Genomic DNA, 53,716 nt, shown 5'->3' on the forward strand with positions numbered 1-53,716 from the left:
TTGGCTGAATTTTTCTCGCCACTAATCGCGATTTTTGCGCTATTTGTCCTTTTAAAAAGCAAAAAGCAAATTTGGTTTTGGTTTGGGTTTTTTATCGGCGCGATTTGGTTTTATTGGATTAGTTTTAGCCTGATTTATTTTGGACTTTCGTTTTTAATCCCGGTCGAAATTTTAGGAATTTGCCTGATTGCGGGGGCGATTTTTCGTATTTTTGCCATTTTTGATGAGCCGATAGCGCGCGCGCTCTGTTTGGTGGGGCTGAAATTTATCCACCCATTTGGCTTTGATTGGCTAAATTTCGAGCTTTTGTTTTCACACGGCATTTTTAGAGCCGAAATTTTCGCATTTTGCGCGATTTTGGCTGGAATTTGCATTTTGATAAAATTTAGGCACAAAGCCAAAATTTTACTTTTTTGCGCTTGTTTGATTTGCGCGCTAGAATTTGAAGAAAAACAAGCCGAATTTTTACCACTTAAAATCAAGCTTGAAAACTCGCAAATTTCGCAATTTGACATCTGGGACAATGACAAAATTTTAGACGCAATTAGAGAAAATTTAGCCAAAATCGACGAGGCGATAGAAAATGGCTACGAAGCGATAGTATTGCCAGAGAGCGCATTTGCTCTGTATCTAAACCGCGAGGAAGCCTTAAAGGAAATTTTGCTAGAAAAATCGCATAAAATTTCGATTGTAGCCGGTGCTGAGGCGTATGAAGAGTCTAAATTTTACAACAGCGCCTATGTTTTTGAAAACGAAAATTTGCGCAGATTTGACAAACACATTTTGGTGCCTTTTGGCGAGCAGGTGCCACTGCCTGCGCCGATTAGAGATTTTATAAATAACACATTTTTAGGCGGGGCTAGCGATTTTTCGATTGCGCCAAATTTTAGTTTTTATACAATCAAAGAAATCCCCGTAAAAAGCGCGATTTGCTACGAGGCGACGAGGGGCGAGTTTTACAGCGATGACCCAAAATTTGTCGTGGCGATTTCAAACAACGGCTGGTTTATCCCCAGCTACGAACCGCACCTGCAACGCCTGATAATCCGCTATTACGCCACGCTAAGCGGGGCAAGTGTGTATCACGCCATAAACGCAAGCCCTAGCGAGATAATCACGCCCAAAAAACTATGGGTGAATAAATTTTTAGCATTATTTAAAACGGCGTAAAAAGCTATTTTTAAACGAGTTTTAGATAACATAATCAAATTTTTTCAAGGAGCATTAAAATGGCAAAATTTAATCGTGTGCTCGTTAAATTTTCAGGCGAGGCACTGGCTGGAAAAGATGGTTTTGGAATAGATAGCGAAATTTTAAAATTTATAGCCAGAGAGATTAAACAGCTCGTCGATAACGGTGTCGAGGTAGGTATCGTAATCGGTGGCGGAAACATAATCCGTGGCGTAAGTGCGGCAGCTGGCGGTATCATCAAACGCACAAGTGGCGATCACATGGGCATGCTAGCAACCGTAATCAACGCAATCGCTATGCGCGAGGCACTCGAATACAACGGCATAGATGTGCGCGTGCAAAGCGCGATAAAAATGGAAGCGATCTGCGAAACCTTCATCATCGGCAGAGCTAAAAGACATTTGGAGAAAAAACGGGTCGTAATCTTTGCAGCAGGCACTGGAAATCCATTTTTTACCACTGATACTGCTGGCACTTTGCGCGCGGTCGAAATCAGCGCAGACGCGATTATCAAAGCGACAAAGGTAAATGGAATTTATGACAAAGATCCGCATAAATTCAATGACGCAGTGCTTTTAAATACCATTACATACGATCAAGCCTTGCACGATAATATCAAGGTCATGGACGATACTGCAATCGCCCTAGCTAAGGACAACAAGCTTCCAATCATCGTGTGCAATATGTTTGAGCGTGGAAATTTACACAAAATCATAAATGATGGCGATTTAAGCCAATGTTCAATCGTAAAAAACTAAAAAAGGAGAATTAATGAGAACAGAACAAATCATAGCAAAAGCGTTAAAGGTAACAGGAGGCGATCGCTACAAGCTATCACTAATGACTACTAAACGCACAGAAGAGCTTGCCGCTGGGGCAACTCCGCTTGTCGAAAACATCGACACACGCAATATGAAATTTGCAGATATTGCGATTTTAGAATTAGCAGAAGGTAAGATTACCCTAGATGGAATCATTGACAAGGATTAGTGACGGCTATTTAGAAAGCCTTATCGAAGATATTGTCGAAACAAAAGAGATCGAGGACGCCAAACGGCTACTTTATAGCCTAAAAGAGCCGACCCCGCTACTTGTAGATGCGATAAATTTGTGCGTTACGCAGCATGAGGGTCAGTTTCGCAAAAGTGGCGAACCATACGCAATCCACCCGATTTTAGTAGCGTGTTTCGTCGCATTTATGGGCGGTGATGACGCTATGGTCATTTCTGCACTTTTGCACGATGTGGTCGAGGATACAGATTTTAGCACCGAGCAAGTCGGGGATAGATTTGGCGAAGATGTCGCAAAAATCGTAGAAGGTATGACAAAAATCGTAAATATCCGCGAGGATAAACTAGCCCCTTCTGGCGATAAAAACGCCAAGCTTCGCACCACAGCTCTGACATTTCGCAAAATGCTGATGATCTCTATCGAAGATCAGCGCGTTTTAGTGGTCAAACTCTGCGATAGGCTCCATAATATGCTAACCCTAGAAGCACTCCGCCCAGATAAGCAAAAGCGCATAGGCGAAGAGACGCTTCTAGTTTATGCGCCAATCGCGCACAGGCTTGGAATTTCATCGATTAAAAATATCTTAGAAGATCTAAGCTTCAAATATGTAATGCCAAAAGAATACGCCACAATCGCAAACTATGTCGAAGAGCACAAACAACAGCTCCAAATAAATTTAAGCAAATTTAGCGAAACGATTAGCGAGTATCTGCTTACAAACGGATTTAGCGAAAACAGCTTTGAAATTCAAAAGCGTATGAAGCATTACTATTCAATTTACCTAAAAATGCAAAGAAAGGGCATTTCGATTGAAGAGGTTTTGGATTTGCTAGCTATCCGCATAATCGTGCAAAAGCCGATGGATTGCTACCTAGCACTTGGCGTAATCCATACCAAATTTAACCCCTTAATTTCGCGCTTTAAAGACTATATCGCCCTACCTAAACAAAACGGCTACCAGACGATTCACACTACCGTTTTTAACGACAGCATGATAGTCGAGGTTCAAATTCGAACTACCGAAATGCACAACACAGCCGAGCTTGGCGTGGCTGCGCACTGGAAATACAAATACTCAGGCTCGCTAAATCCTAAGCTTGATTGGATTAGCGATATTGGCTTGCAAGAAGCCGATGATTCAAATGCTGATGATTTATACGAATATGCCAAAGATAGCCTTTATATCGAGGATATCGCAGTGTATTCGCCAAAGGGTGGAATTTTCACGCTCCCACGAGGCGCGACTGCGCTTGATTACGCTTATGAAATCCACTCACAAGTAGGACTTAAAGCCGTCGAAGCCTTTGTCAATCGCATAAAAGTCCCGCTTCTAACCGAGCTTCAAAACGGCGATATCGTCCATATCATCACAGGAAACAACCCGCACTATCGTTGTAGCTGGCTAAATTCTGTCAAAACAGGCAAGGCAAGAGCCACAATCAAGGCATTTTGCAAACAAAAAATTCGCGATGTAAATCAAGAAGTAGCGATTAAAATTTTAAGTGCGATTTTCGCCACAACCGAAGAGAGCGTGATAAACTGGGTAGAAAAAGAAAATTTAATCAAAAAAGTCGGCAAAGCAAGCTATGATTCGGTATTTTTGAAAGATGTCGTAAATGCGCTGAAAAAATACCCGCTCAAAGAGAAGCTTTTCAATATGAAATTCCGCGATAAATACAGCGTCGAAAAGCAAAAATTCGACAATATCGTAGTGTATTCAAACTACAAAATCAACGAAGTAGAGTTTGATTACTGCTGTAATCCTAAGCGTGGGGACGATATCATAGGATTTCGCAACGGACACAATGTCACGGTTCATCACAAGCTTTGCGAAAGAGCGGCAAATTTGATGAAAAGCGATGAGATGATTTTCGTCAAATGGACGCGAAACGCGCCACACAGGTATAAAATCATACTAAATATCGAAAACAAACGGGGCTCACTGGCTGAGTTTTTAACATATTTGGCTAAACTAAGCGTCGATTTAGTTTCGATAAATTTAAACGAAAACAACGAAGCTGTGTCTGATTTTTTCGAAATCATTATAGAATTAAACGAAAATTTAGACCACACTTATATCAAAGACAGATTAAAAAATAGATATAAAATCGCTGATTTTATATCATTAGATGATGTGTATAAAAACTAATAAAAGGGAGAATAAATGGCTGACATTAAAGATATAATGGCAAATTTCAAACGTGGAGTAAGCGAGATAATAGGCGAAGAGCAAATCGAGGCTTTGATTACTAAATTTTACGAGAGTGGTGAAACATTTTTGGTAAAAATCGGCATGGATCCGACTGCGCCAGATCTACACCTAGGACACACTGTCGTGCTAAACAAACTCGCATTTTTGCAACAACACGGCGCAATCGTGCAGTTTTTGATCGGTGATTTCACAGCTCAAATCGGCGATCCAACAGGCAAAAGCGAAACTAGAAAAAAACTTCCTCACCATGTCGTAATGCAAAATGCCAAAACCTACGAAGAGCAAGTTTTTAAAATTTTAGACCCAGAAAAAACAAAGGTAATGTTTAACTCAGAATGGACAAATCGCTTAGGCGCTAGCGGTGTAATCGAGCTATCAAGCACATTTAATGTAGCCAGAATGCTAGAAAGAGATGATTTCGAGAAACGCTACAAGGCCGAAATGCCAATTAGCATTAGCGAATTTTTATACCCGCTTTTGCAGGGCTATGATAGCGTATGTATGAAATGCGATATCGAATTTGGCGGCACTGATCAAAAATTTAACCTTCTTATGGGACGCCAACTCCAAAGAGTTTATAATGTAGGCAAAGAACAAGCCGCCGTTATGATGCCACTTCTTGTAGGCACTGACGGGGTAAATAAAATGAGCAAGAGCCTAGGAAACTATATCGGCGTAACAGACGCTCCAAACGATATGTATGGCAAGGTAATGAGTATCAGCGATGATTTAATGTGGGATTGGTATAATCTACTATCACAAAAAAGCAACGAAGATATCGCACTAATCAAACAATTCGTAGCAGACGAAGCTGTGCATCCAAAAGCCGTAAAAGAGGAACTTGCCACAGAAATCGTTACGAGATTTTATGATGAAGATGTCGCATTAGAGGCAAAAGAGGAATTCGATAGAGTTCATGGCGGAAACGAGCTTCCAGCAGAAATCCCTGAATTTAGCGTTTCAGCGCCAGCATGGATTGTCAAAGCTCTGCTTATTTGCAAGCTAGCCACTTCTAGCTCAGATGCAAGACGCCTAATCAAATCAAACGCCGTCAGCGTCGATCAGACCAAAATTTCAGATGAGCAACTCCAACTAAGTGCTGGCGAATACACCTTACAAGTAGGAAAGAAAAAATTTGCTAAATTAAAGGTAAGATAATGAGCGTTAAAATCGGCAAATACGAGATCAAACACCCTATTATCCAAGGCGGAATGGGGCTAGGGATTAGCTGGGACAAGCTAGCTGGAAATGTCAGCTTAAATGGCGGTTTGGGCGTGATTAGCTCGGTAGGGACTGGATATTATGACAACCTTAAATTTTCGGAAAAGTGTATCCACGATAGACCATTTTCTTCGCTAAATTTTTATAACAAAAAAGCCCTTACTCAAATCGTAAAAAACGCTCGCGAAATCTGTGGCGACGCACCACTAGCGATGAATATCATGTGCGCGGCTAATGATTATGAGCGCATTGTAAAGGATTCTTGCGAAGCTGGGATAAATATCATCATCAGCGGGGCTGGACTTCCTACGAATTTGCCTGAATTTACCGCTGATTTCCCAGATGTCGCGCTTATGCCTATCGTTTCATCTGCTAAGGCTCTAAAAATCATAGCCAAGCGTTGGAGCGGTAGATACAACCGCTTGCCTGATGGCGTCGTGCTAGAAGGCCCACTAAGTGGCGGTCATCAGGGCTTTACCTACGAGCAATGCACTGACCCAGAGTATCAGCTAGAAAAATTAATCCCGCAAGTAAGAGCCGAAATTGATAGCTGGGGTGAATTCCCGCTATTTGCAGCAGGTGGAATTTGGGACAAAAACGATATAGATAAAGCCAAAAGTCTAGGTGCAAACGGCGTTCAAATGGGCACTAGATTTATCGGCACATTTGAGTGCGACGCCCACGAGAAATTTAAAGAGGTCTTACTAAAAGCCACAAAAGAAGATATCAAACTTCTAAAATCCCCAGTAGGCTACCCTGCGCGTGGAATTCATACGAATTTGCAAGATATGATTGCCTCTGGCACAGCACCGAAAATTTCATGCGTTAGCAACTGCGTGGCACCTTGTGAGCGTGGCAAAGGCGCCAAACTCGTCGGATACTGCATAGCAGATCGCCTAAGCGATGCTTATCTTGGCAGACAAGAGAGCGGGCTGTTTTTCACAGGCGCGAACGGCTGGAAGCTAAATGAAATCATTTCTGTAAAAGAATTAATGGAAAAACTCGTAAATGGCGAAGATAGTTAAAATTTTATGCGCTATTGTTTTTAGCATAAGTTTCGCATTTGGCGCGAACGCCAGTAGCGTTTTTGCGAATTTTGACAAAAACTATGTCAGCGCCAGCAAAACCGCGAAAAAGGAGCTTCACAGCGAGCTTAAAAAAATTTATTCCGCCACTTCAAATAAAGATAAAAAAACTAAAATTAGCGTCCTAAAACGGCTAACTTATAGTAGCGAGGTGCTTGGGTATTCAAACTACTCTGTGTATAAATCCGAGCTAGAAAAACTAGGCGCCAAGGCCGATTACAAGCCATCTATCACGGACGCTAAAAAAACTTTAAGCAAGGCTGATTTGGAGTTTTTAAACTCAGGTAAAATCACGCCAAATAGCACGAAAATCGACAAATCAAAACCTTTGATTTTGCAATCAATCAGTAGCGATGAAAACAGCGTTAGGGTTAAATTTAACAGAAATTTAGACCATAGCGAGTATAAAAATTTCGTAATTAACAAAGATAAAGTTTATCGCTATGTTTTGGACTTTAATGCCAAAAACAGCTCGCACACCACGAGATTAACGGGCAGTTTCGTAGATGAAGTTCGCACTTCGCAGTATAACGACAAAATCGCCCGCGTCGTGCTAAATCACAACCAAAAATTTAACCCAAAGATTGAAATTTTTAGCAATGAGCTAATCATCGCCAAAGCAGGGGCTAAAATCGCTATGCCAGCGCAAACTAGCACAAAAGCTACTCAGGTAAATTCAGCTAAAAGCGAAGCGAGCGGGACAAATAAAATTTACAAATCTACAAAAGGCAAACTAATCGTCATAGACCCAGGCCATGGCGGCAAAGATAGTGGCGCTATCGGAAATGGTTTGAAGGAAAAAACTATCGTTCTTGCAACCTCCAAAAAGCTTGGCGCACTGCTTCAAAAACGCGGTTACAAGGTGCTTTATACCAGAAGCAACGATGTATTTATAAACCTCAAATCCCGCACAGCTTTCGCCAACAAAAAAAATGCCGATATGTTTATCTCAGTGCATGCAAACGCCGCGCCAAACGCCAAACAAGCGCCAAATTTCAGTGGCGTGGAGACATTTTTTTTAAGCCCAGCCAAATCAGAGCGTAGCAAAAATGTCGCAGCATTTGAAAACCAAGGCGACATGGAGGATATGAACGCCTTTTCGCAAGAGACATTTTTAAATTTCTTAAATAGAGAAAAGATAATCGCCTCAAACAAGCTTGCAATCGATATCCAAAGCTATATGTTAAATTCCGTCCAAAAAAGCTACAAAAGCAAAGACGGCGGTGTCAGAGAGGGGCCGTTTTGGGTGCTAGTGGGGGCTACAATGCCAGCTGTGCTCGTAGAAATGGGCTATATCTCACACCCAAGTGAGGGCAAAAACCTAGGCACCTCTGCATACCAAGACCGCATAGCCCAAGGTATCGCAAACGGCGTAGATGCGTATTTTCAAAAGAATAAGTGATGAAATTTATCAACGATGCACCATTTAGTGAAATTTACGAGGATTTTTATTTTAATTTCAAAAATCCTCTTGGCGAGAGCGAATATGTCTTTATAAGCGCGCTAGATACGGCGTTTGCGAGCAATGCGCCTATCATCGTGGGCGAACTAGGATTTGGCGTAGGGCGCAACTTTTTGCTCTGCGCAAAAAAGGCGCTTAAATTTAACAAACGCCTACACTTTGTCTCAATCGAAAAAAATCCGCTTAGCAAGGACGAATTAGCCCAAATTTGGGCGAAATTTGGCGAACTTCAAAATTTAGCCAAAATTTTAATCAAAAAACTCCCACCCCTTACCAAGGGAATCCACCGCATAAATTTTTCCAAAAAAATCACGCTTGATCTTTGTATTGGCGAGGCTAGTGAGCTAATCAACGAGCTTGATTTCAAAGCCGATGCGTGGTTTTTAGACGGATTTTCACCTGCGAAAAACGAAACCATTTGGAGCAAAGAGATTTTTGCCGCCCTTACGCCACTTTGTAAAAAGGGCGCGATTTTAGCGACATACACGAGTGCTGGCTGGGTGGCAAAATCACTGCGCGAGGCAGGGTTTTTCGTCGAGAAAACAGACGGATTCGACACCAAACGCCACATGATTAGGGCGAAATTTTTGCGCGAAGATGATGAAGTAGAGAATTTTTATTTTGCCAGAAAGCACCCGCAAATTTTGCCAATCCAGTTTTCAAATTTCGCCGATTTATCCGCCACGCACTGCCTATACGACCCTAATTCATACGACGAAAACACCGCGCCACAGGCGCAAACCCCCACAGCAATCGTAGTGGGAGCTGGAATTGCCGGGCTTTGCACGGCTTTTAAGCTTAAAAAGGCAGGTTTTAGCGTCAGCGTGATAGATAAAAGAAGCGAAGCTGGGCTAAATGGTAGCGGGAATTTCACAGGTGTGTGCGCCCCGCTGATTACCAAAGAGGGCGTGAAGCTCGGAGAAATGCACATACACGCATTTGATTTGGCTCTTAGCTTTTATGCCAAACACGCTCCCAAAAAGCTAGCTAGCCTGCTTGGGGCGCAGGATTTTGCCTATGATAGCGAGCTTTTAGCAAGGTATCAAAGCGCAGGAAACCCTGAAATTTACGAATTTAAAGCGCACTCAAAACCATATCCAAGCATAATGATAAAAAACGCCGTCCTAGCCCACCCGCACAAGCTCTGCAAACATTTCGCCAAAAAACTCGGCGTCAAATTTAACCACGAAATGCTAAATTTCAAAAAGCAAAATGAAAAATTCGAAGTGATTTTAAAAGACCGCGCAAGCCTATTTTGCGATATTTTAGTCCTTTGCACAGGAAGCGAGAGCGAGGAGTTTTTCGGTCGCGGCGCAGTATCACAAAACGCCAAATTTAACCTAGATCCTAGCGTGCAAATCAGCTCCGTGCGCGGACAAACCACGCTAATTCGCCCGCTAATCAAAACCAAATTTCCACTCAGTGCCTCTGGCTACATCTGCCCAGCCGTGGGCAAAAAGCAGCTCATCGGCGCGACTTACGATAGGAAGTGCTACCACGACGAAGCAAGGGCAATCGACGATGTCAAAAATCTAGAAAGCGTGGGCGAGTTTTTGAGCAAAAAGGCCAAAATCATCGGCTCTAAGGTCGGATATAGGGGATATAGTGGCGATAGATTTCCGCTGATTGGCCCAGTGTGCGAGCCAGAAACTCTGGCGCGAGATTTCAAAGACCTGCCATGGAGCAAAAACAAAAAATCCGCCAGACGCGCCAAATTTATCCCAAATTTATACCTTAACACAGCGCACGGCGCGCACGGGCTAAGCACCGCAGTTTTGGGCGCGGAGCTCATCTGCGATTATGCGCTTTCGCGCCCGCTTTGCGTGCCACGCTCAATCGCAAACGAGCTAATGCCATCGCGCTTTTTGATTCGCAAACTCAAAAAAGGACTAATCAAATGAAAAAACTAATCCTAATAATTCTAATCCTTTTTGCCCTCGGCGCACTCGCACTTTACGGCATTTCGAGGACAAATCCAAATTTATTTGCCGAGATTAAAATTTTAGCTATTTTGCTAAATACCGCGCTTTTCGCCCTTGCGCTTGTGATAATCGCAATCAAAGAAAAGGACGCCGTGCGCTTTCCGTTTCTCACGGCTGTGGTTTTGGCGCTGTTTTCTGGGCTCATAAACGGCGCGATAATCTTTAAAAACCGCTACTATATCATCGCAACGGCGGTTTTGTTTATCGTTTTTGTGGTCTATTTGCAGATCAAACACCGCAGATTTTCGAACAAAATTTACAAAACCGAAGAATAGTTAAATTTTAATTCAAAAATAAATTTTGATAAATTTTAAATTTGGCGAATTTGAAATTTTAAAATTTCCCAATTTCGCTGGCGCAACCCCCAAACCCTGCCCCGAAATTTCGCCAAATTCTTATAATGCTTTTGCCTCTCTACTACCTGTTGAACTCATAGTTCTCTCCTTTAAAAAAAATTGGTTTTATTAAATTTTGTTATCAAAAAATTGAATATCTTTTTGGTAAATTATCAATATTTATGCCTTGCTGTAAAAAATATTTCTTTACTTCCCTATATATTTCATCACTATATAGATAAATCATAAAATATCTAATTGATAACGGCGAACCAATTGCAGTTTTAGCCGGATTATCAATTTGAATAGATGAAAAAATTTCAAATCCTTTTAAACTCTTATTCAAAAATATATAAAAGAAAAATCTTATAAAAATATATGAAAAACAAAAAGATACAGCTAAACTAATAATTAATATAGGTTTGTAGAATAAAAATACAACCAACATAATCATAAAATACATAGTGACAATCTTTTGTTTGCGATTGCTTACATCACAACAAGTAAAAAATGGTTTTGCCATTTTATTTTCTACAATTTCACATCGCCTTTTTAATTTCCCATAATCATAAAATTCAATATATCTATTTGTAAATTTAATTTTATGGTGTGAAAAATGCGTTTTTTGAAACATAAAAATAATACTTATCCAGCAAATCGGAAAAAGAATAAGCCAAATATCTAAATTACCGCTATTTGCTAGATATAATTTTTCAAATAAATTATAAAAAATCCCACTAATCATTAAAGACGGCACAAATAACGAAAATACAAAAAATTCTTCATAGTTTTGTATTATCAATGGATTTTCATCATAATCCCTAAAATTTGGGTCATTTTGTTTTTTATTTTCTAGCCATTGTTGATATTTAGCTTCTTTTTCTTTTGCGTGTTGAATTTTCATTTCGGCTTTTTTAGTCATTTGCTCTGCTTTTTCTCGCATTATTTTTTCATTATCCAAATTTAATCCTTTTATAAAATCTCGGTCAGTATCTGTGATACTAAAATTTTTAAATTCACAAATTTAAACTTACTTCTGAATTTTGAAATTCAAGCAACTAGTAAATTTAAATTTGTATTTTTCATCATCTCCCCCTCACTCACACTTCTTACTCTGCTCTGCGATTAGGCTGAGTTTTTTAAGCGCGAAATTTGATTTTAGTATGTGAGCTTGTAGCTCTGATTTTGCTTTTCTGCCCTGCGCCTCGTCACGACCCGCCATGCTTCGCACACCACCGCTCGCTCGAAATGACAGCAAATTTAGCACAAGGAATTTTAAAGTCGTAAATTGGCGCGCGCGGTATGCACTCGCAATGAAACTAAATTCGCGCTTTGGTAATTTTCACTCGTAGATTGCTTCGATGACTTCGTCATCTCGCAATGACAATAGCGAACAAATTTGCATAATTTGCAAATTTCGGGTCAGTGTTTTAAAAGCCCTCGCTAGCGGGTTATGATAACCCGCTAATTACGCCATCATCGCTGATTTTCATATCCAGCGCGCTAGGGTGTTTGGAAAGTCCCGGCATTAGCATGATTTTGCCAGCCACTGCCACGATAAACTTAGCCCCCGTGCGAATCTGCAAGTCTTTCACCCTTAGGCTAAACCCGCACGCGCGACCCAGCGCCTTTTCATCGTCGCTGAAACTATACTGCGTCTTGGCGATACACACATCATAATTTTCAAGCCCAAGCGCGCGAATTTGCTCCAATGCCCCAAGTGCTAGATCTTCGAAAACAACCTCTTTTGCGCCATAAATTTTCGTGGCGATTTTTTCGATTTTGGTCTTAATATCGTCAGTTTTATCGTAAGTGTGGTTGATATTTTTTAGAATTTTGCACTCAGCAAGGACGAGTTTTGCCAAATCTATTGCCCCAACTGAGCCTTTGGCGAAATTCTCGCAAACCGCCATTTTGACACTGCGCGCGGTGCAGTAGTTGCGCACAAACTCGATCTCTTCGTCGCTATCGAAGCTAAATTTATTCAGTGCAACAATCGGATTTAGACCGAAATTTTGCAAAATTTCAATATGTCCGCCTAAATTTTCGATTCCCACCATAAGCGCTTCTAAATTTGGCTTAGTGATTTCGTCTTTGGCTGCGCCGCCATTGTATTTGAGCGAACGAATCGTAGCCACCAAAACCACCGCGTCAGGGGCGATACCTGCGCGCGGACATTTGATATCAAGGAATTTTTGCGCACCAAGCTCAGAGCCAAATCCAGCCTCGGTTACGACAAAATCGGCTAGGCTCATCGCCGTTTTTGTAGCGATTATCGAATTGCACCCATGAGCGATATTGGCAAAAGGCCCGCCATGCACGAAAGTAGGCGTATGCTCGATACTTTGGAATAAATTTGGCTTAATCGCCTCTTTTAAAAGCACGCTCACAGCCTGCTCGCAACCCAAATCCCGCACGAAAATCGGCTTGTCATCTTCATCGTAAGCCACCATGATATTTGCGATATTCTCTTTCAAATCTGCCAAATTTTTCGACAAGCACAAAATCGCCATAATCTCACTAGCTGCGGTGATATTAAAGCCGTCTTTGCGCTCTACGCCATCAAATTTACCACCCTGCCCCACGGTGATTTGGCGCAGTGCGCGATCGTTCATATCCATGCAACGCTTCCAAAGCACGCTTTTGATTTTAAGCGGATTTCCTTGATAAATGGAGTTGTCGATAATCGCGCTGATTAGGTTGTTTGCGCTAGTAATGGCGTGAAAATCGCCGGTAAAATGCAAATTTAACTCTTCCATAGGTGCGAGTTGCGAGTATCCTCCACCTGCTGCACCACCTTTTATGCCAAATACTGGTCCAAGGGAGGGCTCACGAAGTGCCAAAGCCACGCTTTTACCCAGTGATTTTATCGCGTCAGCTAAGCCAATCGAGGTCGTGGTTTTGCCCTCGCCATAAGGCGTAGGACTAATGGCAGTGACTAAAATCAGCTTTGCGCCCTGCGCGCCTTTTTCGCCGTGCGTGCTATACTCGCGCCCCGTAATTTTCGCCTTATAAAACCCATAAGGCTCGATTTCATCTTTTTTCAGACCTAGTTTTTTGCCGATTTTTGTGATTTTTTTAAGCTTTGCATTGTGCGTAATTTCGATATCGCTTAACATTTTTTCCCCTTAAATTTAAATTTTATAAATCAATCTCAATGCCGATTGGGCAGTGGTCGCTACCTGTGATATCAGCGCGGATAAAGGCGTCTTTGAGGCGCGAGCGCAAATTTTGCGAGATGAAAAAATAATCAATCCGCCAGCCGACATTTTTAGCGCGCGCATTAAATCTATAACTCCACCACGAATACGCGCTAGCCTCATCGCCATGAATTTCGCGGAAAGTATCGATAAATCCGTGATTTATCACCTCATCGATCCACGCCCGCTCGATAGGCAAAAAGCCAGAAATTTTAGAATTTGACTTTGGATTTGCCAAATCAATTTCTCTGTGAGCGGTATTGACATCGCCACAAAATATCACGCCAAGCCCCTGCGCGACCAGCTCGTCGATATAGCGCAAAAAATCGGCGTAAAATTTCATCTTATAAGCTAGACGCTCATCGTCCTTTTGGCCGTTTGGGAAGTAGATATTTAGCAGCACCACATCGCCAAATCTATGCTCCAAAACTCGCCCCTCATCGTCGCTAGCGAAGTTGCATTTGCTAACCTTGCTAGCAAATTTAGCTAGGCTCGCCACGCCAGAATACCCAGCGCGCGTGGCTGAGTTCGTATCAATCTGCGAAAATCCCAGCTCGTAAAGCTCTTTTGGGATATTTTCTGCGCTCGCTTTTATCTCTTGCAAGCCCAAAAAATCGGGCTTTTCATCGTCCAGCCATGCAAATGCGCCCTTGCCAAGCACGGCTCTAAGCCCATTTACATTCCAGCTCATTAGCTTCATTTTTACCCTTTAATTATCAAAATTTGGCTATGATTATGCCTAAATTTAACTAAAATTTAAAAGGAAAAAAATGAGAAATCAGCCAAAATACAAATTTTTCGCAAACTGGGGTTATGCTTTGGCAGGGCTAGTTGAAATTTGGCGTAGTGAGCGGAGTTTTCGGCTAGAAATTTTTGTTTTTGCGCCACTTTTGGTTTCGCTATTTTTTTGGAATTTTGGCTTAGTTTGGAATTTGGCTTTGGTTTTTGGCGCGGTTTTTACGCTGGTTGTCGAGTGCATAAACTCATCAATCGAGCGCGTGGTTGATTTAGCAAGCCCTGATTTTCACCCGCTTGCAGGGGCTGCCAAAGATACCGCCAGCACCGCTGTAATGCTTACTTTAAGCCTAAATTTCGCCCTGTGGGTATGTGCGATTTGCGGTAAAATTTTTGGCTAAACACTGCACCGAAATTTTAAAATTCACTAACATATCAAATGCAAAGAAATGCGAAGCATTTCGGTAAAATAAAACCAGCTAAATTTAGAAAAACGAAGTTTTTCTAAATTTAGCCACTTCTAAGGTTTTACAGGGGTGGGGGTTGGTAAGGGGGAGGGTAGCGTCTCCTAAAAAGCGCGCCCTCCCCCTTACAGAGAATTTCACGGCACAGGTTAAATTTAAAAAATAATTCAATGCAAAATTTAGGTTGAATTTTGAATTTAAATTTCCCTAGATTGCTTCGCTCATAATTTTCTCCTTAAAAAATTATATTTTATGATTTTGATTGTCGCTTAAACAAGTAATTAAAAAAAACCTTGCACCTATTTTACGCTTTACAAGCACTGTATATTGGGCACCAATAATAAATCTAGAAGACATGTGAATTTCTCTTACAATATCTTTTCTTAAAATAATAATTTCTCTAAAAAAATATCTTTTTATAACAATTTTATCGCTATAAGATTTTAAATATTCAAAAGATATTGTTGCGTATGTGAAATACAAAAAAACAATAAATACAAAACAACCTAAAATAGACGAATTGCTAATACAAACATTAAAACCAGCTAAACAAACCACACCATAGCAAGTCGTTTCAAATAAAACAGCTAATGGATTTCTGCGACCTATGATAAATGGTTCTTTATCATTTTCCGAATTTATGGTTTCATCTAAATTTTGATTATTTTCCGAATTTTCTTTTAACTTTTCCAATTTTAATCCTTTAAATAAAATTTCTTTACAAATTCAAATTCGGCTCGTATCGTTTATCCACGATACGAAATTCTGTTTTTAAATTTGCGATTTTGCAAATTTGTTATTTTGCTTTTGGCGATTGCCACGAAATGCTTCGCATTTCTTTACATGTAAAATCAACGCAAATTTCACTAAAACCTCGCCCTTTCTGCCCCGACACTCGTTGGCTCTCCATGCCCCGAGTATAAAACCACCTCATCTGGCAGGGTAAAAATCTTGCCCTCTATGCTAGCTTTTAGCTCGCCGTAATCCCCGCCCGGCAAATCCGTGCGCCCAAATCCCGCGCGAAATATCAAATCCCCACAAAACGCCAAATTTTGCCCCTTACTATAAAACACCACGCTATCGCTCGTATGCCCTGGCGCATAAATCACAGCTAGCTCGCACGCCCCGTTAGCTAGCGCGATCCTTTCGCCATCTTTTAGGGGCGTGAAATCCTCTATGATTATCTCTTCGCCCGTGAAATTCGATAGATTATAGTCTGGCTCGCCCAGATACACGCCCGCGTTTTCGTGCGCAAGTATCGACGCGCCCAAAGCCCGCGAGAGCTCGCTAGCTGCGCCAATGTGATCGAAATGTCCGTGAGTGAGCAGGATTTTTTCGATTTTGAAATTTCTCTCTTTTATAATCCCCAAAAGCTTGTCCGCTTGCGCCCCAGGGTCGATTACAAACCCTGCTCCACTCGCCTCGTCGATAAAAAAATAGCAATTCTCGCTGATATAACCTGCCACTTCCACGCATAAAACCATGTTTGCTCCTTGAATTTCTCCAAATTTTACGCTCTTAAATTTAACCGGCCATTAAATTTAGCCAAAAATTATCCTTGATTTACCAAAATGCAGTAAAATACGCGCTTTTGCAAATTTTTTCAAAGGAGAGCTTATGAAAAAGCTTTTGGCTGAGTTTCTTGGCACATTTTGGCTAGTATTTGGCGGTTGCGGAAGCGCGATTTTCGCTGCATACAATATCGGATTTGTCGGCGTTTCAATCGCCTTTGGTTTGACCGTGCTAAGCGGTGCTTACGCATTTGGACACATTAGTGGCGGACATTTTAACCCAGCAGTTTCAGTGGGCTTGCTATGTGGCGGCAGATTTAAAGCTAGCGAGTTAGCAGGCTATGTCATAGCGCAAGTCCTAGGCGCGATAGCAGCAGGAGCCGCACTATATCTAATCGCAAGCGGAAAGGCTGGATTTGACATCAGCGCAGGATTTGCGACCAACGGATACGGCGAGCACTCACCAAACGGATATTCAATGCTAAGCGCGCTAATCGCAGAAATAGTTCTAACTGCGTTTTTCCTAATCGTCATCATGGGCGCGACAGATAGGCGTGCGCCAAGTGGCTTCGCACCGATTGCGATCGGACTAGCCCTCACACTAATCCACCTAATCTCAATCCCAGTTACAAACACCTCAGTAAATCCAGCCCGTTCAACTGGCGTGGCACTTTTCCAAGGTGGCTGGGCGCTTAGCGAGTTATGGCTGTTTTGGGTAGCGCCAATCATCGGTGGCGCAATCGGCGGAATTATCTACAAAACTTTTTTAGAAAAAGAGTAAAATTTCGCTAAATTTGGCGTAAATTTATGCAAAATTCCATTTGCCCCTTGTGAATTTTTCGCAAGGGGCTTTTTAAATTCTTTAAATTCTTAAATTTCCGCTTCGCAACCCCAAACACTGCCCCCGAAATTTTGTAAATTCTAAATTTTATAAATTTTGCAAATTTAGCAGTAAAAATTTTTACTCGTAGATTGCTCTCCGTCTTTCGGCTCTTGCAATGACAATGGCAAAAAAATTTGCTAAATCTGTCATTGCGAGCTTTCGCAGAAAGCGAAGCAATCTACGAGCGAAAATTACCAAAATGCAAATTCCGTGTCATTGCGAGCGAGTGTAACGAGCGAAGCAATCCAGTAAAATTTAAAGCAAAATTCAACCTAAATTTTGCATTGAACGAACACTGAAATTTTAGGCGAAATTTTGCTTTTTTTGTAAGGGGGAAGGGGGCTTGAATTGCGAGGTCGCTCCCCTTTCCCCTTACAATCCCCCAACCCCCGACGACGCTTTACAAGGTGGCTAAATTTAGAAAAACTTCGTTTTTCTAAATTTAGCTGGTTTTATTTAACTGAAATGCTTCGCATTTCTTTGCGATTTCGGGGCAGTGTTTGGGAGTTGCGAAGCGGAAATTTAAAAATCAAATTTTAAAAATCAATACAATCTTGGATAAAAAGTCGCTTGGAGGGAAATTCCATAGCGCAAAGGCGGGCTTTTTTGTAACCACGCTTTTTAAAAACACAGCCCAAATCGATATTTGCGCTGTAATCATTGATAAATGGCTCATCTTGTGGCGTGTGTCCATAGACATTGAAAATGCCCGCATTATCGGTGTAATCGTCGCGCCCGCTTAACACATGCGCCTCGAAATCGTCCTTCACTGCCACGAAATCGCGAAACTTCCACATATTTCCCACAGCCGAGTGCGACACCACGAGAGAGCGAGAATTTTCGTCGAAAATATCGTATTGCAAAAACACGGGCAAGCTTTGCAAATACTCTAAATGCTCGCCCAAAAGCGCGCTAAATTCGGGCGCAAAATACGATTTCATCGTATCGCTTCCGCCACTTTTGGCAATCCAGTTGATATCATCACTTGCGCCGATTACGATTTCACGATCTCTCACGCACCTTTGCGCGCTGGATTTTGCTAGCAAAAATCTGCGCTCGTGGTTTCCGCGCACGCAGTCATAGCCGTGCGAGCGCACAAACTCGATGACTTTGGCGCTCTGAGGACCACGATCGCACAAATCGCCCACGAAGCAAATTTTGCTATCAAATTTCGCTGGCAAGCGCGCAATCAGCGCCATTAAGCTCTCATAGCAACCATGCACATCGCCGATAATGTAGATATTTTGCATAAATTTACCTTTGAATTTTTAGAAGAATTATATTCGAATTTTTAAAATTTAAAATTTAAAAAAGGTCAAATTTAACCCAAATTTGGGTTAAATTTGAAATTTACGCTACCACATTTGGGAAGTCAAAGACTACTTTTCCGCTTTTTATCGTTAGCACGCACGCGCCTTTTAGCTCTTTGCCAAAAAGTGGCGAATTGCATGATTTTGACTTGTTGAGTTTCGCGTCGTAAGTGTATCTTAGCTCAGGGTCGATTATAGCGATATCGGCTAGCTTTCCGACAGCGATTTCGCCTTTGCCAGAGAGTTTTAAAATTTGGGCTGGATTATACGAGGTGAGAGCTACCATTTTTTCATAATCAATCACGCCCTCATCAACTAATTTTAGCGTCAAAGGCACGAGCGTTTGAAGCCCTAAAATCCCAAACGGAGCCTTGTCAAACTCGACAAATTTATCGTCCCAGCTATGCGGTGCGTGATCTGTGGCGATGACATCGATTAGTCCGCTTTTTAACCCCGCTCGCATAGCCTCTACATCGGCATTTGTGCGAAGTGGCGGAGACATTTTGAAATTCGTATCATAGCCCATAAGTTCGCTCTCATCATAAGTGAAGTGGTGTGGCGTAACCTCGCAGGTTACATTAATGCCCTCTTTTTTGGCTTGATCGATGAGTTTTAGCGACCATGCCGAGCTTACATGAGCCACATGCAGGTGTCCGCCCGTTTTTTTAGCAAGCAAAATATCGCGCGAAACCATAATCTCTTCTTTTTCGCTCGCCATACCTTTAAGCCCTAGTAGCGCACTTACCCTGCCCTCGTTCATCACTCCACCATGACAAAGCGAGCAATCCTCGCTGTGATTTATGACAAAAGAGCCAAAATGTGCCGAGTATTCGAGGGCTTGTCGCATGACAGAGCTATCTGTAACAGGAAGTCCATCATCGCTAAATGCCACGCACCCAGCCTCGATCATATCGCCCATTTCGACGATTTTCGCGCCCTTGCAATCCTGCGAAATCGCTCCGATTGGAAGCAGGTCGATTAGCCCCCTATCGCGCGCTTTTTTAATCATCGCTTTTGTGATTGCAGAATTATCATTTACTGGGTTTGTATTTGCCATAGGCATAGCGGTCGTTACGCCCCCTGCTACGGCTGTTTCACTACCAGTGATGACATCATCTTTATACTCAAATCCCGGATCTCTAAAATGCACATGCATATCGATTAGCCCTGGCATGACAAGCTTGCCAGCGGCGTCGATGACTTTATCTGCGCTAGGCTCGTCCTCGCATAGGGCGCAAATTTTATCATCTTCGATTAAGACATTGATTTTCTCTGTTTTATTGTGGTTAATAACGGTGCCATTTTTGATTAAAATTTTCATTACAAGCTCCTATTTAAATTTATTGTGTGAAGCACCGCCATACGCATGGCTGCACCGTTTTCGACCTGATCGAGAATGCAAGTAAAGCGCGGATCGTCCGCGACATCTGAGTTAATCTCCACGCCACGATTTATCGGGCCTGGGTGCATGATAATCACACCCTCTTTGGCTACTTGCATACGCTTAGCAGTTAGGCCAAAAAATTTGCTATATTCTCTCACGCTCGGAAAGCTTGGCTCGCCGTCTTGGCGCTCTAATTGAATTCTTAGCATTATTATCACATCTGCGCCCTCGATCGCTTCCTCGACGCTTTTGCAAATCCTGCACCCAAACGCCTCGCAGTCTCTTAGCATCATCGGAGGACCAAAGAGTCTGACATTTATGCCTAGTTTTTTCATCGCCCACGCATCAGATCTAGCCACACGAGAGCGGAAAATATCGCCGATGATAGCGACTTCAAGCCCATCAAATTTGCCCTTGGCTTCGTGGATTGTGAGCAAATCCAAAAGCGCTTGTGTCGGGTGCTCGTTTAGTCCGTCTCCTGCATTTACGATTGAGGCGTCGCAGTTAGAGGCGATAAATTTCGCAGCACCGCTACTTGCGTGGCGCACGACAAAAATATCACTGCGCATGGCTTGCATATTTTTTATCGTATCGATTAGAGTTTCGCCCTTTTTGGTGCTACTTGAACCTGCGCTGAAATTTATGGCGTCCGCACCAAGGCGTTTGGCGGCGATTTCAAAGGAAATGCGCGTTCTAGTGGAGTTTTCAAAAAAAGCATTAATCACGGTTTTTCCACGCAAAGAGTCTGATTTTTTGATATCTGAGCGGTTTAGGGCCTTAAAATCCTTCGCCAAAGCGATGAAATCATAAATATCGTCTGCGCTTAAATCTTGCGTGCTAAGCAGGTGCTTTAATTTATACATTTTGCCTCCTAAAATGATTAAAATTTTCGCTGTATTTTACGCAAATTTGACTTAAATTTTTAAATCCTCGCTCTGCGAATTTTCATAATGTTTTTCAATTTTTTTGCCATTATTAATCATATCGCCAAAGATATTTAAAATCTGTCCGAAACTTGAATTTGCATCCTTTGCTAAATCCATTAAATCCTTTTCGATCCCGCCTAATGAGCCGTTTAAATCGCGCACGATCTTCTCGCCTTTTTTGGCTAAATCCTCAAATTTATCTGCATTTTTTTTCGCAAATTCATCAATGATTTTCGGCGCTTCCTTGCTTAATCTTTCCAAATTTTCGCCCAAAATTTTAGCCGTTGCGGCAAATTCATCAATCGTTTCGTTGATATCTTTTGAAATTTTGCCCTCAGGCTTTGGCACTAGCTCGATTTCAACCTTTGGTTTAGCGTTTTGGCTCAAATTTGCCTCTGGCACAGGCTCGCTTGAAGCGACGCTTCCTGGCGCAGGTTTAGGCGTACTTTCGCTCGCATTTGCTGATAAATTTTTATCCAAATTTATCTGTATTTTTGGCTCATTTTTCTCAACCATTTTTTGAGATTTTTTTTCGATCTCTTTCTCGATATCTAGGCCGTTTTGGCTAGATTTGTCACTGTCGCTACACGCACTAAAAATAAGCGCGCAAGCAAGCAAAATTCCACATTTTTTCATACTCTCTCCTTAGTTTAAAAATAAATCACTTCTTAATTTCAAAAGCAAGCAAACTGCGATATTTGCGGCCTCTTCGCGGATATAGTTGCGATCTCCGTTTAGGTGAAATTTGCCGATTATCTGTCGCCCACCAAGCTCTTTTGCCCCGATAAATACCGTTCCTACGGGCTTTTCATCGCTTCCACCACCAGGTCCAGCTATCCCGCTAATGGCTAGGGCAAAATTCGCCCCCGAACTCTCCAATGCCCCGCTAAGCATACCTGCGACGCATTGCTCGCTCACTGCGCCGTAATCTTGCAAAACCTCATCGCTCACATCTAGCCACGCGCGCTTTATCTCGTTTGCATAGCTTACCACCGAGCCATCAAAAATATCGCTCACACCAGCTATTTCGCCAAATTTAGCCGCTAAAAGTCCAGCCGTGCAACTCTCTGCAAATGTGATTTTTGCGCCGATTTCTCGCAATTTCTCCACGGCGTGAGAGATGAAATTTTTAGGTGCGATAAATGAGTTTGCGTAATATTTGCTCACACTGTCTAAAAATTTATCCAGCGCGCCAAATTTTTGCTCGCTAGCGCGCACAAAGAGCAAAAACGAGCTGTATTCGCTGATGATAAATGAAATTTTATAGCTTAACGCTAGGCTTTCAAGTCTAGCTTTTGCGCTGGCATAGTCTGTGTCAAATAGATAAAACCCCTCGCCCTCGTTTAGGGGATCTTGCAAAATTTGGGGCAGTTTTTGCAAGGGGTCTGCTTTTAGCACATTTACAAGGCAACCCTTAATATCTAGCAAAAAACTATCCTTTACCACAAATTTAGCTGCTGAGGGAGCTAGCGTGCCACAATCTTTAAGCTCCAAAGTATCAAGCGTGAGCGTGGAGAGGATTTTCCCTGCGATTGCATAAGCCACTTTTGTCGCAAAAATCGTGATATAATCGTATTTGCCGAGCATTTTTTCTATCAAAAATGGCAAATTTTTATCGTTTTCATTTATAAATTTAATATCATCAATCACGCCGAAAACCTGCTCGTATTCGCGCAAAATATAGCTAAAAAATGGCGGGTTGTAGCGGATAGCTTCGCCGATGATTAAAATCACATTTTTCATAAATTTCGACCTTTAAATTTTTGCCATTATAGCATAAAAAATTCTTGCATTTTCAGTCCTTTTTAAAAGCCTTTTTGCTACACTTACCAAATTTTTTAAAACACAATTAAAGGTTTTTTATGGATTACAAAGAAACACTTTTTCTCCCTACTACGGACTTCCCTATGCGAGGCTCACTCCCAGCGAACGAACCAGCGCGATTTTCTAGCTGGTATAACGAGCGAGCAATTTATGAAAAAATGAAAGCCAAACGCAAAAATGCGGGCGTCAGCTTTAATATCCATGACGGCCCACCTTATGCCAACGGACACCTACATATCGGCCATGCGCTGAATAAATTTTTAAAAGACATTATCACTAAAACCCACTATTTTTTCGGTGAAAATATCCGCTATGTCCCGGGCTGGGACTGCCACGGCTTGCCGATTGAGCAACAAGTAGAAATCAAAATGGGCGACGCGAAAAAATCAGCTACCAAGCACGAAATCCGCGAGCTTTGTCGCGCACATGCGAAAGAATTTATTGATATCCAAAGAGATGAATTTAAAAGCCTTGGCGTAATTGGGGATTGGGAAAATCCATATTTGACGCTTAAATTTAACTTTGAAGCCGAAATTTACAAAACCCTTTGCAATATCGCTAAAAAGGGTATTTTAATCGAACGAAGCAAGCCTGTGTTTTGGAGCTGGGCAGCAAAAAGCGCGCTAGCTGAGGCAGAGGTCGAGTATAAGGACAAAGAGGATTATTCGATTTATGTGGCTTTCGATTTAAGCGATGAAGCAAACGCCAAAATCGGCGCAAAAGGCGCAAAAGCCGTGATTTGGACGACTACGCCTTGGACTCTTCCAGCAAACGGCGCAATCAGCCTAAATCCAAACGAAGCTTATGTCCTAACAGCCGAAAATTTCATACTTGCAAAACCGCTTTTAGAAAATTTAATCGGCGCAGGTATCACAAATGGCGAAATTTTAAAAGAATTTAGCTCAAAAGAGCTCGAAAATTTATACGCAATCAACCCGCTAAATGATAGAAGCTCAAAATTTATCCTAGGCGAACATGTCTTAATGGACGGCGGAACAGGCTTAGTTCATACCGCCCCAGGACACGGCGAGGACGATTATTTCGTAGGCTTAAAATACGGCATAGAGGTGCTAATGCCAGTCGATGAGGCAGGGTGTTTTGATGAAACACTGCGCGCGAAGGGGCTATTTAGGGCTGGCGTCGTAGATGAAATGGTCGGCATGCACATTTTCAAAGCAAATGAAAAAATCGTCGAAATTCTTGGCGATGCAGTGGTAAAAGTCGGCAAATTTACCCACTCATACCCACACTGCTGGCGCACGCACAAACCTGTAATTTATAGAGCCACAAAACAATGGTTCATCGCTATGGATAAAGAATTTAGCGGCGGAAAAACACTGCGCCAGATTGCGCTTAGCGAAATCAAAAAGATCAAATTCTACCCAGCCACTGGCGAAAATCGCCTCACAGCGATGATTGAAAACCGCCCTGATTGGTGTATTTCAAGGCAGAGAGATTGGGGTGTGCCGATTGCATTTTTTCGTGATAAAGCGACAAAAGAGCCGATTTTCGATGAAAAAATAATGGATCATTTATACGAAATTTTCAAAGCCAAAGGCGCTGATGCGTGGTGGGATAGCGAAATTTGCGATCTTTTACCACAAGGCTCTGGCTACAACCCTGAAAATTTAGAGAAAGTTACCGATATTTTAGATGTTTGGTTCGATAGTGGCTCTACTTGGAACGCCGTGCTAAAAAGCGGCGAATACGACGCAGGCGCGTTTCCAGCCGATATGTATTTAGAGGGCTCAGACCAGCACAGAGGCTGGTTTCAAAGCTCACTTTTGCTAAGTTGCGCTGTAAATGAGTTCGCTCCGTATAAAAGCGTCCTAACTCACGGCTTCACCGTCGATGAGAAGGGTCAAAAAATGAGCAAATCCGTTGGCAATATCGTCCTTCCACAAAAAGTCGCCAAAGAATACGGCGTGGAGATTATGAGATTATGGGTTGCGCTGAGTGATTACTCCACAGATTTGAAAATCAGCGAAAATATCCTAAAACAAGTCAGCGAGCAATACCGCAAAATTCGCAATACAATTCGCTTTTTGCTAGCAAATGTTAGCGATTTAGAAGAGCTTGAAACCTCAAATTTCACAACCCTTGATAAATGGATTTTAACCCGCGCAGTAAGGACTTTTGGCGCGGTTGAAGAGAGTTTTAGAGAGTATGATTTCTCAAAAGGATTTAACCAACTTCTAAATTTCCTAAGCGCAGATTTAAGCGGAATTTACCTTGATATCATCAAAGACCGCCTTTACTGCGATCATATCGACGAGCCAAGACGCAGAAGCGCGCAAAGTGCGCTAGTGCTAATCACCAGAGCGCTACTGCCTCTGATTGCGCCTACGCTAACTTACACAATCGATGAAGTAATGCAATACGCGCCAAGTATCATTAAAAACGGCAAAGAAGACGCTTTTGATTTGGTTTATGCGCCGATTGAATTTAGCGATTTTGTCGAATATGATGAAATTTTAGAGCAATCAAGAGAGAAATTTTTCGAAATCATCGACGCCCTCAAAAAAGACAAAATCATCAAATCGACCCTAGAACTCGCTTTGCAAACTAGCTCAAATGAAATTTTATCTTACGATATTTTGGGCGTGAGTGATTGGTTTATGGTAAGCGATGTAACCTCGCTAGATGGCAACAGCGACAATGCTTTGGCAGAATTTCGCATAGGTGATGAAATTTTCCGCCTTGTAAAATCTGATAAATTTAAATGCCCAAGGTGCTGGAAATTTAGCGCAAAAGAGCAAGATTGCCTATGCCCAAGGTGTGCAAAGGTGCTAAATGCTTAGTTCGCCTCAACATTTTAGTATAGTAGTTCTCACAATCGCGCTAATCTTTGTCTGTATAGGCGTGGGGATAAAATTTGTAATAAAATTTAAGGATAAAAAATGATAAGTTTAAAAGAGGCTTTGAAACTGAGCCCTAGCGAAATTTTGGCACTTCGCGCAGATTTAAAAAGCCAAATCATAGCCAATAAAAGCCTTGGCGCGTATGTCGAGCAACTCAGTGGCGAGGAGCTAAACGAAAGTGGCGCAGGCGTGCCAATCGCGATTAAAGATAATATTCAAGTCAAAGGTTGGAGCGTAACGGCAGGTTCTAAAATCCTGCAAGGCTACATTGCGCCTTATGACGCAACCGTAATCAAAAAGCTAAAAGAGGCAAATTTAGCTCCATTTGGTCGCACCAATATGGACGAATTCGCCATGGGAAGCACGACAGAGAGCTCGTATTATGGCAAAACTCTAAATCCGCTCGATCACACTCGCGTCCCAGGCGGAAGCAGTGGCGGAAGTGCCGCTGCTGTGGGAGCTGGACTTGCAATCGCAGCCCTTGGTAGCGATACAGGCGGCTCTATCCGCCAGCCTGCTGCGTTTTGTGGTTGCGTTGGATTTAAGCCAAGCTATGGCAGGGTTAGCCGTTATGGGCTTGGAGCGTATTCATCTAGCCTAGATCAAATCGGACCAATCACGCAGAATGTCGAAGATGCTGCGATTTTATACGATATCATCGCGGGACACGACACTATGGATAGCACGAGCTACGCTGGCGAGTTTATCAGCACGGCTGATAAATTAAATAGCAAGCGCAAGCTTACGATCGCAGTCATCGAAAACTACCTAAACGAGGCTAGCGATGAGATTAAAACTGCGCTAAATTTGGCAATCGAGAAGTTAAAAAGCTTCGGACACAAGATAATTTATAAAAATTTGCTAAATTCCAAATACGACATTGCGACTTACTATATCATCGCCACAGCCGAAGCTAGCGCAAATTTAAGCAGATATGACGGCGTGCGATACGGAAACCGCGCAAAGGCGTCAAATTTAAACGAACTTTACGCAAACACCCGTGGCGAGGGATTTGGCGACGAGGTCAAACGCAGAATGCTTCTAGGAACATTTGTGCTAAGTAGCGGTTACTACGACGCTTACTACATAAAAGCGCAAAAAGCCAGAGCCTTTATCAAGGCTGAATATGAGGAAATTTTGAAAGAGGCTGATTTGATTTTTATGCCGATTGCGCCTGATGTGGCGTATAAATTTGGCGAGTTAAACGACCCGCTAAAAGCTTATCTTAGCGATATTTACACAATCGGCGTAAATTTAGCAGGACTTCCAGCGATTTCCGTGCCAGTGGCTAGAAATTCACAAAATTTAAATATCAGCGCACAGCTAATAGGACGCGCTTATGACGAACAAACGGTGCTTGATGGCGGGTTAAATTTAGAAACAATCGTAAGGGGTTAAGATGAAAATTTTGAAAAAAGCTTTGACATTTGAAGATGTTTTGTTGGTGCCACAATACTCTGAAATTTTACCAAAAGATGTAGATTTAAAGACAAAATTTACCAAAAATATCACTCTAAATACGCCACTTGTGAGTGCTGCTATGGATACGGTTACCGAGTATCGCACAGCCATCATGATGGCTCGCCTTGGAGGTATTGGCGTAATCCACAAAAACATGGATATCGAAAGCCAGGCCAAAATGGTTAAAAGAGTGAAAAAAAGCGAGAGTGGCGTCATCATTGATCCGATTTTTATCAAAGCCACAGCCAGCGTGCAAGATGCGCTAAATTTAATGGCTGAATACCACATTAGCGGAATTCCAGTCGTCGATGACGAGCATAAATTAATCGGAATTTTAACTAATCGTGATTTGAGATTTGAAAGCGACACCTCAGCGCGCGTTGGCGATAAAATGACTAAAATGCCACTAATCACGCTCAAAAAGGGCTCGACGCTAGATGACGCTGAGAAAGTTTTCCGCAGCACCAAGGTAGAAAAACTTCCAATTGTTGATGAAAACAACCATTTGGAGGGCTTAGTTACCATTAAAGATATCAAAAAACGCATCGAATACCCTCTTGCAAACAAAGACGCTTATGGCAGACTTCGCGTAGCAGCCGCCATTGGCGTAGGTCAGATTGATCGCGCAAAAGCCCTTGTCGAAGCAGGCGTAGATGCGATTGTAATGGATTCTGCTCACGGACATACCAAAGGTATCATAAACACCCTAAAAGAGCTTAAAAAACAGCTAAATGTCGATGTCGTAGTAGGAAATGTCGCGAACCCAGAGGCTATCAAAGATATCGCCGAAGCTGGCGCAGACGCGATAAAAGTCGGTATCGGACCAGGTTCAATCTGCACCACTAGAATCGTCGCAGGTGTGGGCGTGCCACAATTTACCGCAATTGTAGATTGCGCAAACGAAGCGGCTAAATTTGGCGTTCCAATCATCGCAGACGGCGGTATCAAATACTCAGGCGAAATCGCCAAAGCCCTAGCAGCGGGTGCTAGCTCAGTAATGATGGGAAGCGTGCTAGCTGGGTGCTACGAAACTCCTGGCGAGCTAATCACCTTCCAAGGTCGCCAGTATAAGACATACCGCGGTATGGGCTCAATCGGCGCTATGCAAAAAGGAAGCTCTGATAGATATTTCCAAGAAGGCACCGCCAAAGAAAAACTCGTCCCAGAAGGCATCGAAGGACGCGTCCCTTATGCTGGTATGCTAAAAGATGTAATCTTCCAGCTAGTAGGCGGTTTGCGCAGTGCTATGGGGTATTGCGGAAGCAAGGATATCCCTACCTTGCAAGAAAAAGCTGAATTTGTCGAAATCACAAGCGCAGGACTTAAAGAGAGCCATGTCCATGATGTCATCATCACGCAAGAAGCACCAAACTACCGAGTTAATCAGTGAAAATCCAAACCAAAACCCACTATTTTGACGAACCGCTCTATTTAGAGAGCGGTCGTGTTTTTTCTAAATTTCACCTAGCTTACGAAACTTACGGCGAGCTAAATTCCGATAAATCAAATGTCATTGTCATCACACACGCTCTAACTGGTAGCGCACACGCTGCTGGCAGATATGAGGGCGAAAGCAAGGCTGGCTGGTGGGACAGCCTAATCGGCGATGGCAAGGCAGTGGATACGAGCAAATTTTTCGTCATCTGCATAAATATCCTCTCATCGCCCTTTGGCTCGACCTGCCCGCTAGATATCGACGATAGCACCGGCAAGGAGTATCGCACACGCTTTCCCGTGCTTGTCATCTCAGATGTCGTAAAGGCGCAGGTTAGATTGCTAAGCGAGCTTGGGATTTCGCGCGTAAAAGCCGTAATCGGCGGGAGTTTAGGCGGTATGCAAGCTCTGTGCTACGCAATCGAATACCCAAATTTCGCCGAAAATATTTTCGCACTAGCTACCACTTATGCGACGCAGCCTTGGGCGATAGCATTTAATAAAATCGCAATTAGCGCGATTAAGAGCGATCCAAATTTCAAAGGCGGGTATTATGACAAAGATGAAATCGCCAAATCCGGCCTAAATGGCATGGCAGTAGGTCGCATGGCTGGGCATATTAGCTTTTTAAGTCCAGCGTCAATGAACGAAAAATTTGGGCGAAATTATGTAGAAACTGACGGACTTTACGAGCTTGACGGCAGATTTCAAGTAGATCGCTACCTAGACTACAATGGGGTAAATTTCTCTCATCGCTTCGATCCGCTATGCTACCTTTATATCGCAAAAATGATGAATCTTTTCGACTGCACTAGGCATTATGGCTCGCTAAAAAACGCCATGGCGCAAATTCGCGCGAAACTATTTTTGATTTCGTTTTCTGGCGATATTTTGTTTCCTCCAAATTTAATGGAGGAAATGTATAAATGTATGATTGATCTTGGCGCGAAAGAGCGCGTGTTTTACACGCAAATCGACAGCAATTACGGACACGACGCATTTTTGGTCGAGGTGGAAAAATTTGACTATATCATTAAAAGGGTTTTAGATGCAAGATAATTTCGAAGAAAAAATGAAAAAAATAGGCGAGCTATTAGAGAGCTTAAACGACAAAGACATCACGCTAGATCGCTCCGTAGAGCTGTATAAAAGCGGAATTTGCCTGCTAAAAGAGGCGAAGGAAATTTTAGAAAATGCCAAGCTTGAAATCACGCAAATAAACGAAGGTGCGCAAAATGATTAAAATCTGCGCTCTACAACTCGCCACGCTTTCGATGAGCGAAAATCGCATTGATTATTATATGAAAATAGCCCACGACAATGGCGCAAAAATCGTGGTTTTGGGCGAATACACGCTCAATTCGTTTTTTACCGAGCTAAAACACATGCCAAGCTCAATCACGCAAAAACAAAGCGAACACAAAATGGAGCTAATGCAAAATTTGGCTAAAAAATACGACCTAAACATCATCGCGCCTATAATCCGCCAAAGCAGTAGCGAGGCTAGCGAAATCGCATGGATCAAATCCTGCGCGCATTTTAGCCCCTCTGGCGTGAAATTTTACGATCAAACTATGCTGATAAACTACTCGCACTGGAACGAGGACGAGTTTTTCCTAAACGCCAAAATTCACGAAAACGGCAAATTTGAGCCACTGATTTTCGAGGTCGAGGGTGTGAAATTTGGCGTTTGTTTTGGGTTTGAAGCGCATTTTGATATGGTGTGGCAGCGCTTCGACCACGAAAGCGTAGATTGCGCGCTAATCCCCACAGCTTCGACATTTGAATCAAATTTGCGCTGGGCAGAACTGCTTAAAATGCGAGCCTTCACGCACTCGGCGTATATCGTGCGCACAAACCGCATAGGCGAGGCGAAATTCGGCGATATGGACTTTAAATTTTATGGCGGCAGTTTCCTAGCGAATCCTTACGGCGAGATTATCAACGAATTAAAGGGCGAAGAGGGCGCGCTAATGTGCGAAATAGACCCAGCAATCGTGCGCGAAGCTACGGAATTTTGGGGCTTTAAGGCAAATTTGAAAAACAAAGGCTTTGCGTGAAATTTTTCCACAGACAAATCCAGCTTTGGGGCGAAGATACCCAAAACTCCCTAGCGCAAAAATCCGTCCTAATCATCGGCTCTGGCGGGCTTGGAAGCTCATTTGCGTATGCGCTAGGAGCCAGCGGAATCGGGCGGATTGACATTGTCGATTTCGACACAGTGTCGCTTCATAATATCCACAGGCAAATTTTATTTTCGCTAAGCGATGAGGGACGATACAAGGCCGATGTTTTCAAAGAGCGCGTGCAGGCTCGATACGATGGAGTGCGTGTGAATACGCACAAAATGAAAGCTGATGAATTTTTTGCTAGTTGTGCGGATAAATTTGACCTGATTTTAGATGCGACTGACAATCTCGCTACTCGCGCGCAAATTGATAAGTTTGCCAAGCAAACTGCCACGCCATGGGTGTTTAGCTCGGTCGATAGCTTTCAGGTGCAGGTCTGCTTCGTAAGCGAGGCGAATTTCAAATTTTTCCCAAATTTGGGCGCCACGCCAGCTGGAATTACTGCGCCGATTGTGATGTTTGCAGCAAGCTTCGCAGCAAATTTGGCACTTCGATATTTAGCTGGTTTGAGCGTGAAAAAAGACACGCTCTATTATCTAAATTTTTTCTCTGGCGAATTTGAAACCAAAAAAATCGCTCTTGTTTAAGGCAAAAAATGGTTATACTCATAACTGGTGCTTCGCATACGGGAAAAACGCTTTTGGCACAAAGATTGTTGGAAAAGTATAAATTTCCGTATTTTTCAATCGATCACCTAAAAATGGGGCTAATTCGCTCAAAAAATATAAATCTTACGCCAAATGACGATGAAGCACTAACGCCATATCTGTGGCAAATCGTGCTCGAAATAATCAAAACTGCGATTGAAAACGGGCAAAATTTAATCATCGAAGGTTGTTATGTGCCGTTTTCTTGGCGGAGCGATTTTAGTGAAAAATATTTGCACCAAATTCGTTTTATAGCCCTAGCGATGAGCGATAAATTTATCGATGAAAATTTTGATAAAATCAAAAAACATAGCAATGATATAGAAAATAGGCTTGATGATACGACCTGCACAAAAGAAAATTTAAAAGCGGATAATCAAAATTTTATAAACGGCTTTGCCAAAAACGGCGAGAAAATCGTTTTGATTGATGATGATTATGAAAAAACTATAAGTAAGCTTTAAATTTAAAATTTAGGCTAAATTTGAAGCCTAAATTTCATTTATTATACGGATTTCTAACTCATACCAGCCATATTCGTCGCTACCGAATTTGGCTGTGAAAAGTGGCTTAAATTTCAAATCGCTTCTGAAATTTTGCCCGTTTTTGAGCTCGTTTGAACGGAAAAACAAAAATAAATTTACACTTTTTGCGATTTCATTTAGTAAATTTTGCCCGCCTTCAATCATCACTAAGCCCGAATTTAAGGCACTTTGCAAATCATTTGTGATAGCTACTTTGCGACCCGCAACGCCAAAAAGCGGAATTGTTTTATCAAAATCATTTTGCCTAGAATAGATAGAAATATTTGGATTTTTTCCGTCCGTTATCAGCCTAGTATCTAGCGTCGGGCGGTCTGTGCGCACGGTCGCACCGCCGATAAGCAAAGCGTCGCAAACGCTTCTTAAATAGTGCGAAAATGTGCGAGATTTTAAATTTGAAATTTCGCCCGTAATCACGCCGTTTGCAGAAAATGCGAGTTTAAAAAAGTTAAAATTTCCGCCATTTTGCCACTGCAAAAACGGCTTTAAAAGAGCGCCACACTCGTCTTTTAAAACGCCAAATTCCACTTCCACGCCACTTTGCGCTAAGATTTCGCCACCATCACTAGCTTTTTCGTTTAAATCCGCCACGCCAATTACGACTTTTTTAAAGCCTAAATTTTTAAGCAAAAGGGCGCATGATGGCGTTTTGCCGATATGGGCGCAGGGTTCGAGAGTAACAAAAGCGGTAGCATTTTTAAGCAAATTGCCATGATTTTGCGTGATAAATTCATAAACGAAATTTGCGTTTAAATTTTTAAACTCCAAAATTCGATTTGCAAAGCGTGATTTTGCAGATACTGTGCCAAAATTTTCGAAAAAATCGCCATAGATTAGATTTTGCGGATTTTTGCAAATTTCGCTCAAATTCAGGCCAAATTCGCTTTTATAAATTTGCAAAAATTTATTTAAAAATTCATCGCTTATCTCACAAAGCGCCACAAAAACAGCGTTTGCTTCGGCGTGTAAGAAACCTGCCTTTTTATGAGAATTTATGCTTAAAATTTTGCCGTGCGTATCGGCTACTACGCACCCCACAGCAGGATTTGGAAAGGTTAAAATTTGGTATTTCCACGCTTCTTTCAGAGCCAAGCGCATATAAAATTCATTAGTCATTTTCTAATCTTTTTAGTTCGTCGCAACTCTCTTTAACGCCTAAATCACAAGCTTTTTGAAAATATTTTCTAGATAATTCAATTTTTTCATCAAATTCTTCTAAATAAGCTAAATTATAGCAACTAGGACCATAATCTAAATCGCAGGCTATTGTGTAGTAATCTCTTGCATATTTGTATAATTTATTTTGAGTTAAATAAACACCAAGATTATGACAATAGCTCAAATCTTTTTTATTTTCACAAGCATCTGCTGCGTAAATTATGAATTTTTCTTTATTTTCATCTATTTCTGCTGCGTATTTATCGCAATCTGGGTCGCCTACTTGACAAAATTTATCGCCTTGATCATTTGCAAATAGAAACATAAATCCTACCACGAAAAACAATAAAAGAATTTTTTTCATTGAATTACCTCAAAATTTGATTTTAAAATTTACAAATTTTACCACTCGATATAAGTTTTCGCCTTTTTTATATCGCTAAATTTAATGCAAATTTCGCCGTCAGTAGTGGCTAAAAATAAATTTTCATCTTCAAATTTAAGAATTTTTCCGCAAATTTTATCTTTTTCGCTCGTGGTTATTTTGACTAACTCGCCCACGCTTTTGCTAAAATGTTCAGTCTTGCTTAGTTTTCTCTCTAACCCCGGGCTAGAAACTTCTAAAAAATACTCCCCGCTAACAGGCGGTTCGACATCGAAAATCGGCGATAAAATGCGACTTAGTTTTTCGCAGTCTTCTAAGCTCACTCCGCCAGTTTTACTTACAAAAACTCTATAAATCGTTTTGCCGTTTTCGCTAGCTGTTTCGCTATCGTAAAATTCCAGCCCACACTCGCTGGCAAGAGCGTTTAAATCAACCATTTTTATTTAAATCCTTACTAATTTTTTCAAACAGATCGTCCATTTTGTTTTGGTATTCGAGCCTATCGTCGAATTTGAAGTGAAGCGCAGGTGAGCGAAACCAGCCCTCGGCTTCCATACAGTGGTTTTGGATAAAACGGCTTACTTTTTTAAGTTTTGCCAAGATTAGCTCTTGTTCCCTTTCATCTAAGCCCATTTTATCGAGATATACAAAGGCATCATAGCGTCCTCTTTTGCACTCGACATCAGTTACGCAAAGCCCGTGCAAAAACTCATCATCAAGCTGCGATAAAGCCTGCGGAATCAGCTCTTTTAGGACACTTGCGGTTCGTAGTCGTCTAACTTCGTGAGCGTTCATAAATCACCTTTATAGCGTGGCTTGTTCTTCTTTTTCTTTGAAGCTTTCGATGAAATCTCCAACGCGCATATCGTTGTATCCGTCGATACCGACACCACACTCGAAGCCCTTAGCGACCTCTTTTGCGTCATCTTTAAAGCGTTTTAGTGAGCTGATGTTTCCTTCGAAAACCACCACGCCGTCGCGAATTACGCGGATTTTAGCTCCCCTTTGAATCGAGCCTTCTGTAACCATACAACCTGCAATCTGTCCGATTTTTGGCACATTGATGACTTGGCGAATTTCAGCTTGACCAAGGTCTTCTTCTCTGATAATCGGGCTCATTAATCCGCCCAAAATCGCCTTGACATCGTCAAGTAAGTTATAAATGACATTGTAAGTTTTTATCTCTACACCGCGTTCTTTGGCTTTTTCTTTGACTTCGCCTGTCGGGCGGATATTAAAGCCTAAAATCACGCAGTTTTCACTAGCACTTGCCAAACCCACATCGTTTTGCGTGATACCGCCAACGCCTGAGTGGATAATATTTACCTTAACTTCGTCGTTGCGAAGTTTTTCTAAACTTGCCTTAATAGCTTCAAGAGAGCCCACCACATCGGCTTTTACGATAACAGGAAGCGATTTTAACTCGCCTTCTGCGATTTTTGCGCTTAGCTCGTCAATTGTAACCTTTGTAGATTTTGATAGCTCTTTTTGGCGTTGGTGTTCGTAAATTCGGCTCGCATACTCTCTTGCTTCTTTATCGCTTCCAACGCCAATTAGCGTTTCTCCGGCTTCCGGGACTTCGCTAAGACCGATGATAACGCCACACTCGCCAGGAGCAATCGAGCTTAGCTTTTTGCCTTTATCATCATTTAGGGCTCTAACCTTGCCATACGCCACACCCGCAACTACCGTATCACCCACTTTTAGTGTGCCGTTTTGCACAATGACGGTAGCAACCGGACCACGACCCTTTTGAAGCGAACTTTCTATAATGGTTGCTTTTGCTTGGCGAGTTTTGTCGGCTTTTAATTCAAGCAAATCAGCTTGAAGCAAGACGATTTCAAGCAAATCTTCAATTCCCATACCTGTTTTAGCTGAAATCGGCACAAATTCATAGCTTCCGCCCCACTCGGTCGGCATTATATCAAGTTCCGCAAGTCCTGTTTTTACCAAATCAGGATTTGCGTTTTCTTTATCCATTTTATTGATGGCGATGATTATCGGCACGCCTGCTGCTTTGGCGTGATTTACGGCTTCTTTTGTTTGCGGTTTTACGCCGTCATCTGCCGCAACCACGATGATAACGATGTCTGTTACTTCTGCACCGCGCGCGCGCATAGATGTAAATGCTTCGTGTCCCGGGGTATCGATAAATGTGATATTTCGTCCGTTTTTCTCGACCATATACGCACCCACATGTTGGGTGATACCACCTGCTTCGCCACTTACGACGCGTGAATTTCTAATGAAATCAAGCAAACTAGTCTTTCCGTGATCGACATGCCCCATAATGGTAATTACTGGCGCTCTTGTGGTTAAATTTTCTTCTACAACCTCATCTTCGTAAGCCTTGACATAGTCGAATTCTTCGGCTTCATTTACGATATTTACCTCAATGCCAAATTCTTCTGCCAAAATCTCAATCGCATCTTCGTCCAAAAAGTCGTTTTTAGTCGTCATCATACCAAGCAAAAATAGCTTTGAAATGATTTCGCTAGGCTGTTTTTTGATTTTTTCGGCAAATTCATAAACACGAATTTCTTTTGGGATATTTACCGATGTTACGCTCTGCTCATCATCTTTTTTGACGACTTTTTTATGTTTTTTGCGACTTCCACGGCTAATACCCGTATCGTTCCCGTAAAACTGCGTTTGCGAACCTTTGTAGATATTTGGTTGATTTTTGGTTTTTGTTTTGTTTTCGACTTGGATAGGCTTAACGGTGAGATCCGGCAAAACTACCATATCTTCATCATCATCGATGACAATGTCCGCTAGTTCGTGGTCGCTAACCAAATCGATTTTTTGGGTATCTTCTTTTTTAGAAACGGCAATTTTTTTCTTTTCGGCTTTTTTCTTTTTCAAATTTAACTCAGCGTTTGAGAAAATCGCCTCCAAGCTAGCGCTTACCTTTTCGCGGCTTTCGCTTGGTTTTTCCACCTTTGGTGCTTCGGTGTCTTTTTTCTTTTTGACTATCACCAAACCACGGCGCTTTTGCAAACTCTCGCTAGCTAGGCTCTCGCCACTATTTATTTGAGGGGTTTGCGCTTCGGGCTTGGATTTTGGCTCGGTTTTAACTTCGGCTTTTGCTTCTATTTTCGTTTCGCTTTTTGGTTGAGAGTGCAGCTTTTCCTCTTTTGGCTCAGGTTTTTGCGCCTTTGGCTCAGACTTTGGCTCTTTGCTTTGAGAATTTTCAGCCTTTGGCTCTGTTTTTTTGCTCTGAGTTTTTTTAGGCTCATCTTTTTTGGCTTCGCTCTGCTTTTTTGGTTTCGCAGGGGCTTTTTTAGCACTGGATTTTGGCTTTAAAGACTCTGGCAAAATTCCTGTTTGAATATACTCATATATAGCCGCTGCTTCTTCGTTACTTACCTTGTTTGACGCGGTTTTGACCTTAGTATAGCCCATTTCTTGCGCTTTTTCGATGATGTCTTTGCTTGCGTATCCAAGCTCAGCCGCGATGTCACTGATTTTAACTCCCTCAGCCATTTAAAACCCTCTCCTTAATAATCTCAAAATTTTCATATTTTCTAAATTTTGATAAATATTTAATAATTTTTTCTTTTTGATTTATACATTGATTGCAAATATAAAATTGCCGTTTTGAATTTTCTTTTTTGAAATTTTGCACAAAGGCATTAAGCCCCGCCTTAGCAAATCTACCTCTACAAATAACGCACATTCTTATCGGTTTATTCATAAAATTATATCTTACTTTTTCTTAGCTAATATTAAAGCCGTTATTATCTATATTTAAAATTTCTACCTTGAAATTTTTAAATTTATCCGCCAGCGCATTTTTTATCTTTTGCGCGTCGCTAGCATGGGCTAAATTTAAAAATGTCGAGCCACTACCGCTGAGCGAACTCATAATCGCGCCATTTGCGTAAGCCACTTCGCGCACGCTAAATAGCTCAGGTAGCGCGCTCATACGCACTTCCTCGTGCATTTTATCCACACAAGCTAGCCTTAGGCTATCATAATCTTTTTTCATAAAACACGCCGTCAAAAACGCAGCGTGCGAAAGGTTGCTCACGCAATCTTTGATAGTAAAACTCTTAGGCAATTTTCCGCGAGATTCGTTTGTGGGCATTGGCGTATCTGGGATAACGACGATAGCCTTGATATCAGCGTCGATCTCGCACTTTTGCGAATAAACATTTTTGCCAGAAGTTATGCTCGAAACAAACCCGCCATAAGTCGCCGGGGCGATATTGTCAGGGTGATTTTCGTATTCTAGGGCGAGATTTAAAATTTTGCCCCTATCTACGCTAAATCCACGCATATAATACGCTGCCGCGATTGCTCCGACTATCACAGCCGATGAGCTTCCAAGACCGCGCGAAAATGGGATATTGTTTTGAAATGAAATTTTGAAATTTTGGTTTGGATTTCCGCCTAGTTTGGTGTAAATTTCACGGAAAATGTTTAAAAACGCATTATTTTTTTTAAGCCACGCCTTTTCGCTTCCATATCCATTTAGCGAGATACAATGAAAGCTATTTTCGCAAATCTCTACTTCGTTAAAAAGCTCTAAACTAAGTCCTAGTGCGTCGAAGCCTGGTCCTAAATTTGCGCTGGTGGCGGGAATTTTTATAATCAAATTTTCTCCTAAACTGCATCAATAATGTAATTTGGTAGTATATCATTGCTTTTATTTAAAGTTGATAAATTTTGCGGTAATTTCATAGGAGCAGGCTCTAATTTTGCCATTTTTATCTCGCCATTTTCGTAAATGTATGAAAATGCCTTGTTTGCCCTGATTGGCAAAAATCCATTTAGCTCAAATCCACTGACCGCGTAAAGTGGCAAATTTAGGGCGATACTAAGCGTTTTTAGCATTACAAAGCTAACTTTTATACCCATAAAAGAGCCGGGTGTGTTCGCATAGATAAGCTCTGAAATTTTATACTCTTTTAAAATTTGAGAAAATTTTTCTACCAAAAATTCATCGGCTTTTTGCCCTGGCGCGCTAAAAAATTCTAAAATTTTGTCATTTTTCTCATAAATACCGACAAGCACAGGCGAAGTGAGTGCTACAACTAAAACGCTGATTTCTTTGATGATTTGCCCTTACGCGAAAGCTTTTTGATACTCTCTTACGATTTGCGCGTTTAGCTCGACTAATTCATAATTTTTAGCGTCGCTAAATACAGCCTCGGTGAGCTTGTGATTTAAATCATGGCTTCCAGCAAATGATGTATAATCACCCAAAATAGGCGCTCCACTAAGTGCCAAATCGCCGATAGCGTCTAAAATTTTATGGCGGACGAATTCGTTCTCATAGCGCAAACCCTCTGGGTTTAAAATTTTATTATCGTCGATTACAACGGCATTTTCTAGGCTTCCACCAAGCGCTAGCCCCATAGAACGAAGCGCTTGAACATCTTTTAAAAATCCAAATGTTCTAGCCCTAGAAATTTCTTTAATATAAGCCTTTTTGCTAAATTCAAAGACATGGTGCTGTGTGCCGATAATCGGATTTGCAAATTTAATCGTATAATCAAATTTAGGCCTTGCGCTTGGGCTTAGGCGGACAAATTTATCGCCCTCTTTGACCTCGACATCGCGTTTGATGATAATGACTTTTTTATTCGTATCTAGCTCTTTGATTCCAGCCTCGTCCAAAAGCATACAAAAACTCGCCGAGCTTCCGTCCATTACAGGGATTTCGTTCGCATCGACGATAATGCGAATATTGTCGATTCCATAGCTTGAAATCGCGCTCATTAAATGCTCTATCGTAGAGATATAGCCTTTTTCGTTGCCCACGACAGTGGCCATTTGGGTATTTACGACATTTTGGGGCGTTGCTTTAAAACTAATTCCAAGGTCGCTTCTATAAAATACTATTCCGCTACCTGCTTCCAAAGGCTCCAATGTAAGTCTGATTGGCTCACCTTTATGCAATCCGATACCGACGCTATGGACTTTTTTAGCTATTGTTCTTTGTCTCATTTTTCCCTCATTTCATTAATTTTTGCATTATAGCGAAAAATTTGAAATTTATTTTCCTTTTTCGATAACTTTTTTCGCACTTTCGAGCACATCGCTCACATTATCTTTAATCCACTTCGGATCCATCCACTCCTCTGGCCTTACTTCCACGCCCTGAACCACTATACCAAAGTGCAAATGATCGCCAAAGGCAAAGCCAGTGGCGCCAGTTTGGGCTAAGATATCGTTTGGTTTGACCTGATCGCCCACGCTAAGGGCTGAATTCGAGCAGTGCGCATACACGCCATAAACTCCAAATCCATAATAAACTCCCAAATTTAGGCCATAAATTCCATTATCTTGCAAAAACACGACCACGCCATAATTGCTCTCTTTGATATCCGCATTTGCCACGCTAGCAAGATCAAGCCCCATGTGCCAGCTCTCGCTAACTTGCTCGCTGTTTAAGAAAAACAGCCTGTGGTCGGCGAAACTCGCTACCGCAGCGCCCTTTGCAAGCGGATAAAACGGACGAAGCGAAAACTCGCTTATCATATCCTCATGCACCCTGCTCGTAAATGCGTGCAAATCCTTGGCGTTTTGTTCTCTAAGAGTTTCATTTACAAATTTAAATTTATCCAAATCGCTCATAGAGTTGAAATTTTGCGCATGTTGGCTGGCTAGATCGCTAACCTTGCCTGAGAGAAAATTTTCGCTAAGTTTGATTTGCGAAACCTTGTATTTTTTGTCGCTGTAAAAGTAGCGAATCTGCGACGAGCTGACATTGCCTGCCTTGTCGGTTGCTACGATTTCTGCGCGAAATTCATCTTCGTTTGCCGGCCAGGCTACAAGCGAAGCGTAATAGCCTTCTTTGACAAAGGGGGTAGCTTTGAAAATTTTGCCATAATTTGTGCGAATAAAAACCTCATCTAGCATTTCATCGCTAGCGCTGAAAACAACCACAGCCGAGCCGCCTTTGGTTATTTTATACGAATTTGCGACCAAATTTATCAAAGGTTTTTTGTTGTCGATGATTATATTTACGACTTTATCGGTTTTATTGCCTTTGGTGAAATTCCACGCGCTAATATCGCCAGCTTCGATGTGTAGTTTGTATTTTTTATCTTTATTTAGGATTAAATTTTTTGGAAATTCAACTGCGACTTCTAGCTCTTTTTGGCTTATGCCATACTCTTCATCTTTTAGCGGAGTTAAATTTTCCCCGTCATTTAGGCTTACTTTTATTGATTTTACGCCTGTATCATCTGAAATTTTAACCTTTAAAGGCGAGATCAAATTCCAGTAAATTTCATCTGCAATTTCGATTTTAGGGGGATTTTGTTCAAATTTAGGCGAGGTTAAAAAATGAAAAACTCCATAAGCTATCGCCAAAGTTAGTATTAAAAAAATGAAAATTTTAGGATTTATTCTGCTTCGATTTCTATACATAAATTACCTTGATTTTAAATTAAAGCCTGATTTTACTGAGTTTTTGTAAATCGTAAGTAAAGGATTAGTTAAATTTCATTAAGGTTAAATTTTGGGTAAAAGTGAAATTTACCCAAAATTTGCGCCAAATTTTAGTTAAATCTAGCTCCAATGCTAAATTCGAAACTATTTGTCTTATCGTGTGGTTTTTCGTTAAGCGGTTTTGTGAAATACAGCTGCAACGGCCCCATCGGTGTGAGCCACTCGATACCAGCACCTGCGCTATATCGCTCTTCCTCGTTCCAGTCATTGTCGCCTATCATACCATAATCGAAAAATGTCACAAGGCGCATTTTCATACGATCGATGAGTGGGAAGCTTAGCTCGACTGAGTTGTTGAAGCTTTGCATACCGCCGGTTTCGACATAACGGCAACTACCATCGGCTACGCAAATTTCTTTACGCGGAATCGATCTAGAATTATATCCTCTCACCGTCCTAATACCGCCTAGGAATAGTTTTTCGTTGATTGGAAGCGGATCGCCTCTATCCCAAACATATCCAGCCGCAGCTTTGTAGCGGAAAATCAAATCGTAATCGATATAATCACGCAATCCAAAGTAGTAATTAAAGCTTCCTTTGGCTTTGGTAAATTCGATATCTCCGCCAAGTCCAGCGTATTCTAGGCTAGCTGTGGCTATGATACCGCTTCGTGGCAGATAGTAATCATCTGTGCTATTGTATGTAAGTGCCGGTGTAATCGAGCTTTTTATGCTTTCGTGGTTACGATAACCAGCGGCTGCGTAGTATTCGTTTAGCCCTTCGATTTCTGTCTTTTCTAGGTAGTATGTCAGACTTGCGCTTAAATTTCGTCCTAGCTTTCTGCCAAGCGTCAAGGCAAATCCGTAAGATTTCTCCTCGTAATCGTCCCAGTCATAGTCATTAGCAAAGACCATACCGCCCAGGCTGTATTCTGAATCGAAAATTCTAGGATTTGTAAGGCTCACTCTACCGCTTAATTTATCATCTGATTTTTCTACCGATACTGAGCCACTTAGTCCCGTTCCAAAGACATTTCTATCGCTAATTCCACCACTTAGTAGCAATCCATCATCGCTACCATATCCGATACCGCCTGTAATCGAGCCGGTTGGGGTTTCTTGGACTACGACTTCTAAATCTAGCTGATCATCGCTCACCCTAGTTTCTTTGATTTCGACATTTTCAAAATATCCCGTGCGTTTAAGAGCCGCGATAGAATCAGCGTAATCGGTTCTGCTAAATAAATTTCCCTCAGTTAGATACATTTCGCGTCTAACGACTTTATCTTCTGTTTTGTCGTTGCCAGAGATTGTTACATTTCTGATATAAACTTTATTTTCAGGTATGATTTTATAAGTTATGCCTATGGTTTTAGCCTCTCTGTCTTGATCGGTTTGCGGGACGACCTTGACATAAGCATATCCTTGATCAGCGACTAAGGTTTCGATTTTTTGGATATCACGACGCATCCAGTCCGAATTCATCGTATCGCCCTTTTCGAGTTTTAGATCGCTTATGACCTTTTCTTTATCCATAGTTACATTTTCTGGGCAGTCGATATCTATACTGCTTACCTTATAACGCTCGCCCTCTGTTACATAGTATGTCAAATCCGCGGTGTAATCGCCAGTATCGGCATTTACGATTGGGGCAGATACCCTAGCGTCGAGGTAACCTTTTTTATAGTATTCTTCTTGGATTCTATTTGCGTCGTTTGGCAACTCATTAGCTTTTAGCTGTCCGTCGTTAAAGCCCCATAGCCAGCCAAATACTTCGCGTTGTTTGTTTGAAACAGCTGGTTCGATATCATCATAATCTAGTTTTTTGGCACCGACTAAATTTACCTTTTCGATAATGATGTTTTCGCCTCTATTGACATCCACTATGACATGCACGGCGTTTCCTTCGCTATCAAGCGGTTTTGGGGTAACTTCGACAACAGTGTCAAAAAAGCCCTTTACTTCGTAAAATTGCTTGATTCTAGCGGCAGCGTTTTTTGCCAAAACCTCATCATAGACCTGTCCTGGGCGAAGTCCGATTAGATTTTTGATAGCGTCTTGGTCGTTTGTAACGACATTTTTAATATCGACTTTGGCCACGCTTGGTTTTTCTTTTACGCTAATTGTTACATTTCCGCCCTGTTCGCTGATATACACATCTTCGAAATAGCCCTGAGCAAAGAGATTTGAGATCGCTCGGTTTGTGTTTTCGCCTGTGATTTGATCGCCTATTTGTAGGCCAGAAATAGCAGCTGCAACTTGCGGAGATAGGTGTTTTAAACCCTCGAATTTAATAGTTTGGATTTGCGCTGCGCAAGCAACAGAAACCCCACCTAATAATAAAAACAAACTTTTTCTCATAAAATTTTACCTAGAAATGAAAATAATTGCGTATAATAGCATATTAAAATTAATCAAAAAGAATTTACAAAGGAAAATTATGAAAATAGGCATTATAGGCTTAGGTTTGATAGGTGGCTCGCTCGGGCTTTGTATGAAAAAATCAAAGATTATTAGCACGGTTAGCGGATATGATATTTCTAGGGAAAACGAAAAAGAGGCCTTGGAACTGGGGCTGGTGCATGAAATTTTAAGTATCGAAGAGATGAAGCAAAAATGCGATGTGATTTTTCTAGCAATCCCAGTCGAGGCGATTATCACGACGCTAGCCCAGCTAAAAGACGCGCGCAAGGAAACCACAATCATCGATTTAGGAAGCACGAAATTTAAAATTTTGCAAAGTTGCCCACCAGAGATTAGAGGAAATTTCATCGCCGCTCACCCTATGGCAGGCACGGAAAACTCAGGTCCGAGTGCTGCGTTTTCGGAGCTACTAAACGGCGCGGTAGTCGTCATCTGCGACGATAACAACGCCGATGAAATACATGTCAAACGCGCGGTTGAAATTTTTTCGTTTGCGGGTATGAAGATTGTCTTTATGGATGCGCTCAGCCACGACCACCATGTGGGGCTCATCTCGCACCTGCCACACGCGATTAGCTACTCGCTCGTAAATAGCGTCTTAAAAGAGGAAAATCGCCGAAATATCATAAATTTAGCCGGCGGAAGCTTCACCGGCATGGCAAGAATCGCCAAATCAAGCCCTGAAATGTGGGTCGATATCTTCAAACAAAACAAAGAAAATTTGTTAAAATCGATAGAGTCTTTCAAAAAAGAGCTTCAAATTTGCACCGATATGATAGAAAACGAAAAATGGAGCGAGCTAGATAGCTGGATGCACAGCGCAAGGACACTGCGCGAGATTTTGTAAATTTGCCTGATTTGTCGCGCAAACAATCTACGAGTTTGAAATTTATCTAAATTTTACTAGATTGCAACGCTAGGCTCGCAATGACGCGGTTGTAAATTTTGGTTATTTTTCCTCACTGCAATAGTTAATTAAAGGATTAAAAATGATGAAATTTGATAAAAATATAAAATTCTGTGGGCAAGGATACCCACCCTACGGCGCTTTGTATAATTTTGGAGTTTAGAATATGGGGTATAAAAATGGATTTGGAAAATAGCCAACAAAATGAAACGCACAATATATTTTTTATTGTTAAAGTTATTTTTGTTTATCTCTTAATTGCCTCACATATTTTTATTTTACCAAACGATATTTTAGATAGATTGCCATTTTTAAATTCTTATGTTGAATTTATGAAAGAGCATTTTGAAATAATAAAACAAATTGAGATTAGAACTACAAAATTTCCACAGTCTGGGGCTTTATGGGGTGTTAATATGATTATGGTGGCTCCGATTTTTATTACTTGTTTTGTTTATAGTTTTTTGCTAAGCACACAAAATAATTCAAATTTTTTACTCGATAGTATAAGGCAAGATAAAATCTTAATTGTATTGTTTTCTACATTTATTCTTTGGTTAGTAACATATAAATTTTGCACCACTGCTTTTAGTGGCGATTTGTTTGATACACAAATTCGTTTAGGGAAAAATCCAAACGCTATAAATTCAAAATTTGGCTTATTTTTTAAAGGCGGAGCTTTGTATCTATTTGTCTTTTTTTGGATAGGTTTATCCTTGACATATTTATGTATAACAACAAAAATAATTTTTAAAAAAATTAAAAATTTAATAGCAAAATTTAACACAAAGGATAAAAAATGATGAAATTTGATAAAAATATAAAATTCTGTGGGCAAGGACGCCTACCCTACGGTGCTTTACAAATAAACAATTTACCAAATACTAAAAAGAAAATAGAATTAAAGTTTAAATAAGGAGTTTATAGTGAAAGAATTAGTTATAAACTCCAAAATGTTTAGTAATAAACAAATAGATTACATATATAAAGAATATTTTGGGTATCATACAGAAGCATTATATGGGTGGGGAAACGATTTCTTTTCAAAACAACTAAAAAGAGAGCTAACCGATGCCGAAGAAGCAGAAATATTTCTTGCACTTTTTAAAAGACTAATTGATGACGGAATAATTTTAGTTCGATGTCCTATTGATAATGAAACAGAAAAAGAAATTCGGGGAATTAAATTTTGGAATACAACATCAGACAAAATAGTTGAATACATAAGAGAAGTGTTTCCTAAAAATTTAATACACTTAAAAGGTTTAGAGGGAACCGATGATGAATATATACATTTTTGGTATCAGCGTTGCCCCTATATTGGTTGGGTAGATAAAGAAACAGGAAAAATTTATTAAAGGGTTGAAATGTTTGCAACATATAAAAACAAAGATGAATTAAAACTAAAATTCAAATTACTAAATTCAAGCTTTGTTTCTTTATTTTTATATTTTATGATTTTACAAAGTTATGGAAATATTGTAAATTTTGGTGGTATCCAAATCTCGGTCAGTATCGTGATACCGAATTTATTTAAATTCACAAATTTAAACTATTTCTGTTTTTGTGGCACCAAATTTAATTCTTTAAATTCATTGCCACAAATTTAAAATTCAAGGTCAGTGTTGTTGTAAAATTTCAAAACTTCGTTCAATGATAAATTTAGGTTAAATTTTGCTTCGCATTTTACTGGATTGCACGATGAGTGCGTCATCTCGCAACGACAAAAAACCAAAATTTAAAAAAACTCTAAAATTTTATCTCGCATTAAATTTGCATTTTCTATGTGATTTATCTCTTCGCGAAATGCGCTAGCGTTTGCGTAGCCCTTGGAGTATTCGTGCAGGTGCTTGCGGAAAATCGCCACGCCGTGCGCCCCATAGTGCGCTATCATCTGCGCAAAATGCTCCAAAATAATCTCTTTTTTCAGCTCTGCGCTCGCACTTTGCCCCTGCTTAATCTCGGCGAAAACCCACGGGTGCCCGATACTTGCCCTGCCTATCATAAGCCCGTCTGCGCCGGTCGTGCTTCGCACAAATTCGGCATTTTGCGAGCTAATGTCGCCGTTGGCGATGAGCGGGATTTGCACGGCACCTTTTGCCTGCGCGATTGCGTCGTAATCGACCTGCGCGCTGTATCCACCAGCCCTCGTGCGCCCATGCACCGCGATAAAATCAGCCCCGCCTCGCTCCACCGCGCGCGCGATATTTTCGATATCAACGCTAGCAAAGCCAAGCCTAACTTTCGCGCTTACGAATTTTTTATTTGAGTGGGTTTTGATGATTTCTAAAATTCGGGCTATCTTGTCCAAATCAAGCAAAAGCGCCGAGCCTGAGTTTTGCTTCACGACCTTTGGCACAGGGCAGCCGCAGTTTAAATCAATCCCGCAAAATCCGTCAAATTTATTCAAAATCAAAACCGCCTTTTTTATCACTTCCTCGTCGCTTCCGGCGATTTGGACGAAAAACGGCTCTTCTGCTTCGTTTTTTTCTAGCATTTTTAGGGTTTTGTCGTTTTCAAACACCAGCGCATTTGCGCTAATCATCTCGCTTATCGTCGCATCTGCGCCGAATTTTTTCACCACACCGCGCAGTGGCGGATCTGAAAACCCAGCCAAAGGGGCTAAAAAAAGTGGTTTTGTCTCGAAAAATTTATTTAAATTCATTGATTGTGTAAAAATGGCGCAAATTTGCAAATTTGCAAAATTTACAAATTTGCGCCCCGAAATTTAGAATATCAGCGAAGCTGGCACTGATTTGCCATTGTCGCGTAAAAATAGCAAAATTTGGAATTTATCAAATTCGTCGCCGTCGCTCATGTGGAGCTGCTCTCTTAGCTCATCAATCATACCAAGCTCATATAGCGCATACAAATACGCCTCTGTCGCGCTTGAATTTTGGTTTTTGAGCCTTTCGAAAAAGGTTCTGTATTGCTCCGGATTTAGGTGGTCTTTGAGCTTTTTGGCAAAATAAATGAAGTCTTTGTCGCTGAATTTATCGCTATTTATGAGATTAAACAGCTCCTCGCTACTGACCTCAAACTCGCTATCATCAGCAGCTCTTTCTACGATACGCTTGATATCGTCGGTGTCTTGGAATTCTTTATAGGTTTTAATCGCGCTATAATCGCCCTTATCAACTAAAATTTTATATGCTTTTTTGGTGATTTGATCGTTATAAACGCCCTTTGTTTTTAAAATTTCGCGCGCATAATCAGGCTCGGCATCAAGGCGGTTTAGTTCGTTTTGTAAAAACATACCGTTTGATTTAGGGAGTTTGTATTTTTTCAGATCCACAACCTCGCCATTTTTTACCTTTTCGACGACATCAACTATCTCTTTTAGGCTTTCGTTTTTGATATCAAGCTCGCTACTATCATACCATGGAGACAAAATTTTAGTTATATCGCTTGGATCTTTGAAAAACTCTGTTTTGAAATTTCGGTTCGTCTCTAATCCTAATAAAACCTCTTTTGTCATCTCGTCATACGAGCTTACATCTTTTTGTATAGCGCGGTTTTTGCGATAAACCATAAAACCATAAAAGCCCAAATGACAAAGCGCTAGTATCATATACAAAGCTAATGGTAGCACCACCCACACAGCCACAGGCAGTGTGAGAGAGTATCCAAGCACGCTTAGGGTGTAGCTCGCGCTTTCTTGCGTGAAAATCACAGCCGCGATGATACCGATATATATCACTGAATATACAAAAAATTGTTTTGCCTTCATCATTATCTCCTTTGTGCTTTTTCGGCAAGTTCTTTGCAAGAAATACATAGTCTTGATTCTGGGCGGACTTTTAGCCTTTCTGGGCTGATTGGCTCGCCACACTCCAAACACTCGCCATAAGTGCCATTTTCAATGCGTTCTAGCGCAGAGACTATTTGATTTAGGCTCTCTCTTTGTTTTAGCCCAATCGAATACTCAATCGTCAAATCCGTATCCATGCTAGCTACATCAATCTCATCTGTCGCGCCGTGCTCTCTAAGCTCTTCGATATCTTTTGTCGCGCTGTTGATATTAGCGCTTAGCTCGGCTTTTCTTTCTTCTAAAAGTTTTTTGTAAATTTTCAATTCACTTTTTTTCATTTTACCCTCACTTATGGTATGGATGATTTGCATTTATACAAAGCGCACGAAAAATTTGCTCAAAGAGCATAAGCTTTGCAATTTTATGTGCCAAAGTTAGCTTTGTTAGGCTGATGATTTTATCGCATTTGCCCTTAAAATCATCGCTTAGCCCGTAAGCACCGCCTATGAAAAATGAAACCAAATTTTTCCCGTCTAAAATTTTAGCAAATTCCATACTATCAAGCTCTTCGCCCCTCTCGTCAAGGGCGATATTATAACCTTTTAATCTAGGCATATAAACCTCGTCATACGCCCTAAGCGCGCTGGCTCTATCGATCGTCTGAGCCTTTGCGATACTAGCGTTAAAGAAAATTTCATCTTTTATGCTAGCAAATTTAGCCGACATTTTGCGATATTCGTTTAACTCGCTCGCAAATTCGTCGGTGCCTTTTTGTATAGAATTAACGATAATCTGCACTATTCGTCTTCTTCGCCGTGCGTATCAAATAGCCCCTCATCGCTACTATCATCGAGTTGGACTGGGGTATTTGTTAGCATATTTACCATATCGCTTAGATACTGACGCATTTGCGCTCTTGGCACGATAGCGTCGATTAATCCATGTTCTAGCAAAAATTCTGAGCGTTGGAAACCCTCTGGCAAATCTGCTCCAATTGTTTGTTTGATGACCCTTTGACCAGCAAAGCCAATCAATGCACCCGGTTCAGCGATGATGATATCGCCTAGCCACGCAAACGACGCACTAACTCCGCCCATCGTAGGATCTGTCAAAACAGAGATAAATGGGATTTTGTTTTCGCTTAAAATTTTAAGCGCGGCCGAAGTTTTGCTCATTTGCATTAGCGAATATGTGCTTTCTTGCATTCTAGCTCCACCGCTAGCTGAGACGATAATCAAGGCTTGTTTTTTATCAAGCGCGCGTTTGACGGCTCGCACGATTTTTTCGCCCTCTACCGAGCCAAGACTTCCGCCCATAAAATTAAAATCAAAAACGACCAATTGCACAGGTTGTTTTGAAATTTTAGCCTCGCCAGCGACGACAGCACTCGTTCTGCCTGTCTTTTCCTGCCCCTCGCTTATGCGTTTTTTGTATGATTTTTTATCAACAAATTTAAGCGGATCAACAGGTTCGAGGGTTTTATCACGCTCTACAAACGAACCCTCATCGCAGATTAGCGCGATTCGCTCATCTGCGCTAAAACGCATGTGATAGTTACATTTAGGACAGACATGGTGGTTTTGTTCCACCTCCTTAAAATACATCAAAGAAGCACAACCAGGACACTTAACCCAATGCGCAGGTGCCTCAGAAGCTTCTGGTTGGGCTCTACGAATCTTTGAAAACAAATCTCCAAAATTCATAATATTCCTTTAATTTTGCAAAATTAAACTTCTAATTCTAACCTATTTTTCTTTATTTAAATTTAAAATTTCGCTAGAATATAACCATGCAAGGATTTATATTAAAAGTCACAAAAATCAAAGACGAAGATTGTATAGTAGATGTGCTATGCGCTGACGCCTTGGTGCGCGCGTATCGTTTTTATGGTGCCAGGCACCCAAATATCACACAAGGATACAAAATAGATTTTGAGCTAGTCTCAAACCAAAATTTCCTCCCGCGCCTAAGCAATGTCATGCACCTAGGATACGGCTGGCTCGCAAATAGAGAAAAACTCATTTTTTGGCAGCAATTCATCAGGCTACTGGGCGCGCATTTAAAGGACGCAAACGAGCTTGATAAATTTTACTATGAGCTTTTAAATTCCGCTGCTTCGCGCTTTGGCCGCCAAAATCCACGACGAATAATTATCGAAAGTTACGCCAAAATTTTGGAATTTGAGGGCAGACTTCACAGCGAGGCTTTTTGTTTTTTATGCGATGAAGAGATTAGCGGCGCAGTATCACTCACACGCGGATTTTTGCCCGCTCACGAGCATTGTTTGCACCAAAAAGGCTTTAACTGGGGCGAAATTTTGGAATTTCTGCAAAGTCAAAATTCGCTAAATTTAGAAGATGGCGCAGTTGAAAGGCTGTATGCTATCACGCTTCAAGGCTTCTAAATTTAGGCTATTTGCTTAGCTTTTTATACTCCGAGCATGAAATTTTATCACCCATAGCGCAGGCTCTGGCGTAGTAGTTTTTCGCCCCCTCGATATCGCTTTGACCTTGGAAAATAATGGCTAAATTTCGGCACGAAGTCGCGACATCTAGCTTGCAAAGTCTATCTGTGTAAAAAATCGCTGATTGGATATTTTCAGGCGTGCCTTGGGCTTTAAAATACAAATTCACCAAGGTTTCGCAAGAATCTTTATTGCCGTTTTTGCAGTCATTATCCAGCCTTGCCACGGCTTTTGTGTTTTCTAGCGTTACAATGGCATTTTCGCAGTATTCGTCCTCGCCATTTTTGCATAAAAACGCGCGAATTTCACTTAATCTTTTTTTGTTTTTATTCGAAGCAGAGTGCAATCTCTCAGCCCCTTTGCACGAAAGGACATTTTTTTGCTTACAGCCGTTTTCGTATAAATTCAAGGCCGCGTTTTTATCCGCCTTGATTCCAAGGCCGTTTTCTAGCATTTGCGCGTAAGCTACGCAGGCATTATCGTGCTTTTTATCGCACGCTTTTTTAAAGAACAAAACCGCGCCCTCATCGTCTTTGGCAGTGCTTTGCCCCATATAAAGCAAAAGTCCCACCTCATAGCACGCCTGCGCGTCGCCCTTTTCGCACGCGATAAATTTAGTGTCTTCAATAGCAAATAAATTTGAGAAAAATAAAAAGATTAAAATTAGTTTTTTCAAACTAAACCCTTTGAAGTGAAATTTGGGCTAAGCTTAGCCCAAATTTGTTAATAAATAGTTTTGATTACGACGCGTCTGTTTGGTTTGAGGCACTCTTTTAGCGCGGCACCTTTTTCGCCCGGGCAGAATTTAACCTGATCTGCCTCGCCCATGCCGATAGCTTGGATTTTGCTAGCTGGGATTCCATTTGCGATAAGCTCGTTTTTGACCATATTTGCGCGTTGTTGTGATAGAGTTTTGTTATAAGCGTCGCTTCCTAGCGGATCAGTATAACCATAGACCTTAACGCTTCTGACCATATTTACATCGATATCTTTGGCGACAGCTGCGATTTTTTCGTGGCCCTCGGCTTTGAGATTGTCTTTGTCGAAGTCAAACAAAAAGTCAGATTCTAGCTCGACATTTTGGTTCGGTAGCTGCACAGGGGCTACATTGGCACAACCTTTTGGATTATAAAATGTGCTTCCTACGCGATAATCTTTGTCGTAGATGATTTTGAATTGGCAAATTTTATCAGGATCGCCAGCTTTTTTCTTTAAATTAAATACATAATCCCACTCTCTAACCGCATACAAGCCCTCTTGGTGGTGCGGGTGACCGATTAGAAAATATACTTGGTCTTTGCTCATACCCTTTTCTACTTTGCCCAAATTTTCGGCATTTGGGTGAGTTGGAGCGTCAATCCATGTTTTGTTCATATCCAAAAAAGTTACATCGTCCCATTGCATGACACCGTCTTCTGGGATATTGTCGCTTACATGAGTGGTGCAACCACTAAAAAATAAAATTCCAGCTAAGCTTAGAGCTGATAGTAATGATTTTTTCATTTTTTACCCTTTAAATTTAAAAAAAGCGAAACCGAAATTCATCGGTTTCGCACTAGGCTACCTTAGAAGTGGAAGCCCAAAGACGCGCCTGCGCCAATGTTGTCTTGTGTATCGACTGAGATAGATGATTTAAATACCCATTTACCATTGTCTGACATTTTTGATAGACCGATAGATAGAGCACCCTCATCTTGGTAATAACCAGTACCCACACTTAGCATACCCTTACCAGGGATTGTAGATTGTGGTAGGTTGCCGATAGCGATAGCAGAAGCGACACCAGCCCTAGCCTCATCTCTAACATTATCAATTCTTTGATTGATATTTGTTATGTTGTTACCCAAATGCTCGGCGATACCCTCAATAGCAGAGTATAGTTGTGAGCCGTTGATCGCATCGGTGCTGTCTTTGCTAATTAGACCAGGTGCGACATTTTGGATACGGCGAGTTTCATTAGCATTACCAACGCTTACTACGCCTTTGACTTGGTTGCCACCAGCAAAATCCTTCACACCGATTGTAACAGGCTGGCCGTTTGCATTTCTAGCTTTAACTTCTGCACTGTTGTAGCCTGTTGTGTTACCTTTTGTTCTATTTGTTCTACCTTCGTCATCTGCTACATAAGCTGTTCTGCTACCTAGGAATAATGAGTCTGCAACTGTGCTAGTTATATTGTTACCTATAACGAATGTATCTGTTGCATCTACTTGAATAGTATTATTATTACCTATTGAATAACTTCCGTCGGCATTTACAGTAGCAGGATCACCAAATGCACCAGAGTTGTTACCTGTTATTTGATGACCCGTTCCAATTGCGATAGAGTTGCTTCCTGTTACGGTCGAACCAACACCGATAGCAATAGAATTTGTGCCATTTGCTCCTACGCTTGCTTGATAGCCTATCGCAGTAGAGTATGAACCAGCAGCTGATGAATCCACATTATTTCGTGCTTGTTCCTCAGGGATAACTTTTCCGTCATTTGTGTGGAAGAACTTGATACCTTGCTCGTTCATCTTAGAAATAGCCTCTGCGACACTATTTGTCCAGTATTCTGTTTGAGTATGGACATTGTATGTTTTAAGCAATGGTTGATTATTTTTATCGACTACAACTTCATAATCCTTACCATCAATATTGACAGTATCATAATGGATATTTTTGTTGCCCTCTGGGTCGTCTGTCGAACCAATAATATAATCTTTTAATTGATCGACATTAACCGCATCTGTGCCATCAACACCACGAGCAACATTTTTGATTTGAACTGGGCTATCGATTTCTTTGCCGTTGTCATCATAAGTAACCATACTTACAGTACCGTCAGAATTTTGTTTAGTAGCTACTTTCAAATCATAGTTCTTGCCGCCGTCAGCATTTGTTGTCTCAGCAATTTTTACAGAGCCATTTTCTGAGCTAACAGTATTTGGAGCCTTGATTTTACCTTCAACTTCTTTTAGTTGAGATACATTGACAGCGTCATCATCGGCAGTTCCTTTTGCTACATTGTGGATTTGATTTCCACCCATATCAACATTGTTTTTGGTTATAGTTGGACCATTTGCAATAGTCAAACCATCGTTGTTGATAGTAGTATCGCCAGCTTTAACACTTCCGTCTTTTCCTAGGTCAATATTTTGAGCGAGTTTAATGATCAAATCGCCACCCTCATTAACAACGCCGATATTGCCGTTGGTTAGGCTATCTTTACCGGCTGTGTGGTTACCTTTGATATTTTGTTTTTCATTTAGTTTTTTAGCCACTTCGCCGTCATAATCGCCTTGGAATTTCAAGCCGTCATCCATAGTAGCAACTTGCAATGTAATCTCATTACCTTCGTTATTTGTAGTTTTATAAATAATTCTACCTGGTTCTTTATTATCAAGCGTATCTTTACCCTTAGCTACTGTG

The 53,716-nt window shown here is 41.3% G+C and carries 52 protein-coding genes (1 of these 52 running past the window's edge); 23 read left to right on the plus strand and 29 right to left on the minus strand.

The window, feature by feature from the left end:
- The 9 genes in view from OFO00_RS06095 to OFO00_RS06135 are tightly spaced (at most 59 nt apart) and all read left to right on the plus strand, a layout consistent with a single transcriptional unit that may run on beyond the window.
- On the plus strand, positions 1–1,170 hold the 3' portion of the coding sequence (locus OFO00_RS06095; protein WP_270865304.1) for an apolipoprotein N-acyltransferase. Its footprint begins 168 nt before the window's first position; 1,170 of the gene's 1,338 nt are visible here — the last part of the coding sequence; the start codon falls outside the window, past its left edge; its stop codon occupies positions 1,168–1,170.
- Positions 1,171–1,229: 59 nt separating this feature from the next.
- A complete protein-coding gene (gene pyrH / locus OFO00_RS06100) occupies positions 1,230–1,949 on the plus strand; it encodes a UMP kinase (RefSeq protein ID WP_270865305.1) in 720 nt (239 codons plus the stop codon).
- A 13-nt stretch (positions 1,950–1,962) separates the two neighbouring features.
- Positions 1,963–2,181, plus strand: a complete 219-nt coding sequence (locus tag OFO00_RS06105) for a DNA-directed RNA polymerase subunit omega (protein WP_270859275.1) — start codon at positions 1,963–1,965, stop codon at positions 2,179–2,181.
- Positions 2,159–4,351, plus strand: a complete 2,193-nt coding sequence (locus tag OFO00_RS06110; RefSeq protein WP_270859274.1) for a RelA/SpoT family protein — start codon at positions 2,159–2,161, stop codon at positions 4,349–4,351. The genes OFO00_RS06105 and OFO00_RS06110 overlap by 23 nt, the downstream gene beginning before the upstream one ends.
- 15 nt (positions 4,352–4,366) lie before the next feature.
- A complete protein-coding gene (gene tyrS, locus OFO00_RS06115; RefSeq protein WP_270865306.1) occupies positions 4,367–5,572 on the plus strand; it encodes a tyrosine--tRNA ligase in 1,206 nt (401 codons plus the stop codon).
- Positions 5,572–6,660 carry a nitronate monooxygenase gene (locus tag OFO00_RS06120; RefSeq protein WP_270865307.1) on the plus strand — a complete coding sequence of 363 codons (1,089 nt, stop codon included), beginning with the start codon at positions 5,572–5,574 and terminating at the stop codon, positions 6,658–6,660. Before tyrS ends, OFO00_RS06120 begins: the two co-directional genes overlap by 1 nt.
- Positions 6,644–8,122, plus strand: a complete 1,479-nt coding sequence (locus tag OFO00_RS06125; protein WP_270865308.1) for an N-acetylmuramoyl-L-alanine amidase — start codon at positions 6,644–6,646, stop codon at positions 8,120–8,122. The genes OFO00_RS06120 and OFO00_RS06125 overlap by 17 nt, the downstream gene beginning before the upstream one ends.
- Positions 8,122–10,083 (plus strand): FAD-dependent 5-carboxymethylaminomethyl-2-thiouridine(34) oxidoreductase MnmC, encoded by a 1,962-nt coding sequence (gene mnmC, locus OFO00_RS06130; RefSeq protein WP_270865309.1) that lies wholly within the window; start codon positions 8,122–8,124, stop codon positions 10,081–10,083. Before OFO00_RS06125 ends, mnmC begins: the two co-directional genes overlap by 1 nt.
- Positions 10,080–10,439 carry a hypothetical protein gene (locus OFO00_RS06135; RefSeq protein WP_270865310.1) on the plus strand — a complete coding sequence of 120 codons (360 nt, stop codon included), beginning with the start codon at positions 10,080–10,082 and terminating at the stop codon, positions 10,437–10,439. The genes mnmC and OFO00_RS06135 overlap by 4 nt, the downstream gene beginning before the upstream one ends.
- Before the next feature lie 202 nt (positions 10,440–10,641).
- Here OFO00_RS06135 and OFO00_RS06140 read toward each other — a convergent pair whose 3' ends face one another.
- The 4 genes from OFO00_RS06140 to OFO00_RS06155 form a co-directional block, all read right to left on the minus strand.
- Entirely contained in the window at positions 10,642–11,460 is an 819-nt protein-coding gene (locus OFO00_RS06140; protein ID WP_270865311.1) for a hypothetical protein, read from the minus strand.
- A 135-nt stretch (positions 11,461–11,595) separates the two neighbouring features.
- A complete protein-coding gene (locus OFO00_RS06145; protein WP_270865312.1) occupies positions 11,596–11,730 on the minus strand; it encodes a hypothetical protein in 135 nt (44 codons plus the stop codon).
- A gap of 220 nt (positions 11,731–11,950) precedes the next feature.
- On the minus strand, positions 11,951–13,618 hold the full coding sequence (locus OFO00_RS06150; RefSeq protein ID WP_270865313.1) for a formate--tetrahydrofolate ligase: 1,668 nt from the start codon (positions 13,616–13,618) through the stop codon (positions 11,951–11,953).
- A gap of 22 nt (positions 13,619–13,640) precedes the next feature.
- Complete coding sequence (locus tag OFO00_RS06155) at positions 13,641–14,399, minus strand: exodeoxyribonuclease III (protein ID WP_270865314.1); 759 nt, start codon at positions 14,397–14,399, stop codon at positions 13,641–13,643.
- Positions 14,400–14,469: 70 nt separating this feature from the next.
- Here OFO00_RS06155 and OFO00_RS06160 point away from each other — a divergent pair, with 70 nt between their 5' ends.
- Positions 14,470–14,835 (plus strand): diacylglycerol kinase, encoded by a 366-nt coding sequence (locus OFO00_RS06160; protein ID WP_270859265.1) that lies wholly within the window; start codon positions 14,470–14,472, stop codon positions 14,833–14,835.
- Positions 14,836–15,141: 306 nt separating this feature from the next.
- On the opposite strand, the gene OFO00_RS06165 is transcribed toward OFO00_RS06160, so the two are convergent.
- Together OFO00_RS06165 and OFO00_RS06170 are read right to left on the minus strand one after the other, a co-directional pair.
- Complete coding sequence (locus tag OFO00_RS06165) at positions 15,142–15,591, minus strand: hypothetical protein (protein ID WP_270865315.1); 450 nt, start codon at positions 15,589–15,591, stop codon at positions 15,142–15,144.
- A gap of 173 nt (positions 15,592–15,764) precedes the next feature.
- Positions 15,765–16,382, minus strand: a complete 618-nt coding sequence (locus tag OFO00_RS06170) for an MBL fold metallo-hydrolase (protein WP_270865316.1) — start codon at positions 16,380–16,382, stop codon at positions 15,765–15,767.
- A gap of 133 nt (positions 16,383–16,515) precedes the next feature.
- Here OFO00_RS06170 and aqpZ point away from each other — a divergent pair, with 133 nt between their 5' ends.
- Entirely contained in the window at positions 16,516–17,190 is a 675-nt protein-coding gene (gene aqpZ / locus OFO00_RS06175; protein ID WP_270865317.1) for an aquaporin Z, read from the plus strand.
- 638 nt (positions 17,191–17,828) lie between these two features.
- On the opposite strand, the gene OFO00_RS06180 is transcribed toward aqpZ, so the two are convergent.
- The 5 genes from OFO00_RS06180 to OFO00_RS06200 all read right to left on the minus strand — a co-directional run bounded on the left by OFO00_RS06180 (position 17,829) and on the right by OFO00_RS06200 (position 22,655).
- Positions 17,829–18,542, minus strand: a complete 714-nt coding sequence (locus OFO00_RS06180; RefSeq protein WP_270865318.1) for a metallophosphoesterase — start codon at positions 18,540–18,542, stop codon at positions 17,829–17,831.
- 100 nt (positions 18,543–18,642) lie between these two features.
- Positions 18,643–19,923 (minus strand): dihydroorotase, encoded by a 1,281-nt coding sequence (locus tag OFO00_RS06185; protein ID WP_270865319.1) that lies wholly within the window; start codon positions 19,921–19,923, stop codon positions 18,643–18,645.
- Complete coding sequence (locus OFO00_RS06190) at positions 19,923–20,849, minus strand: aspartate carbamoyltransferase catalytic subunit (protein WP_270859259.1); 927 nt, start codon at positions 20,847–20,849, stop codon at positions 19,923–19,925. The genes OFO00_RS06185 and OFO00_RS06190 overlap by 1 nt, the downstream gene beginning before the upstream one ends.
- A gap of 51 nt (positions 20,850–20,900) precedes the next feature.
- Positions 20,901–21,548 carry a hypothetical protein gene (locus OFO00_RS06195; protein WP_270865320.1) on the minus strand — a complete coding sequence of 216 codons (648 nt, stop codon included), beginning with the start codon at positions 21,546–21,548 and terminating at the stop codon, positions 20,901–20,903.
- A 9-nt stretch (positions 21,549–21,557) separates the two neighbouring features.
- Positions 21,558–22,655, minus strand: a complete 1,098-nt coding sequence (locus OFO00_RS06200; RefSeq protein ID WP_270865321.1) for a CinA family protein — start codon at positions 22,653–22,655, stop codon at positions 21,558–21,560.
- Positions 22,656–22,774: 119 nt separating this feature from the next.
- Here OFO00_RS06200 and ileS point away from each other — a divergent pair, with 119 nt between their 5' ends.
- The 8 genes from ileS to OFO00_RS06240 all read left to right on the plus strand — a co-directional run bounded on the left by ileS (position 22,775) and on the right by OFO00_RS06240 (position 31,732).
- Positions 22,775–25,537: an isoleucine--tRNA ligase gene (gene ileS / locus OFO00_RS06205; protein WP_270865322.1), complete on the plus strand. Its 2,763-nt coding sequence runs from the start codon at positions 22,775–22,777 to the stop codon at positions 25,535–25,537.
- A 99-nt stretch (positions 25,538–25,636) separates the two neighbouring features.
- Positions 25,637–26,995 carry an Asp-tRNA(Asn)/Glu-tRNA(Gln) amidotransferase subunit GatA gene (gatA, locus tag OFO00_RS06210; protein ID WP_270865323.1) on the plus strand — a complete coding sequence of 453 codons (1,359 nt, stop codon included), beginning with the start codon at positions 25,637–25,639 and terminating at the stop codon, positions 26,993–26,995.
- A 1-nt stretch (position 26,996) separates the two neighbouring features.
- Positions 26,997–28,448 carry an IMP dehydrogenase gene (gene guaB / locus OFO00_RS06215; protein WP_270865324.1) on the plus strand — a complete coding sequence of 484 codons (1,452 nt, stop codon included), beginning with the start codon at positions 26,997–26,999 and terminating at the stop codon, positions 28,446–28,448.
- Positions 28,445–29,551 (plus strand): homoserine O-acetyltransferase MetX, encoded by a 1,107-nt coding sequence (gene metX / locus OFO00_RS06220; protein WP_270865325.1) that lies wholly within the window; start codon positions 28,445–28,447, stop codon positions 29,549–29,551. Before guaB ends, metX begins: the two co-directional genes overlap by 4 nt.
- Positions 29,541–29,735 (plus strand): exodeoxyribonuclease VII small subunit, encoded by a 195-nt coding sequence (gene xseB, locus OFO00_RS06225; RefSeq protein WP_270859252.1) that lies wholly within the window; start codon positions 29,541–29,543, stop codon positions 29,733–29,735. The genes metX and xseB overlap by 11 nt, the downstream gene beginning before the upstream one ends.
- Complete coding sequence (locus OFO00_RS06230; RefSeq protein ID WP_270865326.1) at positions 29,728–30,552, plus strand: carbon-nitrogen hydrolase family protein; 825 nt, start codon at positions 29,728–29,730, stop codon at positions 30,550–30,552. The genes xseB and OFO00_RS06230 overlap by 8 nt, the downstream gene beginning before the upstream one ends.
- Positions 30,549–31,208, plus strand: a complete 660-nt coding sequence (locus tag OFO00_RS06235) for a HesA/MoeB/ThiF family protein (protein ID WP_270865327.1) — start codon at positions 30,549–30,551, stop codon at positions 31,206–31,208. The genes OFO00_RS06230 and OFO00_RS06235 overlap by 4 nt, the downstream gene beginning before the upstream one ends.
- An 8-nt stretch (positions 31,209–31,216) precedes the next feature.
- Positions 31,217–31,732: a phosphotransferase-like protein gene (locus tag OFO00_RS06240; protein WP_270865328.1), complete on the plus strand. Its 516-nt coding sequence runs from the start codon at positions 31,217–31,219 to the stop codon at positions 31,730–31,732.
- Between the two features lie 27 nt (positions 31,733–31,759).
- On the opposite strand, the gene ribD is transcribed toward OFO00_RS06240, so the two are convergent.
- The 10 genes from ribD to bamA all read right to left on the minus strand — a co-directional run bounded on the left by ribD (position 31,760) and on the right by bamA (position 43,117).
- Entirely contained in the window at positions 31,760–32,926 is a 1,167-nt protein-coding gene (gene ribD / locus OFO00_RS06245; protein ID WP_270865329.1) for a bifunctional diaminohydroxyphosphoribosylaminopyrimidine deaminase/5-amino-6-(5-phosphoribosylamino)uracil reductase RibD, read from the minus strand.
- Positions 32,919–33,332, minus strand: a complete 414-nt coding sequence (locus OFO00_RS06250; protein ID WP_270865330.1) for a hypothetical protein — start codon at positions 33,330–33,332, stop codon at positions 32,919–32,921. The genes ribD and OFO00_RS06250 overlap by 8 nt, the downstream gene beginning before the upstream one ends.
- Before the next feature lie 38 nt (positions 33,333–33,370).
- Complete coding sequence (rimP, locus tag OFO00_RS06255) at positions 33,371–33,790, minus strand: ribosome maturation factor RimP (protein ID WP_270865331.1); 420 nt, start codon at positions 33,788–33,790, stop codon at positions 33,371–33,373.
- Positions 33,783–34,148 carry a 30S ribosome-binding factor RbfA gene (rbfA, locus tag OFO00_RS06260; protein ID WP_270859239.1) on the minus strand — a complete coding sequence of 122 codons (366 nt, stop codon included), beginning with the start codon at positions 34,146–34,148 and terminating at the stop codon, positions 33,783–33,785. The genes rimP and rbfA overlap by 8 nt, the downstream gene beginning before the upstream one ends.
- Before the next feature lie 9 nt (positions 34,149–34,157).
- Complete coding sequence (infB, locus tag OFO00_RS06265) at positions 34,158–36,839, minus strand: translation initiation factor IF-2 (RefSeq protein ID WP_270865332.1); 2,682 nt, start codon at positions 36,837–36,839, stop codon at positions 34,158–34,160.
- Between the two features lie 232 nt (positions 36,840–37,071).
- Positions 37,072–37,953 (minus strand): homoserine kinase, encoded by an 882-nt coding sequence (gene thrB, locus OFO00_RS06270; protein WP_270862543.1) that lies wholly within the window; start codon positions 37,951–37,953, stop codon positions 37,072–37,074.
- A gap of 8 nt (positions 37,954–37,961) precedes the next feature.
- On the minus strand, positions 37,962–38,372 hold the full coding sequence (locus OFO00_RS06275; protein ID WP_270865333.1) for a glycoprotease: 411 nt from the start codon (positions 38,370–38,372) through the stop codon (positions 37,962–37,964).
- A 51-nt stretch (positions 38,373–38,423) separates the two neighbouring features.
- Positions 38,424–39,308, minus strand: coding sequence for a UDP-3-O-acyl-N-acetylglucosamine deacetylase (lpxC, locus tag OFO00_RS06280; protein ID WP_270865334.1), 885 nt, complete (start codon positions 39,306–39,308; stop codon positions 38,424–38,426).
- A 48-nt stretch (positions 39,309–39,356) separates the two neighbouring features.
- Positions 39,357–40,736 (minus strand): M23 family metallopeptidase, encoded by a 1,380-nt coding sequence (locus OFO00_RS06285; protein ID WP_270865335.1) that lies wholly within the window; start codon positions 40,734–40,736, stop codon positions 39,357–39,359.
- A 131-nt stretch (positions 40,737–40,867) separates the two neighbouring features.
- Complete coding sequence (gene bamA / locus OFO00_RS06290) at positions 40,868–43,117, minus strand: outer membrane protein assembly factor BamA (protein ID WP_270865336.1); 2,250 nt, start codon at positions 43,115–43,117, stop codon at positions 40,868–40,870.
- A gap of 79 nt (positions 43,118–43,196) precedes the next feature.
- On the opposite strand from bamA, the gene OFO00_RS06295 reads away from it, so the two are divergent.
- The 3 genes from OFO00_RS06295 to OFO00_RS06305 all read left to right on the plus strand — a co-directional run bounded on the left by OFO00_RS06295 (position 43,197) and on the right by OFO00_RS06305 (position 45,445).
- The gene (locus tag OFO00_RS06295; protein WP_270865337.1) at positions 43,197–44,027 is read left to right on the plus strand and encodes a prephenate dehydrogenase; all 831 of its coding nucleotides are present in this window, start codon (positions 43,197–43,199) and stop codon (positions 44,025–44,027) included.
- Between the two features lie 239 nt (positions 44,028–44,266).
- Positions 44,267–44,890, plus strand: coding sequence for a hypothetical protein (locus OFO00_RS06300; RefSeq protein ID WP_270865338.1), 624 nt, complete (start codon positions 44,267–44,269; stop codon positions 44,888–44,890).
- Positions 44,891–45,013: 123 nt separating this feature from the next.
- Entirely contained in the window at positions 45,014–45,445 is a 432-nt protein-coding gene (locus tag OFO00_RS06305) for a hypothetical protein (protein ID WP_270865339.1), read from the plus strand.
- 380 nt (positions 45,446–45,825) lie between these two features.
- Here OFO00_RS06305 and OFO00_RS06310 read toward each other — a convergent pair whose 3' ends face one another.
- The 5 genes from OFO00_RS06310 to accD all read right to left on the minus strand — a co-directional run bounded on the left by OFO00_RS06310 (position 45,826) and on the right by accD (position 49,541).
- Entirely contained in the window at positions 45,826–46,752 is a 927-nt protein-coding gene (locus tag OFO00_RS06310) for a tRNA dihydrouridine synthase (RefSeq protein WP_270862537.1), read from the minus strand.
- Between the two features lie 63 nt (positions 46,753–46,815).
- Positions 46,816–47,817 (minus strand): LapA family protein, encoded by a 1,002-nt coding sequence (locus tag OFO00_RS06315; RefSeq protein ID WP_270859228.1) that lies wholly within the window; start codon positions 47,815–47,817, stop codon positions 46,816–46,818.
- Between the two features lie 2 nt (positions 47,818–47,819).
- Complete coding sequence (gene dksA / locus OFO00_RS06320) at positions 47,820–48,176, minus strand: RNA polymerase-binding protein DksA (protein WP_270865340.1); 357 nt, start codon at positions 48,174–48,176, stop codon at positions 47,820–47,822.
- Between the two features lie 7 nt (positions 48,177–48,183).
- Positions 48,184–48,636: a 23S rRNA (pseudouridine(1915)-N(3))-methyltransferase RlmH gene (locus OFO00_RS06325; RefSeq protein WP_270862535.1), complete on the minus strand. Its 453-nt coding sequence runs from the start codon at positions 48,634–48,636 to the stop codon at positions 48,184–48,186.
- Complete coding sequence (accD, locus tag OFO00_RS06330; RefSeq protein ID WP_270865341.1) at positions 48,636–49,541, minus strand: acetyl-CoA carboxylase, carboxyltransferase subunit beta; 906 nt, start codon at positions 49,539–49,541, stop codon at positions 48,636–48,638. The genes OFO00_RS06325 and accD overlap by 1 nt, the downstream gene beginning before the upstream one ends.
- A gap of 86 nt (positions 49,542–49,627) precedes the next feature.
- On the opposite strand from accD, the gene recO reads away from it, so the two are divergent.
- Positions 49,628–50,242, plus strand: coding sequence for a recombination protein RecO (gene recO, locus OFO00_RS06335; protein ID WP_270865342.1), 615 nt, complete (start codon positions 49,628–49,630; stop codon positions 50,240–50,242).
- Between the two features lie 7 nt (positions 50,243–50,249).
- Here recO and OFO00_RS06340 read toward each other — a convergent pair whose 3' ends face one another.
- The 3 genes from OFO00_RS06340 to OFO00_RS06350 form a co-directional block, all read right to left on the minus strand.
- Positions 50,250–50,978 (minus strand): tetratricopeptide repeat protein, encoded by a 729-nt coding sequence (locus tag OFO00_RS06340; protein ID WP_270865343.1) that lies wholly within the window; start codon positions 50,976–50,978, stop codon positions 50,250–50,252.
- A gap of 47 nt (positions 50,979–51,025) precedes the next feature.
- Positions 51,026–51,805 (minus strand): OmpA family protein, encoded by a 780-nt coding sequence (locus tag OFO00_RS06345; RefSeq protein ID WP_270865344.1) that lies wholly within the window; start codon positions 51,803–51,805, stop codon positions 51,026–51,028.
- A gap of 62 nt (positions 51,806–51,867) precedes the next feature.
- The coding region (locus OFO00_RS06350) for a YadA family autotransporter adhesin (protein ID WP_270865345.1) at positions 51,868–53,716 on the minus strand (1,849 nt) is incomplete at its 5' end.

Source organism: Campylobacter sp. VBCF_04 NA7, from assembly GCF_027737405.1.
GTDB lineage: Bacteria > Campylobacterota > Campylobacteria > Campylobacterales > Campylobacteraceae > Campylobacter_B.

What these genes read in the sequence shown, in the direction of transcription:
- OFO00_RS06230 (WP_270865326.1), top strand. Translation starts at nt 29,728, where the DNA reads ATGATTAAAATCTGCGCTCTACAACTCGCCACGCTTTCGATGAGCGAA.
- recO (WP_270865342.1), top strand. Translation starts at nt 49,628, where the DNA reads ATGCAAGGATTTATATTAAAAGTCACAAAAATCAAAGACGAAGATTGT.
- OFO00_RS06300 (WP_270865338.1), top strand. Translation starts at nt 44,267, where the DNA reads ATGGATTTGGAAAATAGCCAACAAAATGAAACGCACAATATATTTTTT.
- tyrS (WP_270865306.1), top strand. Translation starts at nt 4,367, where the DNA reads ATGGCTGACATTAAAGATATAATGGCAAATTTCAAACGTGGAGTAAGC.
- OFO00_RS06120 (WP_270865307.1), top strand. Translation starts at nt 5,572, where the DNA reads ATGAGCGTTAAAATCGGCAAATACGAGATCAAACACCCTATTATCCAA.
- OFO00_RS06345 (WP_270865344.1), bottom strand. Translation starts at nt 51,805, where the DNA reads ATGAAAAAATCATTACTATCAGCTCTAAGCTTAGCTGGAATTTTATTT.
- OFO00_RS06240 (WP_270865328.1), top strand. Translation starts at nt 31,217, where the DNA reads ATGGTTATACTCATAACTGGTGCTTCGCATACGGGAAAAACGCTTTTG.
- OFO00_RS06105 (WP_270859275.1), top strand. Translation starts at nt 1,963, where the DNA reads ATGAGAACAGAACAAATCATAGCAAAAGCGTTAAAGGTAACAGGAGGC.
- ileS (WP_270865322.1), top strand. Translation starts at nt 22,775, where the DNA reads ATGGATTACAAAGAAACACTTTTTCTCCCTACTACGGACTTCCCTATG.
- OFO00_RS06135 (WP_270865310.1), top strand. Translation starts at nt 10,080, where the DNA reads ATGAAAAAACTAATCCTAATAATTCTAATCCTTTTTGCCCTCGGCGCA.
- guaB (WP_270865324.1), top strand. Translation starts at nt 26,997, where the DNA reads ATGAAAATTTTGAAAAAAGCTTTGACATTTGAAGATGTTTTGTTGGTG.
- mnmC (WP_270865309.1), top strand. Translation starts at nt 8,122, where the DNA reads ATGAAATTTATCAACGATGCACCATTTAGTGAAATTTACGAGGATTTT.
- gatA (WP_270865323.1), top strand. Translation starts at nt 25,637, where the DNA reads ATGATAAGTTTAAAAGAGGCTTTGAAACTGAGCCCTAGCGAAATTTTG.
- accD (WP_270865341.1), bottom strand. Translation starts at nt 49,541, where the DNA reads ATGAATTTTGGAGATTTGTTTTCAAAGATTCGTAGAGCCCAACCAGAA.
- OFO00_RS06295 (WP_270865337.1), top strand. Translation starts at nt 43,197, where the DNA reads ATGAAAATAGGCATTATAGGCTTAGGTTTGATAGGTGGCTCGCTCGGG.
- dksA (WP_270865340.1), bottom strand. Translation starts at nt 48,176, where the DNA reads ATGAAAAAAAGTGAATTGAAAATTTACAAAAAACTTTTAGAAGAAAGA.
- OFO00_RS06285 (WP_270865335.1), bottom strand. Translation starts at nt 40,736, where the DNA reads ATGTATAGAAATCGAAGCAGAATAAATCCTAAAATTTTCATTTTTTTA.
- OFO00_RS06315 (WP_270859228.1), bottom strand. Translation starts at nt 47,817, where the DNA reads ATGAAGGCAAAACAATTTTTTGTATATTCAGTGATATATATCGGTATC.
- OFO00_RS06310 (WP_270862537.1), bottom strand. Translation starts at nt 46,752, where the DNA reads ATGAATTTAAATAAATTTTTCGAGACAAAACCACTTTTTTTAGCCCCT.
- aqpZ (WP_270865317.1), top strand. Translation starts at nt 16,516, where the DNA reads ATGAAAAAGCTTTTGGCTGAGTTTCTTGGCACATTTTGGCTAGTATTT.
- rbfA (WP_270859239.1), bottom strand. Translation starts at nt 34,148, where the DNA reads ATGAACGCTCACGAAGTTAGACGACTACGAACCGCAAGTGTCCTAAAA.
- OFO00_RS06250 (WP_270865330.1), bottom strand. Translation starts at nt 33,332, where the DNA reads ATGAAAAAAATTCTTTTATTGTTTTTCGTGGTAGGATTTATGTTTCTA.
- bamA (WP_270865336.1), bottom strand. Translation starts at nt 43,117, where the DNA reads ATGAGAAAAAGTTTGTTTTTATTATTAGGTGGGGTTTCTGTTGCTTGC.
- OFO00_RS06125 (WP_270865308.1), top strand. Translation starts at nt 6,644, where the DNA reads ATGGCGAAGATAGTTAAAATTTTATGCGCTATTGTTTTTAGCATAAGT.
- OFO00_RS06160 (WP_270859265.1), top strand. Translation starts at nt 14,470, where the DNA reads ATGAGAAATCAGCCAAAATACAAATTTTTCGCAAACTGGGGTTATGCT.
- ribD (WP_270865329.1), bottom strand. Translation starts at nt 32,926, where the DNA reads ATGACTAATGAATTTTATATGCGCTTGGCTCTGAAAGAAGCGTGGAAA.
- OFO00_RS06155 (WP_270865314.1), bottom strand. Translation starts at nt 14,399, where the DNA reads ATGAAGCTAATGAGCTGGAATGTAAATGGGCTTAGAGCCGTGCTTGGC.
- OFO00_RS06110 (WP_270859274.1), top strand. Translation starts at nt 2,159, where the DNA reads ATGGAATCATTGACAAGGATTAGTGACGGCTATTTAGAAAGCCTTATC.
- xseB (WP_270859252.1), top strand. Translation starts at nt 29,541, where the DNA reads ATGCAAGATAATTTCGAAGAAAAAATGAAAAAAATAGGCGAGCTATTA.
- lpxC (WP_270865334.1), bottom strand. Translation starts at nt 39,308, where the DNA reads ATGAGACAAAGAACAATAGCTAAAAAAGTCCATAGCGTCGGTATCGGA.
- pyrH (WP_270865305.1), top strand. Translation starts at nt 1,230, where the DNA reads ATGGCAAAATTTAATCGTGTGCTCGTTAAATTTTCAGGCGAGGCACTG.
- infB (WP_270865332.1), bottom strand. Translation starts at nt 36,839, where the DNA reads ATGGCTGAGGGAGTTAAAATCAGTGACATCGCGGCTGAGCTTGGATAC.
- OFO00_RS06150 (WP_270865313.1), bottom strand. Translation starts at nt 13,618, where the DNA reads ATGTTAAGCGATATCGAAATTACGCACAATGCAAAGCTTAAAAAAATC.
- OFO00_RS06180 (WP_270865318.1), bottom strand. Translation starts at nt 18,542, where the DNA reads ATGCAAAATATCTACATTATCGGCGATGTGCATGGTTGCTATGAGAGC.
- OFO00_RS06190 (WP_270859259.1), bottom strand. Translation starts at nt 20,849, where the DNA reads ATGTATAAATTAAAGCACCTGCTTAGCACGCAAGATTTAAGCGCAGAC.
- OFO00_RS06185 (WP_270865319.1), bottom strand. Translation starts at nt 19,923, where the DNA reads ATGAAAATTTTAATCAAAAATGGCACCGTTATTAACCACAATAAAACA.
- OFO00_RS06170 (WP_270865316.1), bottom strand. Translation starts at nt 16,382, where the DNA reads ATGGTTTTATGCGTGGAAGTGGCAGGTTATATCAGCGAGAATTGCTAT.
- rimP (WP_270865331.1), bottom strand. Translation starts at nt 33,790, where the DNA reads ATGGTTGATTTAAACGCTCTTGCCAGCGAGTGTGGGCTGGAATTTTAC.
- OFO00_RS06200 (WP_270865321.1), bottom strand. Translation starts at nt 22,655, where the DNA reads ATGAAAAATGTGATTTTAATCATCGGCGAAGCTATCCGCTACAACCCG.
- OFO00_RS06195 (WP_270865320.1), bottom strand. Translation starts at nt 21,548, where the DNA reads ATGAAAAAATGTGGAATTTTGCTTGCTTGCGCGCTTATTTTTAGTGCG.